Source organism: Comamonas sp. C24C (genome assembly GCF_053345995.1).
Genome location: NZ_JBKFBC010000015.1, coordinates 37,356 through 93,896, shown reverse-complemented (window position 1 = coordinate 93,896; position 56,541 = coordinate 37,356). Strand labels below are relative to the sequence as shown.

The 56,541-nt window shown below is 64.5% G+C and carries 51 protein-coding genes, 2 tRNA genes and 1 pseudogene (1 of these 54 cut by a window edge); 30 read left to right on the top strand and 24 right to left on the bottom strand.

The genetic code is table 11. The features are described 5' to 3' along the window. Window positions 1-382, top strand: the final stretch of a protein-coding gene (locus ACLBXN_RS22690) for a bifunctional enoyl-CoA hydratase/phosphate acetyltransferase (protein ID WP_447613647.1). The gene continues 584 nt to the left of window position 1, outside the view; only the last 382 of its 966 coding nucleotides appear in the window; its start codon lies beyond the left edge, outside the window; its stop codon occupies window positions 380-382. A 124-nt stretch (window positions 383-506) separates the two neighbouring features. On the opposite strand, the gene ACLBXN_RS22685 is transcribed toward ACLBXN_RS22690, so the two are convergent. The 5 genes from ACLBXN_RS22685 to ACLBXN_RS22665 all read right to left on the bottom strand — a co-directional run bounded on the left by ACLBXN_RS22685 (window position 507) and on the right by ACLBXN_RS22665 (window position 3,667). Next, window positions 507-583: transfer RNA gene (locus ACLBXN_RS22685), tRNA-Arg, on the bottom strand. Between the two features lie 2 nt (window positions 584-585). Continuing rightward, window positions 586-675 (bottom strand) — tRNA-Ser (locus ACLBXN_RS22680). A gap of 31 nt (window positions 676-706) precedes the next feature. After that, window positions 707-2,023: a serine--tRNA ligase gene (serS, locus tag ACLBXN_RS22675; RefSeq protein WP_211456827.1), complete on the bottom strand. Its 1,317-nt coding sequence runs from the start codon at window positions 2,021-2,023 to the stop codon at window positions 707-709. A gap of 182 nt (window positions 2,024-2,205) precedes the next feature. Continuing rightward, window positions 2,206-3,195, bottom strand: a complete 990-nt coding sequence (ispH, locus tag ACLBXN_RS22670) for a 4-hydroxy-3-methylbut-2-enyl diphosphate reductase (protein WP_043006119.1) — start codon at window positions 3,193-3,195, stop codon at window positions 2,206-2,208. 1 nt (window position 3,196) lies between these two features. Beyond that, window positions 3,197-3,667, bottom strand: coding sequence for an FKBP-type peptidyl-prolyl cis-trans isomerase (locus ACLBXN_RS22665; RefSeq protein WP_003052041.1), 471 nt, complete (start codon window positions 3,665-3,667; stop codon window positions 3,197-3,199). A gap of 119 nt (window positions 3,668-3,786) precedes the next feature. Between ACLBXN_RS22665 and radC the strand changes: the two genes are divergently transcribed. Both radC and ACLBXN_RS22655 read left to right on the top strand, forming a co-directional pair. Next, window positions 3,787-4,479, top strand: coding sequence for a RadC family protein (gene radC / locus ACLBXN_RS22660; protein ID WP_447613646.1), 693 nt, complete (start codon window positions 3,787-3,789; stop codon window positions 4,477-4,479). Beyond that, a complete protein-coding gene (locus tag ACLBXN_RS22655; RefSeq protein ID WP_447613645.1) occupies window positions 4,476-5,132 on the top strand; it encodes a Smr/MutS family protein in 657 nt (218 codons plus the stop codon). Before radC ends, ACLBXN_RS22655 begins: the two co-directional genes overlap by 4 nt. Before the next feature lie 64 nt (window positions 5,133-5,196). Here ACLBXN_RS22655 and ACLBXN_RS22650 read toward each other — a convergent pair whose 3' ends face one another. The 5 genes from ACLBXN_RS22650 to ACLBXN_RS22630 form a co-directional block, all read right to left on the bottom strand. Next, on the bottom strand, window positions 5,197-6,225 hold the full coding sequence (locus tag ACLBXN_RS22650; protein ID WP_447613644.1) for a M48 family metalloprotease: 1,029 nt from the start codon (window positions 6,223-6,225) through the stop codon (window positions 5,197-5,199). Between the two features lie 4 nt (window positions 6,226-6,229). Further along, window positions 6,230-6,817, bottom strand: coding sequence for a LemA family protein (locus ACLBXN_RS22645; RefSeq protein WP_003052034.1), 588 nt, complete (start codon window positions 6,815-6,817; stop codon window positions 6,230-6,232). Window positions 6,818-6,921: 104 nt separating this feature from the next. Then, a complete protein-coding gene (locus ACLBXN_RS22640; RefSeq protein WP_447613643.1) occupies window positions 6,922-9,012 on the bottom strand; it encodes a bifunctional 2',3'-cyclic-nucleotide 2'-phosphodiesterase/3'-nucleotidase in 2,091 nt (696 codons plus the stop codon). A 94-nt stretch (window positions 9,013-9,106) separates the two neighbouring features. Then, window positions 9,107-9,511, bottom strand: a complete 405-nt coding sequence (locus ACLBXN_RS22635) for a group II truncated hemoglobin (RefSeq protein ID WP_003052030.1) — start codon at window positions 9,509-9,511, stop codon at window positions 9,107-9,109. After that, window positions 9,501-10,985: an MFS transporter gene (locus ACLBXN_RS22630; protein ID WP_447613679.1), complete on the bottom strand. Its 1,485-nt coding sequence runs from the start codon at window positions 10,983-10,985 to the stop codon at window positions 9,501-9,503. The genes ACLBXN_RS22635 and ACLBXN_RS22630 overlap by 11 nt, the downstream gene beginning before the upstream one ends. A 216-nt stretch (window positions 10,986-11,201) precedes the next feature. On the opposite strand from ACLBXN_RS22630, the gene ACLBXN_RS22625 reads away from it, so the two are divergent. Next, a complete protein-coding gene (locus ACLBXN_RS22625) occupies window positions 11,202-12,077 on the top strand; it encodes a LysR family transcriptional regulator (protein WP_447613642.1) in 876 nt (291 codons plus the stop codon). A gap of 13 nt (window positions 12,078-12,090) precedes the next feature. Here the strand turns inward: ACLBXN_RS22625 and ACLBXN_RS22620 are convergent, their stop codons facing one another. Further along, window positions 12,091-14,661 (bottom strand): ABC transporter permease, encoded by a 2,571-nt coding sequence (locus ACLBXN_RS22620; protein WP_211456832.1) that lies wholly within the window; start codon window positions 14,659-14,661, stop codon window positions 12,091-12,093. Window positions 14,662-14,706: 45 nt separating this feature from the next. Here ACLBXN_RS22620 and ACLBXN_RS22615 point away from each other — a divergent pair, with 45 nt between their 5' ends. From ACLBXN_RS22615 to ACLBXN_RS22590, 6 genes are all read left to right on the top strand, one after another. Then, on the top strand, window positions 14,707-15,492 hold the full coding sequence (locus tag ACLBXN_RS22615; protein ID WP_447613641.1) for a sulfite exporter TauE/SafE family protein: 786 nt from the start codon (window positions 14,707-14,709) through the stop codon (window positions 15,490-15,492). A gap of 50 nt (window positions 15,493-15,542) precedes the next feature. Further along, on the top strand, window positions 15,543-16,613 hold the full coding sequence (locus ACLBXN_RS22610; protein ID WP_447613640.1) for an adenosine deaminase family protein: 1,071 nt from the start codon (window positions 15,543-15,545) through the stop codon (window positions 16,611-16,613). 101 nt (window positions 16,614-16,714) lie between these two features. Next, on the top strand, window positions 16,715-17,083 hold the full coding sequence (locus ACLBXN_RS22605; protein WP_447613639.1) for a hypothetical protein: 369 nt from the start codon (window positions 16,715-16,717) through the stop codon (window positions 17,081-17,083). After that, on the top strand, window positions 17,080-17,571 hold the full coding sequence (locus tag ACLBXN_RS22600) for a low molecular weight protein-tyrosine-phosphatase (RefSeq protein ID WP_447613638.1): 492 nt from the start codon (window positions 17,080-17,082) through the stop codon (window positions 17,569-17,571). Before ACLBXN_RS22605 ends, ACLBXN_RS22600 begins: the two co-directional genes overlap by 4 nt. A gap of 12 nt (window positions 17,572-17,583) precedes the next feature. Beyond that, window positions 17,584-18,123, top strand: a complete 540-nt coding sequence (locus ACLBXN_RS22595; protein WP_447613637.1) for a CbrC family protein — start codon at window positions 17,584-17,586, stop codon at window positions 18,121-18,123. 3 nt (window positions 18,124-18,126) lie between these two features. After that, window positions 18,127-18,450: a hypothetical protein gene (locus ACLBXN_RS22590; protein ID WP_447613636.1), complete on the top strand. Its 324-nt coding sequence runs from the start codon at window positions 18,127-18,129 to the stop codon at window positions 18,448-18,450. A gap of 38 nt (window positions 18,451-18,488) precedes the next feature. Here ACLBXN_RS22590 and ACLBXN_RS22585 read toward each other — a convergent pair whose 3' ends face one another. The 4 genes from ACLBXN_RS22585 to ACLBXN_RS22570 all read right to left on the bottom strand — a co-directional run bounded on the left by ACLBXN_RS22585 (window position 18,489) and on the right by ACLBXN_RS22570 (window position 25,175). Then, the gene (locus ACLBXN_RS22585) at window positions 18,489-19,418 is read right to left on the bottom strand and encodes a DMT family transporter (protein WP_447613635.1); all 930 of its coding nucleotides are present in this window, start codon (window positions 19,416-19,418) and stop codon (window positions 18,489-18,491) included. Between the two features lie 438 nt (window positions 19,419-19,856). Next, complete coding sequence (locus ACLBXN_RS22580; RefSeq protein WP_447613634.1) at window positions 19,857-20,096, bottom strand: formate dehydrogenase subunit delta; 240 nt, start codon at window positions 20,094-20,096, stop codon at window positions 19,857-19,859. After that, window positions 20,096-23,011 carry a formate dehydrogenase subunit alpha gene (fdhF, locus tag ACLBXN_RS22575; RefSeq protein ID WP_447613633.1) on the bottom strand — a complete coding sequence of 972 codons (2,916 nt, stop codon included), beginning with the start codon at window positions 23,009-23,011 and terminating at the stop codon, window positions 20,096-20,098. Before fdhF ends, ACLBXN_RS22580 begins: the two co-directional genes overlap by 1 nt. A 10-nt stretch (window positions 23,012-23,021) precedes the next feature. Beyond that, window positions 23,022-25,175 carry a formate dehydrogenase subunit gamma gene (locus ACLBXN_RS22570; protein WP_447613632.1) on the bottom strand — a complete coding sequence of 718 codons (2,154 nt, stop codon included), beginning with the start codon at window positions 25,173-25,175 and terminating at the stop codon, window positions 23,022-23,024. A gap of 310 nt (window positions 25,176-25,485) precedes the next feature. Here ACLBXN_RS22570 and ACLBXN_RS22565 point away from each other — a divergent pair, with 310 nt between their 5' ends. Then, window positions 25,486-25,929 (top strand): MarR family winged helix-turn-helix transcriptional regulator, encoded by a 444-nt coding sequence (locus ACLBXN_RS22565; RefSeq protein ID WP_043006241.1) that lies wholly within the window; start codon window positions 25,486-25,488, stop codon window positions 25,927-25,929. A gap of 82 nt (window positions 25,930-26,011) precedes the next feature. On the opposite strand, the gene ACLBXN_RS22560 is transcribed toward ACLBXN_RS22565, so the two are convergent. The 4 genes from ACLBXN_RS22560 to ACLBXN_RS22545 form a co-directional block, all read right to left on the bottom strand. After that, the gene (locus tag ACLBXN_RS22560) at window positions 26,012-27,328 is read right to left on the bottom strand and encodes an MFS transporter (protein ID WP_447613631.1); all 1,317 of its coding nucleotides are present in this window, start codon (window positions 27,326-27,328) and stop codon (window positions 26,012-26,014) included. A gap of 340 nt (window positions 27,329-27,668) precedes the next feature. Next, a complete protein-coding gene (locus tag ACLBXN_RS22555; protein WP_447613630.1) occupies window positions 27,669-30,659 on the bottom strand; it encodes a c-type cytochrome in 2,991 nt (996 codons plus the stop codon). Next, a complete protein-coding gene (locus tag ACLBXN_RS22550) occupies window positions 30,656-31,213 on the bottom strand; it encodes a (2Fe-2S)-binding protein (RefSeq protein WP_249334103.1) in 558 nt (185 codons plus the stop codon). The genes ACLBXN_RS22555 and ACLBXN_RS22550 overlap by 4 nt, the downstream gene beginning before the upstream one ends. A 95-nt stretch (window positions 31,214-31,308) precedes the next feature. After that, window positions 31,309-32,466, bottom strand: a complete 1,158-nt coding sequence (locus tag ACLBXN_RS22545; protein ID WP_447613629.1) for an FAD-dependent monooxygenase — start codon at window positions 32,464-32,466, stop codon at window positions 31,309-31,311. 322 nt (window positions 32,467-32,788) lie between these two features. On the opposite strand from ACLBXN_RS22545, the gene ACLBXN_RS22540 reads away from it, so the two are divergent. The 5 genes from ACLBXN_RS22540 (at window position 32,789) to ACLBXN_RS22520 (ending at window position 38,688) form a co-directional block, all read left to right on the top strand. Next, entirely contained in the window at window positions 32,789-33,568 is a 780-nt protein-coding gene (locus ACLBXN_RS22540; RefSeq protein ID WP_167004976.1) for a maleate cis-trans isomerase family protein, read from the top strand. An 11-nt stretch (window positions 33,569-33,579) separates the two neighbouring features. After that, complete coding sequence (locus ACLBXN_RS22535) at window positions 33,580-34,407, top strand: alpha/beta fold hydrolase (protein ID WP_447613628.1); 828 nt, start codon at window positions 33,580-33,582, stop codon at window positions 34,405-34,407. A gap of 50 nt (window positions 34,408-34,457) precedes the next feature. Further along, window positions 34,458-35,531, top strand: a complete 1,074-nt coding sequence (locus tag ACLBXN_RS22530; RefSeq protein WP_447613627.1) for a 2,5-dihydroxypyridine 5,6-dioxygenase — start codon at window positions 34,458-34,460, stop codon at window positions 35,529-35,531. Next, window positions 35,528-36,196, top strand: a complete 669-nt coding sequence (locus ACLBXN_RS22525) for an N-carbamoylsarcosine amidohydrolase (protein ID WP_447613626.1) — start codon at window positions 35,528-35,530, stop codon at window positions 36,194-36,196. Before ACLBXN_RS22530 ends, ACLBXN_RS22525 begins: the two co-directional genes overlap by 4 nt. A 209-nt stretch (window positions 36,197-36,405) precedes the next feature. After that, window positions 36,406-38,688, top strand: a complete 2,283-nt coding sequence (locus tag ACLBXN_RS22520; protein WP_447613625.1) for a molybdopterin cofactor-binding domain-containing protein — start codon at window positions 36,406-36,408, stop codon at window positions 38,686-38,688. Between the two features lie 30 nt (window positions 38,689-38,718). Here ACLBXN_RS22520 and ACLBXN_RS22515 read toward each other — a convergent pair whose 3' ends face one another. Beyond that, entirely contained in the window at window positions 38,719-39,681 is a 963-nt protein-coding gene (locus tag ACLBXN_RS22515) for a LysR family transcriptional regulator (RefSeq protein ID WP_447613624.1), read from the bottom strand. Continuing rightward, a complete protein-coding gene (apbC, locus tag ACLBXN_RS22510; RefSeq protein WP_003051981.1) occupies window positions 39,681-40,772 on the bottom strand; it encodes an iron-sulfur cluster carrier protein ApbC in 1,092 nt (363 codons plus the stop codon). The genes ACLBXN_RS22515 and apbC overlap by 1 nt, the downstream gene beginning before the upstream one ends. 123 nt (window positions 40,773-40,895) lie before the next feature. Between apbC and ACLBXN_RS22505 the strand changes: the two genes are divergently transcribed. From ACLBXN_RS22505 to soxZ, 11 genes are all read left to right on the top strand, one after another. Then, complete coding sequence (locus tag ACLBXN_RS22505) at window positions 40,896-41,465, top strand: restriction endonuclease (protein ID WP_447613678.1); 570 nt, start codon at window positions 40,896-40,898, stop codon at window positions 41,463-41,465. A gap of 78 nt (window positions 41,466-41,543) precedes the next feature. After that, the gene (locus ACLBXN_RS22500; protein WP_447613623.1) at window positions 41,544-42,815 is read left to right on the top strand and encodes a patatin-like phospholipase family protein; all 1,272 of its coding nucleotides are present in this window, start codon (window positions 41,544-41,546) and stop codon (window positions 42,813-42,815) included. Between the two features lie 90 nt (window positions 42,816-42,905). Next, a complete protein-coding gene (locus ACLBXN_RS22495; RefSeq protein WP_447613622.1) occupies window positions 42,906-44,651 on the top strand; it encodes a diguanylate cyclase domain-containing protein in 1,746 nt (581 codons plus the stop codon). Between the two features lie 230 nt (window positions 44,652-44,881). Beyond that, complete coding sequence (metG, locus tag ACLBXN_RS22490; RefSeq protein WP_447613621.1) at window positions 44,882-47,029, top strand: methionine--tRNA ligase; 2,148 nt, start codon at window positions 44,882-44,884, stop codon at window positions 47,027-47,029. A 184-nt stretch (window positions 47,030-47,213) separates the two neighbouring features. Continuing rightward, the gene (locus ACLBXN_RS22485) at window positions 47,214-47,483 is read left to right on the top strand and encodes a hypothetical protein (protein ID WP_427771114.1); all 270 of its coding nucleotides are present in this window, start codon (window positions 47,214-47,216) and stop codon (window positions 47,481-47,483) included. 324 nt (window positions 47,484-47,807) lie between these two features. Beyond that, window positions 47,808-48,152, top strand: a complete 345-nt coding sequence (locus ACLBXN_RS22480) for a c-type cytochrome (RefSeq protein ID WP_249334105.1) — start codon at window positions 47,808-47,810, stop codon at window positions 48,150-48,152. Beyond that, on the top strand, window positions 48,153-49,430 hold the full coding sequence (locus ACLBXN_RS22475) for an NAD(P)/FAD-dependent oxidoreductase (RefSeq protein WP_211456852.1): 1,278 nt from the start codon (window positions 48,153-48,155) through the stop codon (window positions 49,428-49,430). 188 nt (window positions 49,431-49,618) lie between these two features. Next, entirely contained in the window at window positions 49,619-50,641 is a 1,023-nt protein-coding gene (locus ACLBXN_RS22470) for a YeeE/YedE family protein (protein WP_447613620.1), read from the top strand. A gap of 187 nt (window positions 50,642-50,828) precedes the next feature. Next, window positions 50,829-52,160, top strand: coding sequence for an FAD-dependent oxidoreductase (locus tag ACLBXN_RS22465; RefSeq protein WP_447613619.1), 1,332 nt, complete (start codon window positions 50,829-50,831; stop codon window positions 52,158-52,160). A 159-nt stretch (window positions 52,161-52,319) separates the two neighbouring features. Continuing rightward, the gene (locus tag ACLBXN_RS22460; RefSeq protein WP_034377809.1) at window positions 52,320-52,820 is read left to right on the top strand and encodes a thiosulfate oxidation carrier protein SoxY; all 501 of its coding nucleotides are present in this window, start codon (window positions 52,320-52,322) and stop codon (window positions 52,818-52,820) included. 190 nt (window positions 52,821-53,010) lie between these two features. Further along, the gene (gene soxZ / locus ACLBXN_RS22455) at window positions 53,011-53,340 is read left to right on the top strand and encodes a thiosulfate oxidation carrier complex protein SoxZ (protein WP_447613618.1); all 330 of its coding nucleotides are present in this window, start codon (window positions 53,011-53,013) and stop codon (window positions 53,338-53,340) included. 70 nt (window positions 53,341-53,410) lie between these two features. Here the strand turns inward: soxZ and ACLBXN_RS22450 are convergent, their stop codons facing one another. The 3 genes and pseudogenes from ACLBXN_RS22450 to ACLBXN_RS22440 all read right to left on the bottom strand — a co-directional run bounded on the left by ACLBXN_RS22450 (window position 53,411) and on the right by ACLBXN_RS22440 (window position 55,320). Next, window positions 53,411-54,088 (bottom strand): YitT family protein, encoded by a 678-nt coding sequence (locus tag ACLBXN_RS22450; RefSeq protein WP_447613617.1) that lies wholly within the window; start codon window positions 54,086-54,088, stop codon window positions 53,411-53,413. A gap of 356 nt (window positions 54,089-54,444) precedes the next feature. Further along, window positions 54,445-54,648: pseudogene (locus tag ACLBXN_RS22445) on the bottom strand (outer membrane protein assembly factor BamE); the annotation flags it as partial. Window positions 54,649-54,813: 165 nt separating this feature from the next. Further along, a complete protein-coding gene (locus tag ACLBXN_RS22440) occupies window positions 54,814-55,320 on the bottom strand; it encodes an outer membrane protein assembly factor BamE (RefSeq protein ID WP_447613616.1) in 507 nt (168 codons plus the stop codon). A 106-nt stretch (window positions 55,321-55,426) separates the two neighbouring features. Here ACLBXN_RS22440 and ACLBXN_RS22435 point away from each other — a divergent pair, with 106 nt between their 5' ends. The 3 genes from ACLBXN_RS22435 to ACLBXN_RS22425 form a co-directional block, all read left to right on the top strand. Then, entirely contained in the window at window positions 55,427-55,888 is a 462-nt protein-coding gene (locus ACLBXN_RS22435; protein ID WP_447613615.1) for a hypothetical protein, read from the top strand. A gap of 62 nt (window positions 55,889-55,950) precedes the next feature. Continuing rightward, window positions 55,951-56,157 (top strand): DUF3460 family protein, encoded by a 207-nt coding sequence (locus ACLBXN_RS22430; protein ID WP_003051953.1) that lies wholly within the window; start codon window positions 55,951-55,953, stop codon window positions 56,155-56,157. A 70-nt stretch (window positions 56,158-56,227) separates the two neighbouring features. Further along, a partial coding sequence (locus ACLBXN_RS22425) for a segregation and condensation protein A (RefSeq protein WP_447613614.1) occupies window positions 56,228-56,541 on the top strand: 314 nt, incomplete at its 3' end.

The window sequence follows — 56,541 nt, the reverse complement described above, 5'->3', positions numbered from 1 at the left end:
GTCGGCGGTGGAAACCGTCAACCCTGCCATTCCCGGCACCATCGATGCGGCAGCCCTGTGCAAGATGGCCGACCGCGGCCAGATCACGGGCGGCATCTTTGACGGCCCTCTGGCTTACGACAACGCCATCTCCCTGCATTCGGCGCACAACAAGGGCATCGTCTCCGATGTCGCAGGCCGTCCCGATGTGCTGCTGGCGCCCAACCTCGAAGCTGGAAACATGATCTACAAGCAGCTGGTCTACATGGCCAACGCCGAATGCGCCGGCCTGGTACTGGGCATGCGCGTGCCCATCGTGCTGACCAGCCGCTCCGATTCGGTGGCCAGCCGCATCGCCTCCTGCGCCCTGGCCGTTCTGGCCAGCGCAGGGATGCAGGCATAGAGCAAGACCAGGCCAAGGCCCTGCCGGACACCGCGGTGGCCGGGCCTTACTGTCAAACGCCTGTCTCCCGCAGACGCCAGAAACGAAAAAGCCTCAGAGTATTTCTACTCTGAGGCTTAACGTTTGGTGCGGCTGGCAGGAATCGAACCCACGACCCCTTGGTTCGTAGCCAAGTACTCTATCCAGCTGAGCTACAGCCGCATTGGCGGAGAGGGTGGGATTCGAACCCACGGTACGTTTGCACGTACGCCTGATTTCGAGTCAGGTACATTCGACCACTCTGCCACCTCTCCTGTGTCGAAGCATCTATTGTAGCCTAAAAATTCAGGCCTTCAGCAAAGTTTTGCCACCCATGTACGAAACCAGTGCTTCGGGCACGGTGATCGAGCCGTCGGCGTTCTGATAGTTCTCCAGCACGGCGACCAGCGTACGGCCCACGGCCAGGCCGGAACCGTTGAGCGTGTGCACCAGTTCGTTCTTGCCCTGGGCATTCTTGAAGCGGGCCTGCATGCGGCGCGCCTGGAAGGCTTCGCAGTTGGAGACCGAGCTGATTTCGCGGTAGGTGCCCTGTGCCGGCACCCAGACTTCCAGGTCGTAGGTCTTGGCAGCGCCAAAGCCCATGTCGCCCGTGCACAGGCTCATCACGCGGTACGGCAGACCCAGCTTCTGCAGCACGGCTTCGGCGTGACCGGTCATCTCTTCCAGCGCTTCATAGCTTTTTTCGGGATGCACGATCTGCACCATCTCGACCTTGTCGAACTGGTGCTGACGGATCAGACCGCGCGTGTCGCGACCGCCGGAGCCGGCTTCGGAACGGAAGCAGGGGCTGTGTGCAGTCAGCTTGATGGGCAGGCGGTCTTCGGCCAGCACTTCGTCGCGCACCAGATTCGTCAGCGGCACTTCGGCCGTGGGGATCAGGTACAGAGCCGCAGTGTCGGGCAGGGGCTCGGCATCCTGGCCGCCCTTCTGGGCCGCAAACAGATCGCCTTCGAACTTGGGCAGCTGGCCCGTGCCCTTGAGCGAATCGCTGTTGACGATGTAAGGCACATAGCATTCGGTGTAGCCATGCTCTTCGGTCTGCAGGTCCAGCATGAACTGGGCCAGCGCACGGTGCAGGCGCGCGATCTGGCCCTGCATCACGGTAAAGCGTGCACCGGAGAGCTTGACGCCGGCTTCGAAGTCCAGGCCGATGGGCGCGCCCAGATCGACATGATCCTTGATCTCGAAGTCGAAATTCCTCGGCGTGCCGAAGCGGCGCACTTCCACATTGCCTTCTTCGTCGGCGCCCACGGGCACGGACTCATGAGGCAGATTGGGCACGGCCACCAGCATGGCCTGCAGCTCGGTCTGGATCTGGTCCAGGCGCGTGGCCGATTGTTCCAGCTCGGTCTTCATGGCGGCCACTTCGGCCTTGGCGGCTTCGGCGGCGTCCTTTTCGCCCTTGCCCATCAACATGCCGATCTGCTTGGACAGCTGGTTGCGCTTGGACTGCAGCTCCTCCGTGCGCGTCTGGATGGACTTGCGTTCGGATTCCAGCGCCTTGAAGGCTTCCACGTTCAGGAAGGCTTGGGGGTTCTTGCGGGTTTGCAGTCGGGCGACGACTGAATCCAGGTCTTTGCGGAGAAGTTGAATGTCGAGCATAGAGGGGGATTTTAGAGCGACTGGCCGCACCCGGCCGATACGCGGGGGATGGCAGCAGTCAGCTATCAAAAGCAAAGCGCCTTGCGCAGGCTATTCATAGAATTTCAGCATAAATCTATCTGAAATTACCGAATACCATGCGCAAGGCGCTATGAAGTTTCAAGCAATCAGCTTGTCAGAACTCAATGTCCGGTCTCGGGCGCCTTGCGCACTGCGATCTCCAGGCCCGTGGCCGCATCGATCTTCAGACCCTTGGGCAGCGGGAACTTGATGGTTTCCTCGATGCCGTCCATCTTGCGCACGGCGACTGCGCCCAATTGCCGGATGCGTGCGATGACCTCGTCGACCAGCACTTCGGGCGCCGAGGCACCGGCCGTCAGCCCCACGCGGGCCGCATCGGCAAACCACTCCTGCTTGAGCTCGAGCGCGTTGTCCACCATATAGGCAGGCGTGCCCAGGCGATCGGCCAGCTCGCGCAGGCGATTGCTGTTGGAGCTGGTCGGGCTGCCGACGACGATGACCAGATCCACCTGGGGCGCCAGCACCTTCACGGCGTCCTGGCGGTTCTGCGTGGCATAGCAGATGTCCTGCTGCTTGGGCTCGCGCACCTGCGGAAAGCGCGCCTTGATGGCGGCCTTGATGCCTGCGGCGTCATCGACCGACAAAGTGGTCTGCGTCACCACGGCCAGCTTTTCGGTCTGGCGCGGCGCCACCTTGGCCACATCGCCCTCGTCCTCGACCAGGTGAATGCCTTCGGAGAGCTGGCCCATGGTGCCTTCGACCTCGGGATGGCCCTTGTGGCCGATCATGAGGAACTCATAGCCTTCCTTGGCCAGCTTGGCGACTTCCACATGCACCTTGGTGACCAGCGGGCAGGTCGCATCGAAGATGGCAAAGCCGCGGCGCTCGGCCTCCTGCTGCACGGCCTTGGAGACGCCATGGGCCGAGAAGATCAGAGTGGCGCCGGGCGGCACCTCGTCGAGCTCCTCGATGAAGATGGCGCCCTTGGCCTTGAGATCGTTGACCACAAAGGTGTTGTGCACGATCTCGTGGCGCACGTAGATGGGTGCGCCGAACTTGGCCAGTGCCCGCTCCACGATCTCGATGGCGCGATCCACCCCGGCGCAAAAGCCGCGCGGCTCGGCCAGCAGGACTTCCTTGGCTCCCACCACCTCAAAGTACCCCGATCAGCTTCACTTCAAACGTCACGGGCTGGCCGGCCAGCGGGTGGTTGAAGTCGAACAGCACGGCGCCGTCCTCGCGCACCTGCACCACGGCGCCTGCATAGCTGCCGCTGCCGTCGGGCGTGGGGAACTGCACCACATCGCCTGCGGTGTATTGCTCATGCGGGTCGCCGAGCTCGTTCATGAGCTTGCGGGCCACCCACTGCATCATGTCGGGGTTGCGCTCGCCAAAAGCCTCGCCGGCGGGCAGCTCGAAAGTCGTGTGTGTGCCCTCGGCCAGGCCGATCAGCTTGTCTTCCATGGCCGGCGACAGCTCGCCGGCCCCTAGCGAAAGCGTCGCCGGCTTTTCGTTGAAGGTATTGATCACATCGCCCGCAGGGCCCGCCAGGCGGTAATGCAGCGTGAGAAAAGAGCCTGCCTGCACGACGGGCAGATCCGAAGGGGTTGCGCTTGTGGTCATGAAAGTCCCGATAAACTGGGCTGCATTGTAAGAGCGAGCCTATAACCTCTTCGTGCCTGCGTTGAGATGGCCGGCCCGCCCTGGACTTTCCCGCCTTGCGTGAGCAAGCACTGACACCCATGCCCATCAAAGACCTGCCCCTGGATGCCCAGCCGCGCGAAAAGCTCGCGCAGCGGGGTGCGGCTGCGCTCTCGGATGCCGAGCTGCTGGCCGTCATTCTGCGCACCGGCATGGCCGGCAAGACGGTGCTGCAGATGGCACAGGAGTTGCTGGAGCTGCCCGCTGATCGCCAGGGAGCAGGCGGTCTGGCCGGACTGCTGGCTGCCGACTACCAGGCTTTGGCAACCGTCAAGGGCCTGGGCCCGGCCAAGCGCGCCGAGCTGATGGCCGTGCTGGAGCTGGCCCGCCGTGCCACGGCGCAGCAGCTGCGCGAGCGGGAAGTCTTTTCCTCCCCTGAAGCCGTCAAGCACTATCTGCAGCTGCATCTGGCAGCCAGGCCGCACGAGGTGTTTGCCGTGCTGTTTCTGGACAGTCAGAACCGCTTGCTGGCTCTTGAAGAAATGTTTCGCGGTACCTTGACGCAAACCTCCGTCTACCCTCGTGAAGTCGTACTGCGCGCCCTGCACCATCAGGCCGGCGCGGTGATCCTCGCGCACAACCACCCCAGCGGCAGCGTGCAGCCCAGCAGCGCCGACTGCGCGCTGACTGCCACGCTCAAGGCCGCCCTGGCCTTGATCGATGTGCGCGTGCTCGACCACATCATCGTCGGACCGGGCGCTGCCTGTTCCATGGCCGAGGAGGGTCTGCTATGAGCCACGGACACCGCTCGCTGCAGGATCTGGCCGGCATCTCCCGCCATCTCAAGCAGCTGCGCGAACAGGCCGAAGCCCTGGCCCTCGTCCAGGCCGAAGCGCGTGCAGCGCGCGAACGCGAACGCAATCTGTTTGCGCTCAGCGTCGGCAAGGTCACGCCGCTGCGCTCGCGCAACGAAGTCAGCTTTCTGGAGCCGGCGCCCTCGCCGCTGCCGCTGCAGATGGTGCTGGACGAACAGAATGTGCTGCGCGAAGCCATGAGCGACGAGTTCGATGTCAGCACCCTGCTGGACGTGGACGATCAGCTGAGCTTTCGCCGCCCCGGTATCGGTCTCGACGTGACGCGCAAGCTGCGTGGCGGCCACTGGAGCATTCAGCGCCAGCTGGACCTGCACGGCCTGCGCTCGGACGAAGCCCGCGAGGCGCTGGGCCAGTTCATCCGCCTCTCACACCGCACGGGCGTGCGCTGCGTGCGCATCGTGCACGGCAAGGGCCTGGGCTCGCCGGGCCGCACCCCCGTGCTCAAGGGCAAGGTGCAGCGCTGGCTGGTCCAGAAAAAAGAGGTTCTGGCCTTTGTCCAGGCCCGCCCGGCCGAAGGAGGCGCGGGCGCGCTGGTGGTGCTGCTGCAGCCGGGCAAGCGCAAGCTGTTCTGAGCCCATTTGCCTCCAATTTGATAGCTACTCGCGCTTATCTACATCGGGACTGAGCCCAAAAGGCTTATCTTGCCTGCGGCACGGTGTTGAGCGGCAAGGGCAGCGGCCGCATATCGCGGCCGTAAATGCGGCGTATGCGCTCGGGCACCGTGGGGTGGGATTCCAGCCAGTCTTCGAGGCGGCTGGCATGGGGTGTCTCGGCCAGCAGCATGTGCTGCACGATGCGCTTGTCCAACCCCTGGTGGCTGCGCGTGTCCTGCTCCCAGCTGCCGTACTGCTCCTCGGCCAGCTCACGCTGCGTGAGCACCTTGCGCAGCACGCCGCCCAGGCCGTCCTGGCTGCGCGTCCACTGCACGGCACGCGCATCGGCCAGATACTCGCGCTGGCGCGATACGGCGGCCTTGAGCAACTGGCCGCCGAGCCAGCCGACAAAGCCCGCTGCCTGGATGAAGAGGCCGAACCATTGCGTAAGGATGCTGTCGCGCTCGCGCAGACTCTGGCCGAAGTTGTGAATCAGCTCCAGCCCGTAGACCATGCCGGCCAGCTGCATGTTCAGCCGCGTGTCGCCCTCGCGCAGATGGGACAGCTCATGCGCCACCAGGCCCTGCATTTCCTCACGGCTGAGCTGGTCCAGCGCCCCCTGGGTCACGGCGATGACGGCGTCCTGCGCATCCCAGCCCGCCGCAAAGGCATTGATGGCCTCGGTCCGCGCCAGCACCGCGACCTGGGGCGCAGGCCAGTGCGCCGCGATGCACATTTCATGGACGATATTGCACAACTGCTGCTCGGCCAGCGAGCTGCCGGGTCTGGCCTCGCGCGCTCCCACGCGCTGTGCCAGTTTGCGCCCGCCGTGGCGCAGCTGGTCCAGCTCTATCCAGCAGCCGCCCAGCACCAGCAGCAAGGTCACGCCGATATTCACCGCCGCAAAGCCCGTGGGATAGTCCCAGCCGCCGAATGCCAGAGTGCCCAGCCACCAGGCCAGCATCAGGCCCACATGCACCGATGCCACCACGGCCAGCACGCACAGGCCGAACACCAGCAGCAACCAGCGCGTGCTGCGCCTGGCTTCGCGCTGTCGCTCCCAGAAACGCATGCGCTCAGAACCTGACCTGAGGGACGGCGCGCTCCTGCTCGCTCTGGGTCGAAGCCAGCATGTCCAGATGCACAAAACCCACCAGCCGCGCCACGATCAGGTCCGGGAACTGCCCTGCCTGGTTGTTGAAGTCCAGCACCTCGTCGTTGTAGGACTGACGTGCAAAGCCGATGCGGTTCTCGGTGCTGGTGATCTCTTCGCTGAGCTGCTGCATGCGGGCATCGGCCTTGAGCGTGGGATAGGCCTCGGCCAGCGCCATCAGACGGCCCATCTGGCCGCCCAGCACCTGCTCCGCCGCCATGAGCGCCCCCATGACTTGCGCCTTGCCCGGCGACTGGCGCGCCTTGTCGGCAGCGCTGACGGCCTCGCCGCGCGCGCGGATCACTGCCTCCAGCGTCTGGGCCTCGTGCTGCATATAGCCGCGGGCGACTTCCACCAGATTGGGAATCAGGTCATGGCGGCGCTTGAGCTGCACATCGATCTGCGCAAACGCGTTCTCCACCTGGTTCTTGTGCGTGCGCAAGCGGTTGTAGAGGGCAATTGCCCAGATCACGATCACCACCACCACTGCCAGCGCGATATATGCCGTCATACCCTCTCCCCTATCCCTGAAAAATTTCTCGCATCATAGCCAGTCCCAGAAAAAAGCCGCCGTGGCTTTTGCAGCCACGGCGGCAGTTGTTGCGGTAACGCAGCCTACTTGGACAGATCGAGCTGATATTTGCTCATGCCCTTGCCCAGGCCGTCATCCGCGGCCAGCACGGACACTCCCGTCAGGCCCGCAGCCTGGGCCACGCTCAAGGCATTGCTGCCGGAGCTGAACACCACCGGGCCGGCCGTCGTCACCTTGGTAAAGCGCCAGCTCTTGGCAGCGCCATTGGCGGCTCGGGTGATCTGCGGATTCTGGCGCACATACCCAATCACCACGTCGCGGTTCGCGTCGGGCGATGCCCAGATGGCTGACGAGCCGTCGAGCTTGGGGATGAAGCTGGCACCGCTGGTGGCACGGTAGTTGTTGGTGGCGATCACGAACTCCTGCGCCGTATCCATGGGCTTGCCCAGATAGCTCAGGTTCTTGATGCGGCTGCCCAAAGGCTGGGTGACATCGATCTCGTACTGCACATCGGCCGTGGTGAACATGTCGAAGTTGTAGCCCGGGAAGCTGCTGATCAAGGGCTGCTCGGTCGTCTTGTTCACATCGATCTGGTTGAAGCGCTTGGCGGCAGCCTCCAGCCAGCTCTTGATGTCGGCGCCGTTGACCTTCACTGCGTACACGGTGTTGGGGTAGAGATACAGGTCAGCCGCGTTGTAGATGGCGAGCGAGCCGGCAGCCACATCGGTGAAGTCCTTGCCGCCCTGGAAGCCGGACTTGAACGGCGCACTCACCGACAGCACGGGCAGGCTGGCGTACTGGGGCAGATTGGCCTTGATGTAGCTGGCCACATAGGCCTGCTGGGCCTGGTTGACGATCTGGATCGCACCGGGATCGCCCACATCGGCAAACAGCGTGCTCATGCGGAAGTCCGTGCTGCCGATGGGCGTCTTCACATAGCTGATGGCCGCCTGATGCTGTGCCTCGATCAGCGGCGCGACGGCCGGATCGGCATCCACAAACACAGTGGCACCTGCGACATCCTTGTTCTGGATGTTGCGCAGCTCGCTCTTGCTGCCGGTCTTGGCCACGCTCCACTTCCTGCCGTCCCATTGCAGCGGCAGTTGGATCACACCCAGCGCCTTACCCCAGGAGCTGGCCATGACCGCAGGCACGCCGTTGATGGTGCCGGCCTGGTTGTCCACGCCGCTCTGGCTGTAGGCGGGCTTGGCCGACAGATCGGGGAACACGCTGTGCTGATGGCCCATGACCATGGCGTCGATGCCCGCCACCTTGGACAGATACAGGCCGGGGTTCTCCATGGTGGCCGAGTAGGCCGAGCCGTCCAGACCGCCATGCAGCAGCGCCACCACCACATCGGCGCCCTTGGCACGCAACTCCGGCACGTACTTGCTCGCCGCCTCCACCGCGCCCTCGGTGTAGACCTTGCCTTCGAGATAGCGCTTGTCCCAGTTCATGATGCCCGGCGTGGTGAAGCCGATCACGCCAATCTTGATGGGCAGCTTGACTTCCTTGCCGTCGCTGCCCTTGGCCACCATGGTGCGCTCCAGCACGGCATAGGGCTGAACCAGCGGCTTCCTGGTCTTGCTGCTGTAGACATTGGCCAGCACGGCCGGATAGCCGTTGCCCGCGCATTTCTGGCTGGCGTCCACGCCGTCCACATCCAGACCGCCACCCAGCACCTGGTTGAGAAAGGGCAGACCGTAATTGAATTCGTGATTGCCCAGCGTGCCGGCGTCAAAGTTCAGCGCGCCCATGGCCTTGTACATGGACAGCTGCTGCGTGCAGGCGATGGGCTTGATCTCGGCCTCGTAGTCGGCCAGGGCCGTACCCTGGATGGTGTCGCCGTTGTCCACCAGCAGCGTGTTGGCAAATTCCTTGCGGGCCGCACGGATCAGCGTGGCCGTGCGCTCGAAGCCATAGGTCTTGTCTTCGGCCAGCTTGAAATAGTCATAGCTGCGCACATTGAAGTGCAGGTCCGTGGTCTCCAGAACGGCCAGCGTCGCCGTGGCAGGCTGTGCGGTAACAGGCGTTGTGCTGCTGTCGTCGCTGCCGCCGCAGGCGGCCAGCAAGGCGGCACAGCCCGCGGCCGTCAGCACATGGCGGCGTTGCTGCAATGCCGAGAAGAAACCGCCCGAGCGCAGCTTTGCGCCAGGCAAATCGAAATCCTGCATGGTTGACCCTGCTTGTTGAAAAACAGGCAGTGTCGGCAGGGGTTTTTACAGCGTCATGAAGGAAATTTGACGCTTTGCCACCGGGCCCAGGGACTCAGGCGCCGCGATTGCGCATCCAGTCCGCCGTGTTCATGAAACTGGCCTTGAGACGCGTGCGCAAGGCCTCGGGCACCTCGGTCTCGCCCATGGCCTGATCCATGCAGGCCACCCACTGGTCGCGCTCCTGGATGCCGATGGAAAACGGCATATGGCGCATGCGCAGACGCGGATGACCGAAACGATCCTGGTAATAGTCGGGGCCGCCCAGCCAGCCGCAGAGAAACCAGAACAGCTTCTGGCGCGCATCGTCGAGCGTGCTGCCATGGGCGGCGCGCAGCTCCTTGTAGCCAGGCTCCAGATCCATGAGGTCATAGAAACGGGCAACCAGCTGCTGGACTTTGTCTTCGCCACCTATCCATTCGTAGGGGGTATCAAACGGGGGCTTTTCTTCAATCTGCATGTGTAGCGGCTTTGCGAGTCAGTCCCGATTGTCGGACATGCGGCATGTCCGTACCCGAGCGCAGGAATGCGAAAACCCCAACGGCCGTCAGCACCGTCACGCCGGCCAGCACATCGAGCAAGGTGGAAAAAGCCAGGCCATAGGCCTTGAGCAGCTCGGCGGCCGACGCATCCTGCATCAGCGCCTGCGCTCCCTGCATATTGCCGGTGACCAGCATCTGGGCCACGGCCGGGCCCTGCGTCATGGAGGGCGAGAGAGCCGCCAGCTCCCGCGCCAGCAGCGCGGCCAGCGCTGCCCCGACCACGGCCAGGGCAATGCCCTCGCCCGCCACACGCACGGTGCTGAAGATGCCCGTAGCCATGCCGGCACGCTCGCGCGGCACCACGGTCACGGCGAGCCCGTCCATCAGCCCCCAGGGCAGGCCTATGCCCAGACCGATCAGCAGCAGCGGCGCGGCCATCTGCGCCAGGTCCGAGCCGGGGACGCAGCGGCCCAGCCACAGCAAGCCCACGGCACAGACCAGCAGTCCCGCCCCGCACAGCAGGGCGGCCGACAGCCAGCGCGCAAGCCAGCCCGCCAGCAGCGGCACGCACAGCATGGGCAGCGACAGCACGAACATGCGCTGCCCGGCCGCGAGCGGGGCCAGGCCTTCCACGCCGATGAAGCGCAGTGGCAACAGCACCAGCAGCACCACAAAGGCATAGGCCGGTGCTGCGGCCAGCAACTGCACACCGACAAAGCGCGGATAGCGGAACAGCGACAGGTCCAGCATGGGGTGGGCGCTGCGGCGCTCGATCTGTACAAAGGCCGCTGCCACCAGCAGGGCAACCGCCAGGGGCAGCCATGTGCGGCCATGCGACCAGCCCGTTTCCGGGACTTGCAGCATGCCCCAGGTCAACAGCGCCAGCGCCAGCGTAAACGACAGCGCGCCCGGCAGGTCCAGCCGCTGCGCCTGCGGATTGCGCGATTCCGGCATATGGCGCAGGCCCAGCAGCAGCGCCGCGAATGCTGCTGCGGCGGCGCTGAGCATCACGCTGCGCCAGCCCCAGCTCTGCAGCAACCAACCCGACAGCAAGGGCCCGAAGGCCAGTCCCACGCCAAAGGAGGTGCCCACAAAACTGAAGGCACGGGTACGCCGGGCACCATCGTAGGCCTGGGCCAGCCCGGCGGTGCCTGCCGCCAGTGCAGCGGCCGCGCCCAGTCCCTGCAGCGCCCGCAACAGATCGAAGCCGATGATGGCCCCCTTGCCTTGCAGGCAGACCTGCAGCAGCACGCTGCCCACCACGACGGCCAGCCCCGCAAGAAACACGCGCCGCCGCCCGTAGACATCGGCCAGTGCTCCTGCCGCCATCAGCGTGGCGCCGAAGCTCAGCATGAAGGCATTGGTGACCCAGTTCAGCGCCAGAGGGCCGCCGCCCAGTGCCTCGCGCAGCGCTGGCAGTGCCACGGCCGGCCCGGTAAAGCTCAGCGGCATGGCCAGAGCAGCCAGGCAGACTGATAGCAGCACCCAGGCAGGCGATGCGCGGCGGGCGCAAACCGGAAGATCCGCCGGTGGGCAGGATGGAGAAGTGGAGCAGGACATGGAGGACTGGCTTCGTGAATCAATCAGACATGAACGATAAAAGCGCTCCAATCAAACGAAAATAGCGTTAAAACTCCCAACAATCCCAACCAAAGGTTGCCAATCACCATGGACAGCTTCAGCGGACTTGAGTCCTTTGTGCGTGCCGCCGATCTTCTGAGCTTTGCGGAGGCCGGCCGCGCGCTTGGCATCTCGGCCTCGGCCGTGGGTAAGAACGTGGCGCGGCTGGAGCAGCAACTGGGCCTGCGCCTGTTCCATCGCACCACACGCCAGGTGCGTCTGACGCAGGAAGGCACTCTGTTTCACGAACGCTGCCGGCGCATCCTCGACGAGCTGCACGATGCACGCGCGGCCATGCAGGCCGCCGCCGAAGCGCCGCGCGGACGGCTGCGCGTGAGCCTGCCCACCATCGGCTACCGTTTTCTGCTGCCCGTGCTGCCCGAATTCCAGGCCCTCTATCCCGAGGTGGAGCTGGATCTGGACTTCAACGACCATCTGGTCGATGTCGTCGAAGCCGGGCTCGATGTGGTCATCCGTAGCGGCGAGCTGGCCGATTCGCGGCTGGTGGCGCGCCGACTCGGGCCGTTTCGCTTCATTCTCGCGGCCTCGCCGGCCTATCTGGCCGAGCGCGGCCTGCCGCTGACGCCGGCCGACCTTGCCGGACACAGCAGCCTGCGCTATCGCTTTCTGAACAGCGGCAAGCTTGAGGAGTGGACGCTGCCCGGGCTGCCGGCCATGCCCATCTCCCTGGTCTGCAACAACATGGAAGCCATGCTGGGCGCAGCCGTCTCAGGCCTGGGCCTGGCCTATATGCCCGACTTCCTGGCCCACGACGCACTGGCGCGTGGCGAGCTCCAGCAGGTCCTGGCGCAGCAGCTCACGCATAGCGGGCAGTTCTCGGCACTCTGGCCTTCCAGCCGTCAGCTCTCGCCCAAGGTCCGGGCTTTTGTGGACTTTGCGAGCGAGCGGCTGTTCAAGGGCTAGCCTTAGAACGTTCTTATTCCGCCGCCTGGCGCAGCGTGATCATCACGGGACGGCTGACTACCTCGCGCAACGCCCACCAGCCGGCCAGCCAGGCCAGCAATGCGCCCGCCAGCGCGCCCACCAGCGGCACCCACCAGAGCACATTCCACTCGAAATCAAACACCCAGCGCGCCAGCGCCCAGCCCACGGCCAGGGCCACGCAACTGGCCAGAAAGCCGGCCATCAGGCCCACTCCGGCCAGCTCGGCGCTCTGCACCTGCTGCAGCAGGCCCGACCGGGCTCCCACGGCGCGCATGATGGCGTATTCGCGCGCTCTTTCCTCACGCGTGCCGGTGACGGAGGCAAACAGCACGACCAGACCCGCCACCAGCGTGAAGCCGAACAGGAACTCCACGGCGCGTATGACCTGGTCCATCACCTGCTGCACCTGGGCCAACGTGCTGCTCAGGTCGACATTGGTGATGTTCGGAAATTCATTGACCAGTGCATTGTCAAAGCCCTTGATGTCGGGCGCGCGATAGGCCGCCAGATAGGTCACGGCCACGTTCTCCAGATGCTGCACGGGGTAGATCACAAAGAAGTTGGCGCGCATGGAACTCCAGTCCACCTTGCGCAGGCTGGTGATGCGGGCCTCGCTCTCCTCACCGCCGATATCGAAGCGCAGCGTATCGCCCAGCTTCAGACCCAGGGTCTTGGCGATGCCTTCCTCCATGCTGATCGCGCCCTGCTCGCCCGCCTGCCAGCGGCCGCCCACGATCTGGTTGTGATCGGGCATGGCTTCGGCGGTGGAGATATTGAACTCCCGGTCCACCAGACGCTTGGCACGATCCTCCTCATAGTCCTCGGGGCTGACGGCCTTGCCGTTGACGGCAATCAGCCGGCCGCGAATCATGGGATACCAGTCATAGCTGTGCACGCCGGCCTTCTTCAGCGCGGCCTGAAAGTCCTGCGCCTGATCGGGCTGGACATTGATGACAAAGCGATCGGGCGCATTGGCCGGCGTGGCCTTGCGCCAGCTGGCAATCAGATCGGTGCGCAGCAGCACCAGCAGCACCAGGGCCAGCAGCCCTACCGCCAGCGAGCTGACCTGCACCACGGCGTACACGGGCTTGGCCGAGACCTGGCGCGTGGCCATGACCAGCCAGCGCGGCGCCGTGCTCTCGTTGACCACCTGGCGCAGCAGCTTGACGGCCAGCCAGGCCAGGCCCGCAAACAGCAGCACGGCGACGGCAAAGCCGCCCACGGCAATCAGGCCCAGCTTGATGTCGCGGCTGGCCACCATCAGCAAGGCCGCAAAACCCGTAACGCCCACACCCAGCACCAGCCACGATGCGGGCTTGAGCGCCCCCAGGTCGCGCCGCATCACGCGCAGCGGCGGCACCTGCGCCAGCTGCAGCACGGGCGGCAAGCCAAAGGCCAGCAACAGGGTCAGCCCCATGCCCATGCCGAACAATGCGGGCCACAGGCTCGCCGCAGGCAGGGCAGACTCGACCAGTCCGGCCAGCAGCCAGACAAACACATGGTGAACGGCCCAGCCCAGCAGCACGCCGGCCGCGCTGGCAGCCAGGGCAATGCTCACGAACTCCACCACATAGGCCAGGGCAATGCGGCGCTGGCTCTGGCCGAGCACGCGCAGCATGGCCGACGCATCGAGATGGCTGTTGGCAAAGGCACGCGCGGCCAGTGCCACGGCCACGGCCGACAGCAGCGCCGAAAGCAGCGCCACCAGGCTCAGGAATTTCTCGGCCCTGTCCAGGGTCTGGCGCATTTCGGGGCGGCCGCTTTCCAGCGATTCCACACGCACGCCATGCAGGCTCTTGGCCAACTCCTGCGCCCAGCCCAGATAGTCCTGCGCGGCCCGCTGCGCGCCGCGCCCGGCATCTGCCTGCGCCGCCACGGCCAGCCGATAGGTGATGCGGCTGGCGGGCTGCACCAGGCGCGTTGCGGGCAGGTCGGCGCTGTTGATCATCACGCGCGGGGCAAAGCTCATGAAGCCCGCGCCTCGATCGGGCTCGATGGCAATGATGTGCGAGATACGAAAGCTCGCATCGCCCAGCAGCAGTTGGTCGCCGAGCTTCAGGCCCAGCGCCTCCAGCAGCGGTGCATCCACCCAGGCATGGTCGCGTTCAGGAATCGCCCTGACTTCCAGGTCTGGCTGACCGGGTCCCTGATTCAGGTGTAGCACGCCGCGCAACGGGTAGCCGGGGTCCACGCTTTTGAGCGCCACCAGGCGGCTGGCTCCGCCCTGCTCCTGGGCGGCCCGCGCCATGGTCGGAAAGCTGGCCGTGGCCACGGTCTGCAGTCCCTGCTGCTGTGCCTGCTGCACGAAAACCGCGGGGGCGGGGTTGTCGCTGACCACCACCACATCTCCGCCCAGCAGCTGACGGGCGTCGCGCTGCAGGCCGGCCTGCAGGCGGTCGGCAAAAAAGCCCACCGAGCTCAGTGCCGCCACTGCCAGCAGCACGGCCACGATGATCAGGCGCAGCTCGCCAGCGCGCAGATCGCGCCAGAGATTGCGCAGTCCCAGAATCCAGACAGATGATGCTTGCATGGTCTGCACGATAGCGCAGCGGCCTGCAGCCATGCCAAAACTGCATGGCAATTCCCTGCCGACCGAAGACGATAATCGATGCCATCGGACGGAGACCAGAACGTGGAAGCAATGTTGATCGTGGCCCTGGGGGCCGCTGTGGCGGGGTTTGTGCAGGGGCTTTCGGGCTTTGCCTTCGGCATGGTGGCCATGTCCTTCTGGGCCTGGGTGCTTGAGCCGCAACTGGCGGCCGTGCTTTCGGTGTTCGGCTCCCTCACGGGCCAGATCATCGCGGCGTTCACCGTGCGGCGCGATTTCCACTGGAAGTCGCTGCTGCCGTTCATCGCGGGCGGCCTGGTCGGCATTCCCATGGGCGTGGCCGTGATGCCGCATCTCAATATGGACTGGTTCAAGCTTGGCCTGGGCTGCCTGCTGGTGCTGTGGTGCCCCACCATGCTGCTGAGCGCCCACCTGCCCCGGCTGACGCTGGGCGGCGGCCTGCTGGCCCGCCTGAGCGATGCGGTTGCGGGCCTGATCGGTGGCGCCATGGGCGGACTGGGCGGCTTCAGCGGCACCGTGCCCACGCTGTGGTGCACGCTGCGCGGCTTTGAGCGCCATGTGCAACGCACGGTGATCCAGAACTTCAACCTCTCGGTGCTGGCCGTGACCATGACCAGCTATCTGGCCACCGGCCTGGTCAAGCCCGCCATGTGGCCCTCGTTCGCCATCGTGCTGCCGGCCGTGCTGGTGCCCGTGATCTTCGGCACCCGCGTCTACAAGGGCGTGAGCGATGCGCGCTTTCGCCAGATCGTGCTGAGCCTGCTGACCTGCTCGGGCATCGCCATGCTGGCGGCATCCGTGCCGCGGCTGTTCCTGGCGCCCTAATGTAAAACTGCCTACGGCAAGGCTGATCGCAAGCCACTACCATCTGCGGCATGAATGCCGCGCCTACTGCCCCCACACCTGAACTGACCGCCTTTGCCCATGCCATCCCCAAGATGGAGTTGCACTGCCACCTGCTGGGCACGGTCAGAAAAAACACCTTCATTGAACTGGTGCAGCGCGCCAAGGCGCCGCTGACTCCCGAAGAGATCGAGGCTTTCTACACACGCGGCGAAAAGCCCGTGGGCGTGCTGCGCGTACTGCGCGCCCTCGACGAGTGGCTGCTGCAGACGCCGGCCGATCTGGAGCGCATCACCTATGAATACCTGCAGGATGCCGCCGCCCACCATGTGCGCTATGCCGAATTCTTCTGGAACCCCACGGGCACGGTGCAATGCTCGGGCATGAGCTATGCCGTCGCCCAGCAAGCCATTCTGGCCGGCGCCGCAGCCGCACAAAAGGATTGCGGCATACGTGGCCGCCTGGTGCCGTCCATCGACCGCGAAGCCCCGGCCGAGGCCGCCGTGCAGATGGTGCAATGGATGCTGGACAACCGCCATGACGATGTGCCCGGCATCGGCATCGACTACCGCGAAAACGAGCGCCCGCCCGAGTTGTTTGTCGAAGCCTATGCACTGGCGCGTCGCAACGGCCTCAAGACCACGGCCCATGCCAGCGAGTTCGGCCTGCCCTGGAACAATCTGCAGACCGCCATCGAGACTCTTAAGGTGGATCGTGTCGATCATGGCTACACCGTCATCGACAACCCGGAACTGGCCCGGCGCTGCGCCGATCTGGGCATTGTGTTCACCGTGGTGCCGACCAACTCCTACTATCTGCGCACACTGGCCCCCGAACGCTGGGCGCTGGATCATCCGATACGCCAGATGCCCGGCCTGGGCCTTCGCGTACACCCCAACACCGACGACCCCACGCTGCACCATGTGAACCCCACGGGAGCCTGGACCAAGATGGTCAGCGACTTCGGCTTTTCAGTGGCCGACCTCAGGGACTTCATGCTCAACGGCATCGATGCGGCCTGGATAGACGAGAGCGAAAAGCGCAGCCTGCGCCAGCAGTGGGGCGCCGAGTTCGATGCATTGAGCCGCACACACCACTTCTAAACAAATATTGCCAAAGCGCTTGCCCTTCAAGCGCTTTCAGCTATCAAAATCGATTCCAGCCGGTATAACGCCTGCCTCCTCTCTTAACGATCATCTGCCCTATGCCGTCAGACAAGCCCGCCAGCCTTGAAGAGATTCAGGCGTCCATTGCCAAGCTCAGAGTCACCGAACAGCAGCTCGAAGCCACCGCGCAGAAGTACGAGAGCAAGATGCAAAGCTCGAGGAAATGGAACTATCTTGCCGTGGCCATGGCTGTGGTGGTCTGCGCCGTGGCCTGGATCAACCAGGCCTCGCCCTGGCTGCGCTGGGGCGTGCTGCCCGTGGTCCTGTTCATGGTGCTGTTCTTCGAAGGCATGCGCCGCTTGCTGGGAGTGACCATGCAAAGCAGCATGCGCCAGCTCAAGACCCAGATTCGCACACTGGAAACCAAGACGGCCGAGGTACAAGCCACAGTGAAAGATCAGCCATGACTGCCGCCAAACCCGTTCGCGTTCTGATGGTCTGCACTGGCAACATCTGCCGCAGCCCCACAGCCCATGGCGTGCTGGAAAAAATGGTTGCAAATGCGGGTCTGCAGCATCGGGTGCAAGTGGACTCCGCCGGCACGCACGGCTATCACGTGGGCGAGGCCCCCGATGCCCGCAGCCAGCAGCATGCACTCCGCCGGGGCTATGACCTCAGCGGGCAGCGTGCGCGGCAGCTGACGAAGCAGGATTTCGACGCTTTCGATCTGGTGCTGGTGATGGACAGCGCCAATGAAACCGCCGCCCGCCGCCTCGCCAGTCCTGCACAGCAAGAGCGCCTGCATCGACTGACCGATTACTGCCAGCGCTTCGGCGACCAGGAAGTGCCCGACCCCTATTACGGTGGCGAACGCGGCTTCGAGCATGTGCTCGATCTGATCGAGGACGCTTGCCAGAACCTGCTGCAAACCATCGCCCAGAATCGCCAGACCTGAATGGAGATCTCCATGGATTTGCCGAAATTTCGTCTCAGCCCCAATGCCTATGCGCTGGATCTGTTTGTGGCAGAAAGCGGTATCTGCTCCTGCTGCGGCCAAGCGCGTGAGCTCAAGTACAACAGCTCGTTTTACAGCCGCGAAGAGCCTGACTATCTCTGCCCCTGGTGCATTGCCGACGGCAGCGCAGCCCAGCGCTACGAGGGTGAATTCAACGACTACCTGGGCATTGAAGGCGTGAGCGCCGATCCCGACGAACCTGACAGCATCGTCATGGATCGCGTGCTGCTGCTGGAAGTCTGCGAACGCACGCCCAGCTATCACAGCTGGCAGCAGGAGCAATGGCTGGTGCATTGCGATCAGCCCTGCGCCTTTGTGGGCTACACCGACCATACCGAAATCAAGCAGCTGGAGCAGGAGTTGCAAGCCGATATTGCCAACATGCCAGAGCGCTATCTGCAGGCCATCAGCAAGACCGGTGATCCGGTGGGCGGTTACCTGTTTCGCTGCGTGAGGTGCGGCACGCACCGGCTGCACACCGATTGCAGCTAAAGCATGAGCACAGATGGCCTGCAGGTGGAATGCAGCCACCATATCGACGCCAGTGAGCCCGATGCCGAGGGCTTTTACGAGTACTACTACGAATACGACATCTACCGCTTCACGCTGGGCAATCTGAGCCTGGTGGTGCGCAGCTACAGCGACACCAGCGCGCAGGCCAGTGTGCTTCGCCTGGAGGCAGCGGGTAAATCACGCGCCTTGCAGTTCAAGGACTTGCAGCGGCCGCTGCTGCTGCAGGCCAAGGCTCATCTGCACACCTTGGATAAACAGGATCTGCGCTGGTTCAACCCAAAATATGCGCGATACGATCCGCTTTGAGCAGGTAAGCAGGTAAGCAGGTAAGCAGGTAAGCAGCTTCAGGCACCCGTACGGCGCCCCCAGTTCATCACTGCCGTTCCCAGCACGGCCATGGCGCCACCCAGCAGCATGGAGCCGTCAACGCTTTCTCCCAGCAGCAGGGCCGAAAGCAGCACACCGATCACCGGCACCAGCGTGATATAGCCCGAGGCGGCGCCCGCGCCCAGCGATTTGACGCCCGCGAAGTACCAGGCGTAGGCCAGGGCCGTGGAGCCATAGGCCATGAAGACCATGGCGGTCCAGGCCGTGCCACTGGCCTGAAATGCCGAAGCCAGCCCCTGCGGGCCTTCCAGAACCAGGCTGGCGGCCAGCAGCAGCATGGCGCCGAAAATGGAAGTCACGGTGGTGGCAGCCAGTGCATCCACGCCTGCCAGCATGGCGCGGCCGATCAGCGTGTAGCAAACCCAGCAGGCCACGCAGCCCAGAATCAGCATCTCGCCCGCCCCAACCGTTCCGTTGAGCAATTGCATGGGGTCGCCATGCGAGATGACTACCACGGCACCGCAGGCCGCCAGCAACATGCCCAGGGCAATGGTGATGTTGATGCGTTCCTTGAACAGCCACACGGCAAAGGCCAGCGTGACCACCGGATTGAGCGTGATGAGCAACGCCGCCTTGCCCGCAGGCAGATGCTGCAGACCGGTGAGGAAAAAGCTGGCGTAGCCGAACACCCCGGTCGCGCCTGCGGCAAACATGCCCAGCCAGGTCTTGGCAGACCAGTGCCTGAGAGCACCCAGCCCGCCTGAGAAATACAGCCAGGGCAGCAACAGGGTCGCGGCCAGCAAAAAGCGCAGCGCCGATGCCGCCAGCGGCGGCATGTTGAGCGCCAGAATGCGGCCTGCCGGCCAGGAAGCACCCCACATCAGGGCCATGCCCAGAAGACGCAGATGTGCACTCATCAGAGAGCTTTTGACGGATTCGGAAGTCATGAAGATGGCCAACAAAAAAAGCCGCGGCCATTCGATCGCGGGCAGCGGCTCAGATCAGGGATCCAAGAGCGTGTTTACGATCTCTACGCAGCCGCGTTGGAGCGCAATCGGGACGAGTTCGAAGCGATGGATAGCCGCTTGCACCGCGGTGCAAGCAAGAGACAGCGCACAGAAATCGCCCGATTTCGCTCCAACCCTCCGGGACAGTGTCTTTGCGGGCGCCCCGTCAGGGGCGATCTGCGGCGTTGCCTCACCGGCCGCGCGAATCCTCGCAATAGCACGGCTATTGCTGCGGTATCGCGCGCGGGGGGCCGCCCCCTTGCATTCCATCCCGCAAAGCCCTCTGTCGCGGCGCGAGGAGATCGTAAACACGCTCTAAAGAATATACCCGCAACACATTCCGGATGGATGCATGGCGCTGCTGTCTAGCGCACTGCGCTATGGCTGCACAGGCTCCAGCAGCGCGGCATGCTTGTGCAACGCATCGCGCACCAGAGGCCGCAGCTGAGCGGCCTCGGAAGGCTCGTTCAAGGTCGCCAGAATGCGAAGCCGCATGCGCGGCTCCCAGAACTTCTGGATATGCTGGGCCACACCATCCAGCGCCTCGTCATGCTCGGGCATGGCCTCGAAGAACTCGGCTATGCGATTGGCCATGCGGATCAGGTTGTTCACGTCCATCACTGACCTCCCATCTCCATCTGCGCCGCGGCCAGATGACCGAGCTGCTGGTCGTTGAAATGCCTGTAGCCTTGCTGCCAGCTTGAGGGCTGAGCCACTGGCAATACCTGCACGGCCGTCACCTTGTACTCGGGGCAGTTGGTGGCCCAGTCCGAACTGTCGGTGGTGATCACATTCGCACCCGACTCGGGGAAATGGAAGGTGGTGTAGACCACACCGGGCTGTATGCGCTCGGTCACCGTGGCGCGCAACACCGTCTGGCCGGAGCGGCTTTCAATGCCCACCCAGTCGCCATCGCGGATGCCACGGTCCTGTGCGTCATGTGGATGAATCTCCAGCCTGTCCTCGCCATGCCACTGGCTGTTGGCCGTACGCCGAGTCTGCGCGCCCACGTTGTACTGCGAGAGAATGCGCCCCGTGGTCAGCAGCAGCGGAAAGCGCTGCGTGACCTTTTCATCGCTGGCCACATACTGCGTGATGATGAAGCGGCCCTTGCCACGTACGAACTTGTCCTTGTGCATGATGGCCGTGCCCGCCTCTTCGGTGCCCTCGTTGCAGGGCCACTGCACGCTGCCCAGACGCTCGATCCTCTCGTAGCTCACGCCCGCAAAAGTGGGTGTCAGGGCCGCGATCTCGGCCATGATTTCGCGCGGATGACCGTAGTTCATGGGATAGCCCAGCGCATTGGACAAAAGCTGCGTCACCTCCCAGTCGGCATAACCGGCCAGCGGCTGCATGAGCTGGGTCACGCGCGAGATGCGGCGCTCCGCATTGGTGAAGGTACCGTCTTTCTCCATGAAGGAAGATCCGGGCAGGAATACATGGGCGTACTTGGCCGTTTCGTTGAGGAAGATGTCCTGCACCACCACGCATTCCATGGCCGAAAGCGCTGCCGTCACATGCTGGGTGTTCGGGTCGGACTGCACGATGTCCTCGCCCTCGCAGTACAGCCCCATGAAGCTGCCTTCCAGCGCGGCCTCGAACATATTGGGAATGCGCAAGCCCGGCTCGGGACTGAGCTTCACGCCCCAGGCGCCTTCAAATGCGGCTCGCGTGATGCTGTCCGAGATATGGCGATAGCCCGGCAGCTCATGCGGAAAGCTGCCCATGTCGCAGGAGCCCTGGACATTGTTCTGGCCGCGCAAGGGGTTCACGCCCACGCCTTCGCGGCCTACATTGCCCGTGGCCATGGCCAGATTGGCAATGCCCATGACCATGGTCGAGCCCTGCGCATGCTCGGTCACGCCCAGACCGTAATAGACGGCGGAGTTGACCTGCCTTCCCTGCGGATGATCCGCACGGCCCAATGCATACAGCCGCGCCGCACCGCGCACCAGCTCGGGAGCCACGCCGGTGATGTCGGCCGTGGCCTCGGGCGAGTTCTCCGGCCTGGCAACGAACTCCTTCCATTGCGCAAAGGACTTGGCGTCGCAGCGCTCGTCGATATAGGCATCGGCCAGCCAGCCCTCGGTGACGATCACATGGGCCAGCGCCGTGATCATTGCCACATTGGTGCCGGGCCTCAGCTGCAGGTGGTAGTCGGCCTTGACATGGGGCGAGTTGACGAGCTCTATCTCGCGCGGATCGATCACGATCAAACCAGCGCCGGCACGCCGGGCGTCGCCACGCAGCCGCTTTTTCATGCGCGAGCCGAACACCGGATGCGCCGCAGTGGGATTGGCGCCAATCACCATGATCACATCGGAGTGCTCGACCGACTTGAAGGTCTGCGTGCCTGCCGACGTGCCATAGGTCTGGCCCAGGCCATAGCCCGTGGGCGAGTGACAGACACGCGCACAGGTATCGACATTGTTGTTGCCGAAGGCGGCGCGGATCAGCTTCTGCACCAGATAGGTTTCCTCGTTGGTGCAGCGCGACGAGGTGATGCCGCCAATCGAGTCCCGGCCATGCTTGGCCTGGATGCGGCGGAATTCGCTGGCCGCATGGCCTATCGCCTCCTCCCAGCTCACTTCGCGCCAGGGGTCGGTGATCTTCGCGCGGATCATGGGCTGGGTGATGCGGTCCTTGTGCGTGGCATAGCCCCAGGCAAAACGCCCCTTGACGCAGGCATGACCTTCGTTGGCCTTGCCGTCCTTCCAGGGCACCATGCGCACCACCTGCTCGCCCTTCATCTCGGCCTTGAAGCCGCAGCCCACGCCGCAGTAGGCGCAGGTGGTGATCTCGCTGTGCTCGCTCTGCCCCAGCTCGACCACGGTCTTCTCCTGCAAGGTGGCCGTGGGGCAGGCCTGCACGCAGGCGCCGCAGCTCACGCAGTCGCTGGCCATGAAGCCGTCGCCCTGGCCTGCCGTGATGCGAGACTCGAAACCGCGTCCGCTGATCGTCAGTGCAAACGTGCCCTGCGTTTCCTCGCAGGCGCGCACGCAGCGATTGCAGACAATGCACTTGCTGGGGTCGTAGTTGAAATAGGGATTGGAGGTATCGACCTCGGCCCTGGCTTCGCCCTTGAAGTGGTTGGCTCCATCCATGCCATAGCGCACCTCGCGCAGACCGACCACTCCGGCCATGTCCTGCAGCTCGCAGTCGCCGTTGGACGAGCAGGTCAGGCAGTCGAGCGGATGGTCGGAGATATAGAGCTCCATCACGCCCTTGCGCAGCTCCTGCAGCTGCGGGCTCTGGGTGCGCACGTTCATACCTGCTTCGGCAGGCGTGATGCAGGACGCAGGAAAGCCCTTGCGCCCCTCGATCTGCACCAGACACAGCCGGCAGGAACCAAAGGGCTCCAGCGAATCCGTGGCGCAGAGCTTGGGCACCTTGATGCCACCATCGACGGCAGCGCGCATCAGCGATGTGCCCTTGGGCACGGTGACCTCGCGACCGTCGATATGCAGCGTGACCCGTTCCTCGGACAGGCTGGCAGGCGTTCCGCAATCGGTGTTCTTCAGATGTTCCAGCATGGCTCTCTCCTCAGGCGGGGTTCACGGTCTGCACGGGCTCGATACCGAAGTCCTGCGGATAGTGCTGCAGCGCAGAGCGCACCGGATAGGGGGTCATGCCGCCCATGGCGCACAGGCTGCCGTGCTGCATGGTGTCGCACAGGCTCTCGAGCAGCGCCACATTGGCCGCATGCTCGGCGCCGCCTAGACGCGTGATGCGGTCTATCACCTCCACCCCTCGCGTGGAGCCGATGCGGCAAGGCGTGCATTTGCCGCAGGACTCGATGGCGCAGAACTCCATGGCATAGCGCGCCAGCTTTGCCATATCGGCGCCGTCGTCATGCACGACCAGACCGCCATGACCGACCACATTGCCCTTGGCGGCATAGGCTTCGTAGTCCAGCGGATCATCCCAGTCCTCGGGCGCCACATAGCTGCCCAGCGGGCCGCCCACCTGAATGGCCTTGATGGGCCGGCCGCTGGCCGTGCCTCCACCAAAGTCCTGCACCAGCTCGCGCAACGTCAGGCCGAAGGCTTTTTCCACCAGCCCACCTTGCGCAATATTGCCGGCCAGCTGGAACGGCAGCGTGCCGCGCGAGCGACCCATGCCATAGCCCTGATAGAAGGCCGCGCCCCTGGCAAGGATGATGGGCACGGTCGCCAGCGTGATCACGTTGTTGATGACCGTGGGCTTGCCAAACAGGCCTTCGATCGCGGGCAACGGAGGCTTGGCACGCACAATGCCGCGCCTGCCTTCGATGCTCTCCAGCATGGCGGTCTCCTCGCCGCAGACATAGCTGCCCGCACCCTTGCGCACCTGCAGCTGGAACGCCTTGCCGCTGCCGGCCACATTGTTCCCCAGCCAGCCCGCGGCACTGGCACGTGCAATCGCCTCGTTCAGCACCGCAATCGCATGCGGATATTCGCTGCGCACATAGATATAGCCCTGCGTCGCACCGACGGCCAGTGCAGCGATCGCCATGCCCTCGATCAGGCAGAACGGGTCGCCTTCCATCAGCAGACGGTCGGCGAACGTGCCCGAATCGCCTTCGTCGGCATTGCAGGCAATGTATTTCTGCGGCCCTGCTGCAGCCGCCACGGTCTTCCATTTGATCCCCGCCGGAAATGCTGCACCGCCGCGACCGCGCAGGCCGGACTCCAGCACCTGCTGGACGATGGCTTCGGGCGCCATGACCGCAGCGGCCCTGAGGCCTTGCCAGCCGCCATGGGCCTCGTAGTCCCGCAGGCTCAGCGGATCAACGATGCCCACGCGAGCAAAAGTCAGGCGCTCCTGCCTGGCCAGATAAGGAATCTGCACGGTCAGCCCATGGCATAGCGCATGGGGGCCGCCCTGCAGCATGCCGGCATCCAGCAGGCCCGGCACGTCAGCTGCCTGAACCGGGCCGTAGGCCACACGGCCCTGCGCAGTCTCGACCTCGACCAGGGTCTCCAGCCACAGCAGGCCGCGCGAGCCGTTGCGTACCAGCTCCACCGCCAGGCCTCGCGCCGCGCACTCGCGCTGCAGCGCCTCGGCCACCGCATCCGCTCCCACAGCCAGGGCCGCAGCATCGCGCGGCACATAGATACGCGCGGCAGCGATAGCTTCATTTTCGATAGCTACCCGCGTTTTATCCACCTTGGTTTCAAGCTGTTCTTGCTGTATTTCTGCCAGCAAGGCGTCGAGCCGGCCCTCGGTCATCCGTGCATGGACCTCGCTCTCGTCGACCATCACGGCCGGCGACTGGGCGCACAGCCCCAGGCAGTAGACAGGCTCCAGCGTCACGCTGCCATCGGCGCTCGTGTCATGGGCCTGGCAGCCCAGTGTCGTTTGCGCATGGGCGAACAGTGCATCGGCACCGCGCGACTTGCAGGCTTCGGCCCGACAGATCTGGATCAGCGTCCTGCCATGCGGCTGCTCGCGCAAATGCGGGTAATAGCTGACAACACCATGGACCTCGGCACGCGAAAGATTCAGGGCCTCGGCAATGGCCGGCACGGCAGCGCGCGGCATAAAGCCCAGCGCATTTTGCAGGGAGTGCAGCAACTCGATCAGAGAGCCAGGGCGCGATGCATGGTCGGCAATGGCGTGCTCGAGGGCTTGGCGTTCATGACCACCGAGTGCGGAACCGGCACTGGCGGCTCCGTCGAAGGTGATGGGAATGATCTTCCCTTGAATGGCTGGCATGGGTGACCCTACTGGCTTTCATTGGGGAAGCGGCGCGGTATGTTCCGCAGGCGCTTTGTCTCTCCTGACATTTCAAGCCCTGAGCGGCAAGCCGTCAAATTCATATTCCTGATTGCACCATTCAATGCGCAAATGAGCTGACAGCCTGCGCCGATGTACCTGCAGTCCATGATGTGCCCCTTGCTGCACGTGCCGCCTTGACGCAGTTTTGCAGCGTCTCGTCCATGCAGCTGGCTTGTCGCAAATCACGGTAATTGGCGTGATTTTTGGTAAGCTCATACGAACCATGATTCAGCAGCCGCCATCAGCCATGACGCCACAAGATGGCTATCACTTTTCGGACCAGATCGGGCACCTGCTGCGACGCGTCTATCAAAGACATGCCGCGCTTTTCCAGCAGTACATTCCCGACTCTCAGCTTACGGCGGCGCAATTCGTGGTGCTGTGTTCTGTGCGTGACAACAAAGGCAGCTCGCTCGCCGATATCGTCAAGGCCACGGTGATCGATCAGGCCACCATACGCGGCGTGGTGGACCGGCTCAAGCAGCGCGAGCTGGTGCATGTGGAGCATGACCGCACGGACCGGCGCAAGGTCGTCATCAACCTGACCGAAGCCGGTCAGGATCTGGTGCACGACATGGAGCCCTTTGCCAAGCAGATCACCGAAAGCACCTACGGCAAGCTCAATCCCGCGGAGCGTCTGGCGCTGGATTTTCTGCTCAGAAAAATGCTGGAAGGCAGCGACTCCGAATGAGTTGCTGCAGCCCCCAAAAAAGCAAAGGCCAGAAGGAGCAATCCTTCTGGCCTTTTTGCTGAACCGACCGCTCAGACCGTCATCAATCCAGCGCCCGGTTGCGCGACTCCACGTCCACCGCCCAGATCGACAGCGCACCACCGACCAGCATCGCCGACAGCACGGCCAGGGCCATGGTGAAATGGGTGGCCATGAGGGGTGCGATGATGGCCGGGGCGAACAGGCCGCCGAAACGCGCCACAGCGCCTGCCATGCCCATGCCGCTGGCGCGCAGGTCGGTCGGGTAGACCTCGGGTGTGAAGGCATACAACGCACCCCAGGTACCCAGTAGCGAGAAGCTCATCAGCAGCGTCGATCCGATCACCACGAAGGGCGAGGAGCCCAGGCTGTAAAGCATGCAGCCCACGGCACTGAGCAGCAGAAAGCCGATAAGCGTAGGTTTGCGGCCCCAGCGCTCGACGCCATAGGCCGACAGCGCAAATCCGGGCAGTTGCACCAGCGCCAGCACCACCAGGAAGACCTGACCACGCATGAAGGCGAAGCCTTCGCTGCTGAGCTTGACGGGCAGATAGACAAAGACGCCGTAGTAGGCGATGGAGATCAGCGCCCATGCCAGGAACAGCGAGAAGCTGCGGCGGCGCAGATCCTGCGAGAACAGGGCGAAGAGAGACTTGCGCTCCTGCTTTTCAGGCTGCAGAGCCGGGATGTCGACCACGTTTCCGTTGACCTTGGCCACCCGTTGCAGCACCTTGCGCGCCTCTTCGGACTTGCCGTTACGGTTCAGGTACATGGGCGATTCAGGGATGTAGAAGCGCAGCACCACGCCGATCAGCGCCGGCAGTCCGGTCACGAAAAAGATCACGCGCCAGGCATCCTCGCCCCAATAAACGGCTACCAGCGCCAGGATGGCCAGGAAGATGGTGCCCACAGCCCAGAACGACTCCAACAGCACCAGCCAGCGGCCACGGCGGTCGCTTGGCAGGAACTCGGCCATCATGGTGTAGTCCACGGGCAGCGTTCCGCCCACGCCTATGCCAGTGATGAAGCGCAGCACCAGCAGCCAGGCGAACTCGGGTGCAAAGGCCGAAGCCACTCCCGCAAAGGCGTCGATCACCACGGCCATCATCAGCACCGGACGGCGGCCTATGCGGTCTGCCAGTCTGCCGAAGACGAAGGCACCGATCAGCATGCCGATGAAGAAGAAAGTGCCGGTCTGCAGCGCCTCGGGCACGGTCTTGCCGAAAGTCTTGGCAATGGACGGCGCACTGAAACCAATGGACAGCACCTGCATGGCGTCCGCCAGCCAGACCAGGCCGAAGATCACGAACAGCCGGTACTGAAACTTGCCCACACCCGCAGTCTGGATGCCTTTTTCCACTGAAATATATGTAGATGACATGCAGGGACTCCTTTTTTAGTCATCGCAATTGTTGAATCTGTCTTCTCGCAAGCACTGCCATTCGGCCTCGGCCTATTCGTGCAGTGCTTTCCACCCATCACACATCCAGAGCGAACCACTCCCTCGGCGCCATTTCCATGGACCGATGAAAAAGATTCCAGATGTCGGTATCTGCATCCAGGCGATGGGCACATTCCGTACGGTCGGCATAGCGATAGCACGTCCGTGGCTGTCCATCCCCTGTCCCCAGCATCAGATGTCCGGACCCGGCCCCTGGAGCGATTCCAGGGCAAGAGATCCATATCCGCGGCACCGCCCATGCCGCCGCCCGCCGCAGCCCCTAGGGCGCATGCGCCTGCACCTGCGCTCGCAGCCGCTTAATCGTCTTCGTATCGTCTGGCCAAGCTTTTTCCTCCGGTGCAAATCGTTGACGCAAATATCCGATCAGGTCCGCAATCTGCCTGTCGTCCAGGCTGTCCCTGAAGCCGGGCATATAGCCCAGCGCATCGTCGGCGGGTGTCTGGATGCCGTTCAGGATGACCTGGAGCAGGTTGTCCGGGCTTGCGGCATGCAGGTTGGTGTTCAGGGCCAGCAGAGGCTTGACGCCGAACAGCGTGGGCCCGCTGCCCGCCTCATGGCAGACCGCGCAGGCGTTCTGGTAGATGCGCTCACCGTTGACCTGGCGCACCATCTCCGGGGCCGGCGTGGCCACGGGGGCGGCCACCGTTGTAATCAGAGGAGCGACGGGCGCGGCCTGAGCCGGTGCGGCCTGAGCCGGTGCGGACTGCGCATCCTGTGCCGCCTGGCCCGGCAGTTCCATCAGATAGGTGGCCATGGCGCGCACATCGGCTTCCGGCAACTGGGCCAAGCCGTGAATGACGGGCGCCATGGGCCCCGCCGCCACGCCATGGCGGGCCGAGAAGCCCGTGCGCAGGTACTGGTACAGCTCTTCGCGGCTCCAGGGCAGCTTGCCGCCGGCCAGCTGGTTGAGCGCAGGGGCGCTCCAGCCTTCGGCCTCGCCGCCGCCCAGATAGCGGATGCCGCTCTTTTCGGCCCCCAGCGCATTGCGCGGCGAGTGACAGGCCGCACAGTGGCCCGCGCCTTCGACCAGATAGGCACCCCGGTTCCATTCGGCGCTGCGCGCGGGGTCGGCCTTGAAGGGCGTGGCGTCGTGGAACAGCAGATTCCAGCCGGCCATGGCCGGGCGCAGGTTGTAGGGAAAGGCCAGTTGCGTCTCGGGTGCCTTGGCCTTCACGGCGGGCTGGGACATCAGGTAGCCATACAGGGCCTGCAGGTCTCCATCGCTGAGCTTGGCAAAGGCCGTGTACGGGAATGCCGGATACAGCTGACGTCCATCCTGGTGGATGCCGTGGCGCATGGCGCGCTCGAAGGCCGCATAGGACCAGCGGCCGATACCTGTTTCGTTGTCGGGCGTGATGTTGGTGGAGTAGATGATGCCGAACGGCGTCTCCAGCCCCAAGCCTCCCGCATTGGAGGCACCGCCCGGCGCCGTATGACAGACCACACAGTCGCCCGCGGCAACCACCAGGCGGCCGCGCTCCAGGGCCTGGGGCGAATAAAGGGAGATATCTGGCCCGTCGGTCAGCGGCAGGGCCGGCTTCAGCGGCCAGGCCATGGCAGCCATGCCGGCAAGGCCCGCGGCGCCTGCAGCCAGCCAGCCCCAGCCACGGCCGGACTTGGCAACGGATGATTTGCCCGCGCCCTCGCCGGCCAGCGCCAGGCGCAGTTGTTCGGGCCGAAAGGGCACTTCGCGCAGGCGCACGCCCGTTGCTTGGTGAATGGCGTTGGCAATGGCGGCGGCGGCGGGCAGCGTGGCCACCCCGTCCAGCGCCAGACCACCCTGGCGGATGGGTCCGACATCGCCGCGCGCATGCTGCGCCAGATCGTTACCAGGCTTGGCCATCACATCGAAACCAGTAGCGGGAGCGACGGAACCAGTCCAGTCGTCGAAGGCAGGAGCCGTGCCCAGCAACCTGCGTGCATCGGCCAGCAACTGCGGGTCCTGCTGCACGATTTCGGGCCGCGTACTGGCCGCCTGGGCCGCATGTAGACTGCGACTGTCATGGCCGGCCACCACACGGGTCACCTCAATCTCGCCGGTGAGCGGATGCACGGCCACCTCGGCCACCCAGGCGCTCCAGGCATGCAGGTCGGCGCCCTGAGCATCCAGAGTCTGCAGCTGGGCAGTGGCAAAGCCTCGACCCAGCAGGCGGCCATCGGTGTCTTGCGGAATGTCGTCCTGCGGTGATACCTGCGCACGCTCGGCCACCTGCTGCGCGAGATCGCGCACCGGGCCTTCGGGCAAGTGCTGCAGGCGCCACTGCAGTGGGTCATGCCCCAGACCCAGGGCCTGCTCATGCCAATGGCTTTCACGGGCAAAGACTTGGGCGGCATTCAGATCGTCGACACCGGCATGCCGCAGGCTGGCCACCACCTTGCGCTCGCGCACTTCGCCGGCATCGAGCACGGTGGCCAGAGCGGCGGCTCGCGTCAAACCGGGCTGGCTCAGCAGGCGCGCCATGCTGGGGCGCACGGCCCAGGGGGAGTCGGACAGCAGCAGCTGGGGCTGCGGCGATGCAATGCCTTCATGGGCCTGCACCATCGTGCCGGCTTCGAGCGCCTGCGAATCCTGCGCATCCACACGCAGCACAAGCTCGCGGCTACTGCCGGCACCCGCAGCCCCGACCTCGCAGGCCACGCTGACGGGCCGGCCCACGGCATGGGACAGCAGGGCCGCATCGGCAGCCGCATCCATGAGGTCCAGCGGATGCACGCCGCCAGAGCCCAGGGCCGGCACGCTGAACAGCCGCAGCGCTGATTCCTGGCACTGCAGCAGCGCGACCAGTTCACGGCCGATCATCTGGCGTACGTCGGCTTCGCACTGCGGCAGCCAGAGGCTGACATGACCGTCCAGGCACCACGCAGCCACGCGTGCCGTGCCGGAACCTGCGCTCGCACCGGCCATGCGCCAGACATAGCGGCCGGTATCGATCGACTCGTGCGATTCCTGCAGTCCGGGAGCGTGAGAGACAGGGCGAGCCGACAAGGCCGCCTGCCCGTCCTTCCATACAGGTACTAGGCTAGCAAGCGCCTGCCGCGCATGGACGGGCGCCACGGCCACCACGCCCAGAAAATGCTCGCGCTGCACGGCGGCCACCACGCCGGCCATGGTCTGCGCCTGGTCCAGCCGCGCATGGGTGGGCACGCTGCCTTGGTAGCGCAGCCCGTCCCAGGCCGCGACAGGTGGGCGCAGCGCCAGGCCATGCAGCAGGTCGGAAGGCAGGACGGGGGTGTTGTCGACCGTGTTCATGGCTGGTCCCCGCCCGCGCTGGAAGATGGAACGCCGCAGGGCGCCTGCAGCGCGGCCCGTTCCGCACGCAGCTGCACGGCGCGCAGGGCCGCCTGCATGATTTCCACATGCGTGCCGCAGCGGCACAGGTTGTGGTGCAGCTCGTTGCGCAGCTCCTGCTCGGTGGGGTTCGGGTTGCGACGCAGCAAGGCCTCCACCGTCATGATCATGCCGTTGAGACAGTAGCCGCACTGAGCGGCCTGGCAGTCAATGAAGGCCTGCTGCGTGGGGCCCGGACACTGGCGCGATCCCAGGCCTTCCAGCGTGGTCACTTCTCGGCCCACAGCCGCCTTCACGGGAATCACGCAGGAACGCGCGGCCACACCGTCGATCAGCACCGTGCAGGCGCCGCACTCCCCCAGGCCGCAGCCGTATTTGGGCCCGTTCAGCTCCAGGTCATTGCGCAGCACATGCAGCAGCGCCGTCCCTGGCGCGGCCGGCACTTCGCATGCGCGTGCATTGACCTGCAGGAGGACGAGGTGAGAGGGACTGCTTGAATGAACTGGGATTCCCATGGGACGAGGCTCTTGCAACTGCGGTTCAGGATGTCGGTGTTCTGCTGCCAGACGGGAGAGGGATATCCATCCCCTGTCCGGCAGGGCAGCGAGTATCAGGCAGCGGCCTTGACCCTGGGTTCAACCAGGGGCACGTTGAACACGTCGTAGCCGAAGCACCAGGACGGATCTTCGTTGGTGCGCAGCCAGGTGTTGTCGTGCGAGATGCGCTGCACCTTGCTGGCGCGCTCGGCACGGTTGGCCTCATACAGCGCGAAGGCCAGCTCATGGTTGTGCGCTCCGACTTCCTTGAGGCAGCGCGCCAGCATGGCGCCGTCCTCGATGGCCATGGCCGCGCCCTGGGCCATGTGGGGCTTCATGGGATGGCAGGCATCACCCAGCAGCACCAGGCGACCACGGCTCCACAGCGGCAGCGGATCGCGCTCCAGCAGCGACCATTTGGTCACCTCCACGGTGGCGTCGATCAGCGCCTGCACCGTAGGGTGCCAGCCCGAGAAGGCCTCGCGCATTTCTTCCTTGCTGCTGGGCAGCCAGCGATCGTCGAGGTCCCACTTCTCGACCGGAACGCCGGTCACGTAGTACAGCTCATCGGCCTTGCCGGTGACGAAGTAGGTCATCATGTGGCGGTCATCGCTCCACCACTTCACGCAGGCGTCGAAGGGCAGCATGCCGGCCTTGACTTCGGGCGTGGGGAATACGGCGCGGTGGGCCAGGTAGCCGGCGTACTTGGGCAGCTCTGGGCCCAGCAGCTCTTCGCGGATGCGGGAGTTCACGCCATCGGCACCGATGACGATGTCGGCCTCTTCGGTCGTGCCATCGGCGAAGTGCATGAGCACCACGTTGCCCCGATCCTCCACCTTGGTCAGGAACTTGCCATAGACCATCACGCTGTCGGGCAAGGCCTCGATCAGCAGCGCATGAAAGTCGCCGCGGTGCACGGTGAGGTAGCTGGCACCGTATTCCTTGACGGCGTAGTCGCCCAGCGGGATCTGGGCCAGCACGTCGCCCGTCTGCCAGTGGCGGCTGTACCAGTAGTCTGGGTGGGAGCCCTGCTCGTTGAGCGCGTCCTCAATGCCGATGCGACGCAGGATCTTCATCACATTGGGACCGACGTGGATGCCGGCTCCCAGACGAGAGAAGCTGGGCGCCTGCTCATAGACGCGGACATTGAAGCCTTCCTGGAGCAGCAGCTTGGCAGCTGCAGCCCCGCCGAGACCGGCGCCGACAACGGCGATTCGAGGGGATTGAGACACAGTTTTTCTCCTTGCAGGAATGTTGAAAGCCAGACGGGGCAACCGTTGCTTCGGCGCGTCCATAAATGCTTGAGAGCAGGAAGCGTGCCAGGCAACAAAACACTTAATTCAGGTGTATGCACTTAAATTTCCAAAACCACGCATGCACCATGGAGCGGCAGAATAAATTGGAATTCAACATTTTTGGTGCAAATTTCGCACCAAATCAGTACAAACACCGAGAAAACTCTCAATTGCAAGTCGGCATATCTTTTGCAAGAATAAAGCGTACACACTCAGTTGATTCTGATCAGAAACCCTCGAAACTCTGCAAAGGCAAGTCATGACCCAAACGTTCCGCATCGGCCAGATCGTCCCCAGCTCCAACACCACCATGGAGACCGAAGTGCCGGCCATGCTGCAGGCCCATTCCACGCTGCGCCCCCAGGACCGCTTTACCTTCCACTCCAGCCGCATGCGCATGAAGAAAGTGGTGAAAGAAGAGCTGGCCGCCATGGATGCCGAGAGCGACCGCTGCGCGCTGGAACTCAGCGATGCGCGCGTGGATGTGCTGGGTTATGCCTGCCTCGTGGCCATCATGGCCATGGGCCACGGCTACCACCGCGTCTCGCAGGCCCGACTGACCGAGCGCACGGCCAGCAACGGCGCCACGGCGCCCGTGATCACCAGCGCGGGTGCGCTGGTGGAGGCGCTGAAGGTCATGGGTGCCAAGAAGATCGCCCTGGTCGCCCCCTACATGGTCCCCCTGACCGAGCTGGTCAAGAACTACATCGCCGCCGAAGGCTTCGAGGTGGTGGACTGGCGTGCGCTGGAAATCCCCGACAACCTCGACGTGGGCCGCCACGACCCCTCCAAACTGCCCGGCATCGTGGCGGGCATGAACTACGCCGACGCCGACGTGATCGTGCTGTCGGCCTGCGTGCAAATGCCCTCGCTGCCGGCCGTGGCCCAGGTCGAAGCCGAAACCGGCAAGCCCGTGCTGACCGCCTCCATCGCCACCACCTACGCCATCCTCAAGGAGCTGGGCCTCGACCCCGTGGTGCCGGGCGCAGGTGCGCTGCTATCGGGCGCCTACCCCTACGACACAGCGGCCAAGGCCTGAGGAGAAACCGCATGACCAGCACATTTCTCTACGGCGGCAACGTCCACTCCAACGGCATACGCCAGCACTATCTGCGCTACGGCGGCGCCGATGGAGAGCGCGCGCAGCGCGACGCCGTCATCCTGATCCCCGGCATCACCAGCCCGGCCGTGACATGGGGCTTCGTGGCCGAGCACCTGGGTCGTCAGTTCGACACCTATGTGCTGGACGTGCGCGGCCGTGGTTTGTCCTCGTCCGGCCCGGGTCTGGACTATGGACTCGATGCCCAGGCCGCCGACGTGACCGCCTTCGCCCAGGCACTGGGACTGCAGCGCTGGGCGTTGGTCGGCCACTCCATGGGCGGACGCATTGCCGTGCGTGCCGCGCGCAGCCAGCCGACCGGACTCACGCGCCTTGTCATCGTCGATCCGCCGGTGTCCGGCCCGGGCCGCCGCGCCTACCCGGCCGCCCTGCCCTGGTATGTGGACTCCATTCGCCAGGCCACGCAGGGCATGGACGCAGAAGCCATGCGCGCCTTCTGCCCCACCTGGACAGAAGAGCAGCGCCAGTTGCGTGCCCAATGGCTGCACACCTGCCATGAGCCCGCCATCGTGCAGAGCTTCGAGGACTTCGGCCGCGACGATATCCATGCCGACCTGCCCCGCATCCAGCACCCGCTGCTGCTGATCACGGCCGAGCGCGGCGACGTGGTACGCGGCGAGGACGTGGCTGAGTGGCAGGGCCTGGCACCCCAGACCGAGCACGTGCGCGTGCCCGGTGCCGGCCACATGATTCCCTGGGACAACGAGGCCGGGTTCTATGAGGCCCTGGGCGATTTCCTGGGTGCACGGGTGAACTGAATGCCCGCTCGCCGCCTCTCCCCTTTCATCGCGACACCAAGGAGCCGACCATGTCCGTCAGCGATATCGATCTGATCCACGCCTGGAAGCAGGTGCTTACGCTGTCCCGTCTCGAAGCCGGCCAGACCGTCACCGTGCTCACAGGCGCCGACACACACCCGCAGACGCTGCGCTGCGCCATCGCCGCCTCCAGTGAGATGGGCGCGCGCGTCAATCGCCTGGACCTGCCGCCCGTCAACGCCGAAAAATCCCTGAGCCGCGACTCTCTGGCCTACCTGGGCACAACGCCGCTGACCGGCAACCCGGCCGCCATCGCCGCGCTCAAGGCCAGCGATCTGGTGCTGGACCTGATGACCCTGCTGTTCTCACCCGAGCAGCACGAGATCCTGCAGGCCGGCACCAAGATTCTGCTGGCCGTGGAGCCGCCCGAGGTGCTGTGCCGCCTGGTGCCCACCGAGGCCGACCGCGCGCGCGTGCAGGCCGCATCCAAGCGCATCGAGGCCGCCGGGCAGATGCACATCACCTCGGCCGCCGGCACCGATCTGCGCTGCCAGCTCGGTGACTTCCCGGCCATCTGCGAATACGGCTTCGTGGACCAGCCCGGCCGCTGGGACCACTGGCCCAGCGGCTTCGTGCTGACCTGGCCCGACGAGGGCCAAAGCAACGGCCGCGTGGTGCTGGACCGGGGCGACATCCTTCTGCCCATGAAGGACTACGTGACAGAGCCCATCGAACTCGTCATCGAAAAAGGCTATGTCACGCGCATCAGCGGCGGCCTGCAGGCAGACATCCTCAAGGAATACATGGCCTCCTACGAGGACCCCGAGGCCTATGCCGTCTCGCACATCGGCTGGGGCCTGCAGCCACGCGCCCACTGGTCCATGCTGGCCCACTACAACAAGGAAACCCACATCGGCATGGACGCACGTGCCTTCGAGGGCAACTTCCTGTGGTCCATGGGCCCCAACAACGAAGCGGGCGGCAGCCGCACCACGGCCTGCCATATCGACATTCCCATGCGCCACTGCACGGTGACCCTGGACGGCAAGCCCACGGTCATTCACGGTGTGGTGCAGGACGAGGAAGGACTGGCGCGCGCAGCACGCCGAAAGGACATCGCATGAAAGACACCAGCCAGCAAAGCATCCCCACCGAGGGCGTGCAGGGCGACATCTCCGCCTACGCGCGCCAGGGTTTCGGCACGCCGCTGCCGCTCAAGGCCCCCTTCGGCCTGCTCATCATCGACTTCGTCAACGGCTTTGCCGACCCGGCCGTATTCGGTGGCGGCAACATCCCCGAAGCCATCGCCCAGACGCGGCTGCTGCTGGCCCATGCCCGCGCGCGCGGCTGGCCCGTGGCGCACAGCCGCATCGTGTTCTCAGACGACGATGCCGACAGCAACATCTTCTGCCTGAAGGTGCCTGGCATGCTGACCCTGAAGGAAGACAGCCACCACAGCGCGATCGTGCCCGAACTGGCCCCGGCCGCCGGGGAGTATGTGGTGCGCAAGAGTACGCCTTCGGCCTTCTTCGGCACCATGCTCGCGCCCTGGCTGGCCCAGCGAGGCGTGCAGACCCTGGTGGTGGCCGGCTGCGTGACCAGCGGCTGCGTGCGTGCCAGCGTGGTCGATGCCATGCAGTCGGGCTTTCGCCCGCTGGTGGTGGCCGACTGCTGCGGCGACCGCGCCCTGGGCCCGCACGATGCCAACCTGTTCGACATGGCCCAGAAGTACGCGGCCGTGATGCCGCTGAGCCAAGCCATCGCTGATACGGATGGATTGACCCCCTGAGCGGCTTCGCCGCTTCCCGTTGCACGGCGCCCCAAGGAGGTCGACTCCCTCGGTGCGGGATGGCGCGGCCAGCGTACGCCCTTCCTTGGCGCCTCTCGCTTTGGCACTACTGCCAGATCGTGCGCGGTCATCCCCGCTGACACCATGGAATGGCAAGCCGATCTACAACGTGGCTGCCGGCTCGCCAAACCTGTCCTACATTCGCTCTCATGAACCTGCCCCAGCCCCAAGCCCTGCACGCACAGCTGCTCGCGCGCGCCGACACCCTGCTCGTGGTGCGCCAGCCGGTGGCGCCGCCACCGCCCGCGCCCGGCCAGCCTGGCACGGCCACCGACTACGTGCAGTCCACGCCAGAAATCTTCGTCGCCGTGCTGGCCGACGAAGCCGCGCCGCAGGGCTGGCGCACCCTGGCCTTCAACGGCCATGTGGACCTGGGCACGGGCATACGCACGGCGCTGGCGCAGATCGTGGCCGAAGAACTGGAAGTGCCACTGGACCGCCTGGAAATGGTGCTGGGCCACACGGCCGCCGCCCCCAACCAGGGGCCGACCATTGCCAGCGCCAGCATCCAGATCTCGGCCGTTCCGCTGCGACGCGCCGCCGCCCAGGCGCGCGAGCAGTTGCTGGCGCTGGCCGCGCAGCAATGGAACGCGAGGGCGGACCAACTCCGGGCAAGCGACGGCATTGTGCGCTTTGCCGACGGCAGCGATGCCCGCCAGATCGGCTATGGCGAGCTGCTGCGAGGCCAGCAACTGCAGCTGCAACTGGCGCCACCCGAGCAGGAGGTGAAGCTCAAGCCTGCCAGCGACTACCGACTGGTGGGACGGGGAGCGGCGCGTGTGGACATTCCCGCCAAGGCCACGGGCGAGCTCAGCTTTGTCCACGATGTGCGCGTGCCGGGCATGCGCCATGGCCGCGTGATCCGCCCGCCGCATCCGGGCCGCGACGGCGGCGACTTCATCGGCCGCTGCCTGATGGCTGTAGAACGCGACTCCGTGGCCCACCTGCCCGGCAATGTGCAGGTCGTCATCGAAGGGGATTTCGTCGGCGTGGTCGCAGACCGCGAGGAACAGGCCATTGCCGCCATGCGCGCGCTGCGTGTGCAGTGGAAGGCCGCGCCGGCCGCGCCTGATCTGTCCGACCTGTCTGCAGCCATCCGCGCCAATCCCGCCCAGCACCGTGCCCTGGTCGATCAAGGCCTCGTGGATGACGCCTTCGCCGGTGCAGCCAGCGTGCTGCGCCGCAGCTATGTCTGGCCCTACCAGATGCATGCCTCGATTGGCCCGTCCTGTGCAGTGGCGGATTTCAGCGAGGGCCGGCTCAAGCTCTGGGCCGGCACACAGAACCCCCACATGCTGCGCACCGACCTGGACCGCCTGCTGCAACTGGGCGAAGAGCGCATCGAGATCGTGCGCCTGGAAGCCGCAGGCTGCTATGGACGGAACTGCGCCGACGATGTCTGCGCCGACGCCGCACTGATGTCCATGGCCGTGGGCGCCCCCGTGCGCGTGCAACTCACGCGCGAGCAGGAGCACCAGTGGGAGCCCAAGGGCACCGCCCAGCTCATGGACGTGAGCGCGGCCATCGACACCCGGGGAGAGCTGCTGGCCTACGACTTTGCCGTGCGCTACCCCTCCAACGACGCGCCACTGCTGGCCCTGCTGCTCACGGGCCGCATACCGGGGCAGCCGCGCACGCTGGAGATGGGCGACCGCACGGCCGTCCCTCCTTACCGCTATGGCAGCCAGCGCATCGCCTGTCACGACATGGCACCCATCGTACGTTCGTCATGGCTGCGCGGCGTCTCGGCCCTGCCCAACTCCTTTGCCCACGACTGCATGATCGACGAGCTGGCCCATGCCGCCGATGCAGACCCTGTTGACTACCGCGTTCGCAACCTTGATGACCCGCGCGCCGTCGAGCTGATCGAAGCCACGGCACGCCACGCTGGCTGGCAGCGAAATCAAGCGGGAAGCCGGGGCCGCCCTGGCGCCGACGGTCTGCTGCACGGGCGCGGCGTAGCCTATGCGCGCTACATACACAGCCGCTTTCCCGGCTTTGGCGCAGCCTGGGCCGCCTGGGTCATCGACATCACTGTGGACCCCGCCAGCGGACGCATCGTCGTGCAACGCCTGGTCGTGGGCCAGGACACGGGAATGATGGTCAACCCCGATGGCGTGCGCCACCAGATCCACGGCAACGTCATACAAACGCTGAGCCGCAGCCTGATGGAAAAGGTGGCTTTCAACGACCATGGCGTAGCCAGCCGCGAATGGGGCGGCTACCCCATCATCGGCTTCCGCGATCTGCCGCCCATCGAAGTCGTGCTGATGCCCCGCCAGGAGGAGCCGCCCATGGGCGCGGGCGAATCGGCCTCGGTACCAGGGCCCGCCGCCCTGGCCAATGCCTTGTTCGATGCCACGGGCCGGCGGTTCTATGCAGCCCCGTTCACACCGGATGCGGTGCGTGCCGCGCTGCATGCCACCCCCTAACGCGGGCAGGACCGGCCCGCCTGACCACGCTCACTCCTTCAGCGCACCCGCATGCCGCAGGCACTGCACGCGCCACTCGTCATCGTCCTGCAGCTCCAGCGCGGCCAACAGAGCCCGCGTGGGCGCCATGCCCTGCTGAGTCATGAAGCCTATAGGCGTGACCAGCTCGGGCGATCGCAGCGGCCGTGCAATCAGGCCCGGCATGTGGCGCACCGTGGCCACCATGGCGCCTGGCAGCACCGTGACCATGGCACCCCCGTCACCGGGGATGCTTTCGGCCACGGCCGTGACCAGGCTCAGCACCGAATTCGTTTCCATGGCGGGCTGGACTTCGCGCTGCACGGCGGCGAAGGCCTCGTCGATCACCTTGCGGTTGTGCATGTCGGGCGTGAGCAGACACAGCGGCAGGGCTGCCACCTCGCTCCAGGCGATGTCGGCCCCAAAAGCAAAGGGGCGGCTGTCGCACTGCGCATCCCGGCACAGCAGATAGTAGTGCTCCTGGTACTGCAGCCAGGACTGCAGGCGCGGGCCACGCTGCGGCAGTCTGGCGCTGTAGCCCAGAGCCAGGTCCAGGGACAAATCCTCGAGCCCGGTTTCTATCTCGGCCGAACTCATGGACAGCACCACGGGCATGATGCCGGGATGCCGCTGGCGCAGCATGGCTGCGAAGCGCGTGAGCATGGGCATAGCCGTGGGCACGGCAGCCATGCGCAGCTGGCCGCGCAGCGCTCCTGCTGAAACACTCAGCTCCTGGCGCAAACCTTCTTCCGCGCGCAGCATGGCCAGAGCCGTCGCCAGCACCTGCCCGCCCTCAGGCGTGAAACCGGCAAACGACCGCCCCCTGCGCACGATGACGGCACCGAACTCGTCCTCCAGCGCCTTGAGCGCATTGGACAGTGCAGGCTGCGTGATATGGCAGGCCTGCGCCGCCCTTGCGAAATGGCGATGCTCGTTGAGCGCCACCAGATAACGCATGGAGGTCAGAAGGTTCATCAGGTATTGCTGCTGACCGTGATCGTGGGGAACTTGCTGGAGAAGTCCTTGGCCTTGAGAGCCACCTTCACGGCCAGATCGCGCGCCACCTTCTTGTAGACCTGGGCGGCTTCGCTCTCGGGCTCGGCCACCACCGTGGGCTTGCCGCTGTCGGCCTGCAGGCGGATCTGCAGCGACAGGGGCAGCGCCCCCAGATAGTCGATGTTCTGCTCGCCGGCCATCTTCTTGCCGCCGTCGGCGCCAAAGATATGTTCGACATGACCGCAATTGGTGCAGACATGGGCCGCCATGTTTTCGACCAGGCCGAGAATCGGCACGCCGACCTTCTCGAACATCTGAATGCCCTTCTTGGCATCGATCAGGGCGATGTCCTGGGGCGTGGTCACCACCACGGCACCCGTCATGGGCACGCGCTGGGACAGCGTCAGCTGGATGTCACCGGTTCCAGGCGGCATGTCGACCAGCAGATAGTCCAGATCCTTCCAGTTGGTCTGGCGCAGCATCTGCTCCAGCGCCTGGGTGGCCATAGGGCCGCGCCAGATCATGGCCTGGTCGTTGTTGACCAGCAGACCGATGGACATGACCTGCACGCCATGGTTTTCCAGCGGCTCCATGGTCTTGCCGTCATGGCTTTCGGGCTTGCCAGAAACGCCCATCATCATGGGCTGGCTGGGGCCGTAGATGTCGGCGTCCAGAATGCCCACGCGGGCACCTTCGGCGGCCAGTGCCAGTGCCAGATTGGCCGTGGTCGTGCTCTTGCCCACGCCGCCCTTGCCGGACGAGATGGCGATGATGTTCTTCACGCCGGGCAGCAGCTGCACGCCACGCTGCACGGCATGCGAGGCCACCTTGGTGAAGATGTTGACCGAGACATTGCCCACGCCGGCCACCGTCCTGGCCGCAGCGATGAACTGGCTGCGCAGCGCAGGATGCAGGCTGCTGGCGGGATAGCCCATCTCCACGTCGAACGAGACGTCATCACCGGCAATCTGCAGATTGCGCAGGGCGCGCGTGCTCACAAAGTCCTTGCCAGTGTGCGGATCAAGCACCGTGGCCAGCGCGCTCAGAAGCGCTTGTTCTGTAACAGCCATTGGATTTAGTTTTCCAGAGGTTTCTTCAATGGCGGATAGTCTAGCGAAGCTGTCCAACCCCTGTGCACAGGAGACAATGCAGCCCTTTGCCCAAGATTTGAGAGACAAGCCGTGAAACTGAAGATGGCCGAAAATTCCCTGTTCGCAGTCCTGATGCGCTCGCGCTGGTGGATCAGCTTTGCGATCTGCGCTGCGGTGGTGCTGGTGTCGCTGGCGGTGTTCCCCAAGGACATCTCGCCCTTTGCAGCCCTGGGCGCCTTCCCGTTCTTCATCGTGGGCTGCATCGCCTGCTACAGGCAGCTGCGAGCCCCCAGCCCGGCCAGGCTGGAACAGATCCAGCAGGTGATTGCCGAGCAATCCTGGGCCGACTTCAGTGCCCAGCTGCAGACGGCCTGGCAAGCCGAAGGCTATGAGATTCAGCGCCTGAGCCAGGCCGGGGCCGACCTGCTGCTGACACGCAACGGCCAGACCAGCGTGGTCGGCGCGCGCCGCTGGAAAGCCGCAGCCCATGGCGTGGAGCCGCTGCGCGAGCTGCAGGCAGCGCAAGCCCGGCTGAAAGCCGACCTTGGCGTTTACGTGGCTCTGCAGCCACTGGGCGAGAATGCCGCCAGCTGGGCCGCGCAGCATCAGCTGGTGGTGCTGGATGCCAAGTCCATCGCCACGCTGATCGCCAAGAACCAGAAAAAGAGCTGAGACCCACCGCAGGCCCTCATCGGGGCCGCGCAGCCCCCGCACCTACCGCCTGCGGCCCAATCCGGGCACACTGCAGCCATGGCGGCAGAGCAGTTCTCACCCCCCCTCCCTCCCAGTCTTGCCGAGACAGACCGGCAAAACTCCACGGGCCCGAGCTCCAGCATCGGGCAGACCGGTCTGTTGCTCAGCGGCGGCGGCGCCCGGGCCGCCTACCAGGTGGGCGTGCTGGCCGCCATTGCCGAGCTGCGCCGTGCACGGGGTCTGCAGCACGGGCCCAATCCCTTTCCGGTACTTGCGGGCACCTCGGCGGGCGCCATCAATGTCGCCGCCCTGGCTTGCCATGCCGATGCCTTTGACAGCGCCGTGCGACGCATGCTCCATGTCTGGGGCCATATGCATACCGAGCAGATCTACAAGGCCGACTCGCTCAGCGTGCTGCGCAGCGGTGCGCGCTGGCTGACGCTGTTGTCGCTGGGCTGGGCAGTGGCCCGCTGGAGCCGCATGCGGCCGCGCTCTCTGCTGGACAACACGCCGCTCAAAAGCCTGATGAACAGCGACCTCATGCCGTTCGAGCGCATTCCGCAGCTGATTGCCAGCGGACATCTGCACGCACTGGCCATCACGGCATCGAGTTACAGCAGCGGCCAGCACATCACCTTCTTCCAGACCCGTGAAGCCCTGAGCCCCTGGATACGCGACCAGCGCAAGGCCGTGCAGACCCTGCTCACCGCCGATCACCTGCTGGCCTCGTCGGCCCTGCCCTTCATCTTTCCAGCCATGCCGCTGCCCATCGACGGGCATCTGGAGCATTTCGGCGACGGCTCCATGCGCCAGACTGCGCCCCTGGCCCCGGCCATCCATCTGGGCGCCAGCAAGCTGCTGGTGGTCGGCGCCGGCAGACGCCATGAGCCCCTGAGCAGCCTGCCCCAGGCCGATGCCAGCTACCCCACGCTGGCCCAGGTCGCCGGGCATGCGCTGTCCAGCATCTTCCTGGACACGCTGGCCGTGGACATAGAGCGCGCCGAGCGCATCAATCACACGCTGAGTCTGGTCTCGCCGGCCGAGCGCATCCACAGCCGGCTGCGCCCTATCGAGGTACTGGCCATCACCCCCAGCGAGCGCATCGACGATATCGCCACGCGCCATATCGACAAGCTGCCGCTGCCGGTACGCACCCTGCTGGCCACGCTGGGCGTGCGCGCCGGCACGGGCAACCCCGTGCGTGATGGCGCGCTGGCCAGCTACCTGCTATTTGAGCAGGGCTACACCCGCGAACTGATAGCACTGGGCCGCAAAGACACGCTGGCTCGAAGAGAGGAACTTTGCCACTTCATGGGCTGGCCGCTTTGATGTAACAAATGTTAATGATGCGAAAGGAGCCGGACAAATGATGCGTGAGACACTTTGCTTGACCTTCATCATCTTTAACACCACAGCCTAGTGACTCCACTCCCACAGCCCGTCCGCGCCTCCAAATCGCTCAAGCTCTCGCTGATCCTGCCTTTTGTCGCCCTGATTGCGCTGTTGACCTCGGCCCTGGGCATGCTCTGGTACTGGACTGGCAGCAACGCGGTGTCCGCCTTGTCCGAGCAGGTGATGGAAGAAAAGGCCGAGCGTATTGCGCTGATCGTGGACCGGCATCTGTACCCGTCCAGCGCCGTGCTGGAGGCCGCGTTTCCCAACGGCGAGCCCGTGCCCGCCGATATCCGCGACCATATCCCGGCACTGATCTCGCGGCTGTGGGTGGCCAGCTCGCTGCACACCCAGCCCAACGACTATGTCTACTACGCCAATGTCGCGGGACAGGGGATTGCCCTCAAGCGCCTGGCACCGGAGCTGGGCCAGCTGCGCCTGAAGACCCAGGCCAGCGAGCATCGCAGCTACTTCAAGGTCGCCGGCATGCATGCCGAGCCGGCTTACGAGTCCACCGAAATCAATCTGTTCGAGCCACGCCAGCGCCCCTGGTTCAAGCTCGCGGCGGAGTCGGCCGACGTGATCTGGACGCCTGCCTATATCGACTTCAGCGCCAAGGATCTGGTGCTGACGCGTGCGCGCCGCATTCTGTCCAGCCAGGGCCGTCTCGAAGGCGTGGTGGCCACCGATATCTCCTTGCGCGCGCTCAATGAATTCGTCAACCAGCTGCACCTGAGCGAGCATGGCCGGGCCTTCATCATCGAGGCCGACGGCTCCCTGATCGCCGCCACCGGCATGCCCAATATCCACCGCCGCGAGGACGGCAAGCTGGAGCGCATGAGCGCCGCCAACAGCCAGGACCCGCTGATTCAGGCGGTGTACGACAAGATCCAGGGCGCCTTCAATGCCCCGAAGTCCGGCACAGCGCCCGGTACCGCCCTGCTGGAAGATGCCAGACACAGCAATATCCGCATCGCCTACCGGCGCCTGAACCTGGGCTCGGGCCAGGACTGGATGGCCGTGGTGGCCGTGCCGCACAAGGACATGCTGACCGGCGTCTACCGCCATATGGCGCTGGTGGGCAGCCTGGGCCTGCTGGCCCTGGTGATGGCGGTGCTGATCGGCACGCGCATCTTCGGTGCCGTGGCCAACGATATGCGCTCGCTGACCCGCGCCGTGCGCCGCGTGGGCCAGGGCGAGATCGACACGCCCATCGAAGTGCAGCGCCGCGATGAAATTGGCGAGCTGGCGCACAACTTCCACCGCATGCGCCACAGCCTGTTTACCGATCCGCTGACCGGCGCCAACAACCGCAGTGCGCTGCAGCATATTCTGGCCACGCTCACCCGGCCCCTGCCCGGCCAGAGCATGGCCGCCCCGTTTGCCCTGCTGTTTGTGGACCTGGACCGCTTCAAGCCGCTCAATGACCGCTGGGGCCATGACAACGGAGATCTGGCCCTGGCCGAGATCAGCCTGCGCCTGCGCAACCTGCTGCGCCCCGACGATGTCGTGGCCCGCCTGGGCGGCGACGAGTTCATCCTCATCCTGCGCGGAGTCAGCGACGAGGAGCAGGTACAGGCCGTGCGCCTGAAGATCGAGCATGCGCTGCAACAGCCGCTGACCACGCTGCTGGGCATTCCCGAGGGCGAGGCCGTGACCGTGGGCGCATCGGTGGGTCAGGCCCTGTATCCCCGAGACGCCCAGGACGCGCAAAGCCTGCTCAAGGTGGCCGACCAGGACATGTACCGCAACAAAGGGCCTTCGGTGCGTTGAGCCTTTCTTCCGGATTCCGCTATTAATGTTGAAGCTGTAAGCGCTTTATCTGTATCAAATTTATATACATTTCATATTGAAATACATATAAACAATACGGTAGAAGCTATAAAAAGCAAAGCAAGTACCGATCGACAGCGCCCCTGGCGGGCGCCGCAGCAAAACCCGCGCCCACAGCCTGGAGCCAAGCCCTTCTAGAATGACAGGTTCTCTGTGAAAGCTGTTTCCTCATGACCGCACGCAAACTATTCGTCACCACCGCCCTGCCGTACGCCAACGGCAACTTCCACATCGGCCACATCATGGAATACATCCAGGCCGACACCTGGGTGCGTGCGCAGCGAATGCAGGGCAATGCGGTCAACTTCGTGGGCGCCGACGACGCCCACGGCGCGCCCATCATGATTGCCGCCGAAAAGGCCGGCAAGACACCCCAGCAGTTCGTGGCCGACATCGCTGCCGGCCGCAAGCAGTACCTCGACGGCTTCCACATCGCCTTCGACAACTGGAGCAATACCGACAGCGCCGAAAACCACGAGCTGTCCAAGCAGATCTATCTGGACCTGAAGGCCGCCGGCTTCATCGAAACCCGCACCATCGAGCAGTTCTTCGACCCCGAGAAGAACATGTTCCTGCCCGACCGCTTCATCAAGGGCGAATGCCCGCGCTGCCACGCCAAGGACCAGTACGGCGACAACTGCGAAGTCTGCAGCTCGGTCTACGCGCCCACCGACCTCATCAACCCGTTCTCGGCCCTGTCGGGAGCCACGCCGGTGATGAAGTCCTCCGAGCATTTCTTCTTCAAGCTCTCCGACCCGCGCGCCGTGGAGTTCCTGACCGAGTGGACGCAGAACGGCAAGCATGTGCAGCCCGAAGTCGCGGCCAAGATCAAGGAATGGTTCGGCGTGCGCACCAACCCCGACGGCTCGACCAGCGAAGGCCTGGACGACTGGGACATCAGCCGCGACGCGCCCTACTTCGGCATCGAGATTCCCGATGCGCCGGGCAAGTACTTCTATGTCTGGCTGGATGCGCCCGTGGGCTATCTGGCATCGCTCAAGGAACTGCTCAACAAGCGCGGCGAAGACTACGACGCCTACATGGCCGACCCCGACCTGGAGCAGTACCACTTCATCGGCAAGGACATCATCACCTTCCATACGCTGTTCTGGCCTGCGATGCTCAAGTTCAGCGGCCGCAAGACGCCGACCAGGATCTGCGTGCATGGCTTCATGACCGTGAACAACGGTGAGAAGATGAGCAAGAGCCGCGGCACCGGGCTCGATCCGCTCAAGTACCTGTCGCTCAAGATGAACCCCGAGTGGCTGCGCTACTACCTGGGCGCCAAGCTCAACGGCAAGAACGAAGACATCGACTTCAATCCCGAAGACTTCATGCTGCGCGTCAACTCCGACCTGATCGGCAAGTACGTCAACATCGCTTCGCGCGCCGCAGGCTTCATCAGCAAGCGCTTTGACGGCAGACTGGGTCAGGTAAGCGAAGACGGCCAGGCCCTGCTGGCCGCGCTGCGCGAGCAGCAAGCAGCCATCGTCGCCGCCTACGAAGGCCGCGACTCGGCCCGTGCTTCGCGCGAGATCATGCTGCTGTGCGACAAGGTCAACAGCTATGTGGACGCCAACAAGCCTTGGGAACTGGCCAAGAAGGAAGGCATGGATGCCCGCCTGCACGATGTGTGCACGACCTGCATCGAAGCCTTCCGCATCCTGACCATCTACCTGAGCCCCATCCTGCCCGGCGTGGCCGCCGAAGTGGCCCGTTTCCTCATCGTGCCGCCCGAGAGCTTTGCCGACGTGGTCAAGCCCCTGGGCGCAGGCCACCAGATCGGCATCTACCAGCATCTGATGCAACGCGTCGATCCCAAGCAGCTCGAAGCCCTGTTTGAAGCGCCCGCCGGCCAGGCAGCCCCCGCCGCCGAGCCCGCCAAGGCCGAGAAAAAGGCCGCCAAGAAGGCCGAGCCCGTGATCGACCCCAATGCCCCCGGCGGCGAGCCGCTGGCCGAGACCATCAGCATCGACGACTTTGCCAAGGTCGATCTGCGCATCGCCAGGATTCTGGAATGCAGGGCGGTGGAAGGCTCGACCAAGCTGCTGCAGCTGACGCTGGACGTGGGCGAGAAGGACGAGAACGGCCAGCCCAGGACCCGCAATGTGTTCAGCGGCATCAGCAGCATGTACCAGCCCGAGCAGCTGCAGGGCAAGCTGACGGTGATGGTCGCCAATCTGGCACCGCGCAAGATGAAGTTCGGCCTGTCCGAAGGCATGGTGCTGGCCGCCAGCCACGCTGACGAAAAGACCCATCCCGGCATCTATGTGCTGGAGCCCTTCCCCGGCGCCATGCCCGGCATGCGGATTCATTGATCTCATGATCCCCCCTGAGTCGCCTTCGGCGCCTTCCTCCCGGGGGGACGACACCTTCGCCGCGAGGCGGCAGGGCCGCCTTAGGCGCTTGCCCGGTGTCTCCTCCCGGGGGCGTGCCTCATCAGGCTCCTGCGGCTTCTGGCTGGCTGGAGCTTTTTTATGCCTGGCGCTTTCGGGCTGCACCGTGATCGCCGTCACCGGCACCGCCATCAGCGTGACGGCCGGGGCCGTGGGTCTGGCCGCCGATGCCGCCATCGGCACAGCCAAGATCGTGGGCAAGGGTGTGGGCAAGGCCGCTGACGCCTTGATGGATGACGACCCGCCCGATGCCAGCGGCGTGAATATTCGCTACCGCGATCCGTCGGCCACCGCGCCCGCAGCGGCAGAAATGCCGGCAACGGCTGCCAACACCACGCCCGTCGCGCCCTCTGACGGACTGCCGCCGCAATACTGAGAAATCTCCTGCATCCGTTCACAGCAAACCGCATCGCGCTACACATAAGATAGCACAATGCGGTTTTTTCATGTCCTGACGCACACCCGCAAGCACAAGCGCAGCGCATAACTAAATAACCAATAACTTCCTGTTACACCACCGGGATATTGAGCTTGTCAGGACGGGGCTGCTTCCTAGAATCCGACTGCATCAGCCCTGCCTGCTCCGCCCCTGCCCAGAAGAATGCTCGACATTCGCCACACATAACAAAGGCCGCGCACATTCAGGCATCGAGGTCATAAATCCCCCACGTGGCCTTGCGTGGGGACAACGGGAGGCCCCATGCGATCGAAACCCTTGCTCACTTCAGCGCGCTCTGCGCTATGGCTGGCTTTTGCCTTGGCAGCGCCGCTGCCAGGCTTGGCCAACTCTGCCGCCACCTCCTTGCGTGTGCAGGATGTGGCCGTGCTGGCTGCCAGCTGCGCCAACTGCCACGGCCCGGACGGCCGCTCCACGGGCGTCATTCCCCAGCTGCGCGGCCTGCCTGAGGCCCATCTGCTGCAGCGCCTGCAGGCCTTCAAGGCCGGCACTGCCAAGGACGCCACCGTCATGACCCGTCTGGCCAAGGGCTACGACGATGAGCAACTCAAAGCGCTGGCCCAGTGGTTCAGCAAGAAGGGCCAGTAAATGCAGATCAATCGTCGTCAAATTCTCGGCGGTGCCGCCGCCGGCGCAGCCAGCTTCGCCATGCCCGCCATCGTGCAGGCCAAGGCAGCCTCGGCCCATGTGGTCGTGATCGGCGGCGGCTTTGGCGGAGCCACGGCCGCGCGCTATCTGCGCCAGTTCGCGCCGCATATCCAGGTCACGCTGGTGGAGCCGGCCGAGCGCTTCTATACCTGCCCCTTCTCCAATCTGTACCTGGCCGGCCTGCGCAGCTGGGACAGCATAGGCCACGGCTACGGCGGTCTGCGCAAGGCCGGCGTGAACGTGGTGCACGCGCGGGCTGACCAGGTTCTGACCGACTCCAGGCGCGTGCTGCTGTCCAACGGCCAGGCGCTGAGCTATGACAAGCTGGTGCTCTCGCCCGGCATCGACATGCGCTGGAATGCACTGGAAGGCTATGACGAGGCAGCCGCCCAGCTTGCCCCCCATGCCTGGAAGGCCGGAGCGCAGACCCAGTTGCTCAAGAAGCAGCTCGAAGCCATGCCCGATGGCGGCAAATTCGTGATGGTCATCCCTGCCAACCCTTTCCGCTGCCCGCCCGGCCCCTACGAGCGCGCGGCCATGGTGGCCCACTACCTCAAGCAGCACAAACCAAGGTCCAAGATTCTGCTGCTGGACGACAAGGATGCGTTTTCCAAGCAAGGCCTATTCATTCAGGGCTGGAAGGCGCTCTACGGCGACATGATCGAATGGGTCAAGCAGGCCGATGACGGCAAGGTCGCACGCGTGGATGCCAAGAACCTGGAAGTGGAAACCGCGTTCGGCACCAGGCACAAGGCCGATGTGCTCAACGTCATCCCGCCCCAGAAGGCCGGCTTTATCGCCGACCGCGCCGGCGTGACCAATGCCAGCGGCTGGGTGCCGGTCAAGCCCGAGTCCTTTGAATCCACCCAGGTCCAGCATGTCTATGTGCTGGGCGACGCCACGATTGCCGCGCCCATGCCCAAGTCCGGCTTTGCCGCCAATACGCAAGGCAAGGTAGCCGCTGCCGCGATTGCCGCCGAACTGAGCGGCCAGCCCCTGCCTGCAGCGGCCTTTGCCAACACCTGCTACAGCCTGATCGGCACCGACTACGGCATCTCCGTGGCCGGCGTCTACCGCTCGGCCGCAGGCAAGCTGATCGAAGTGCCCGACTCCGGCGGCGTGAGCCCCTTGAACGGCGATGCCGCCTTCCGCAAGGCCGAGGCCGACTACGGCGCAGCCTGGTACAAGGCGATCAGCGCGGATATCTGGGGTGGTTGAATAGAGGCATCCCCCTGAGGCGCTGACGCGCCTTCCCCCTTCTCTCGCGACGCTTCGCTTGCGGGAAGGGGGACGCTGGCTTTGCTGCGGGACGGCCCTTGCTCGCCAGACCTAGCGAAGCTTCACGCTTCATGCGCCTGGTGTGAGTCTTTGCCTCCCGCCCTCCTTTGCTTTATTGAACGACTGATATGTTGTTGTGGTCTGTTTTTTTGCTGGGCATGGCTTTTGGCGTTGCCGCGCGGCTGGGGCGTTTCTGTCTGCTGCGCGGGCTGCGCCAGCAAATGGGGCGAGATACCGAAGTCGCTGCGGGCCAGGCACCTGCATTGCAGGCCTTTGCCCTGGCATTGGCCGTGGCCTTGCTGGCCTCGCAGGGGCTGCAGGCTCTGGGAATGCTCGATCTGAGCCAGGCTGCCATTGCGCGGCCCAGCTTTTCCATCGCAGGCGTGCTGATTGGCGGTTTGCTGTTCGGCATCGGCATGGTGCTGGCACGCGCTTGCGGTGCACGCTCTCTGGTGTTGTTGGCAGGAGGCAATCTGCGCTCTCTGGTCACCCTGGTGTTTCTGGCGCTGGGCGCGCAACTGGCCATGACCGGCGTGCTGACGCCTCTGCGCCTGTGGCTGCAGGCCCTCACCCCCCTCACTCTGGCTCACGCCACCTTGCCCGCCTATCTGCCCTCCTTGAATACATGGCTGCTGACGCTTGGTCTGGCCCTGCTGCTGCTGGCCTATGCCTTGCTGCGTCCCGGCCTGCGCCAAAGCCGCCTGCAGTGGTGCAGCGCGTTGCTCATAGGCCTGCTGGTGGCTGCCGGCTGGTGGATCACCGCGCATATCGGTGTCGATGAGTTCGAGCGGGCCCGCCTCACCTCGCTGAGCTTTATCGGCCCGATTGCCGAGGCCCTGCTCTATCTGCAACTGTCCGTGGGACGCGATCCCGGCATAGGCCTGGCGCTGACGGCAGGCGTGCTCGCCGGTGCCTTTCTCGCAGCCCTTGGCAGCCGCACGGCGCGCTGGGAAGGATTTGACAGCACCAGCCGCCTGGCTGCCAGCGCCGGTGGCGGCCTGCTGATGGGCGTTGGCGGCGTGCTGGCCGCAGGATGCTCCATCGGCCAGGGGCTGAGCGGGCTGTCCACGCTGTCGCTGGCCAGCTTTGTGGCCGTTGCCGGCATCCTGCTCGGAACGCTTGTCAGCCTGCGCCTGCTGCGCCAGCAATAGCGCTGGCTTCGCTTGGGTATTCACCGATTCCGGATCAGGGCCTGCTCCTAGAATCTCCAGCCACCAGCTCTGCTTGTGCCGCGTGTCGGCTGAGAGGCAATCCCATCGCGCTGCGCCCAAGCTTGCTTCCCTCCATCGAATCCGAGGCCTTGATCAGGCCCTCATTCCCATTACAGGAGCAATGCTCATGCAACGTCGCCATTTCCTCTGGACTCCGCCCGCACTCGCCCTGGGCGCCGCTGCCGGCCCGGCAATGGCTGCACCCGCCATCATCAGCAGCCAGTCACCCATCCTGCCGCGCAAGGGCAAGGGGCCGCGTATCGTGATCTGCGGCGGTGGCTGGGGCGGCATGACAGCTGCGCGCTATCTGCGCGAGTTGATCCCGAACTCAGACGTCGTGCTGCTGGAGCGCAATCCGACCTTCTGGTCCGGCCCCATGAGCAACAAGTGGCTGGTGGACATCGTGGGCACGGACTTCGTGAACCGCGACATGCTGCACCCGGCCAACAAATACGGCTACACGCTGCTGCAGACCGAAGTCACGGGCTTCGAGCGCGACAAAAAGCTGGTGCGCACGACCCATGGCCTGATCGAGTACGACTTCCTGATTCTCTCGGGCGGCATTCGCAACGATTACGAGGCCTGGTTCGGCAACGACCAGCGCGCCATCGAGTACACGCGTACCCACTTTCCCAACGCCTACATCCCCAACCAGGAAATGCTCTCGCTCAAGAGCAAGGTCAAGAACTTCAAGGGCGGCACGCTGGTGATGACGCTGCCGCCTCCGCCGCATCGCTGCCCGCCCTCGCCTTATGAGCGCGCCTGCCTGATCGCCTGGCATATCAAGAAGAACAAGATTCCCGGCAAGATCCTGATTCTCGACCCCAAGCCCAAGATCGCCCCCATCGGCGTGGGCTACAAGCAGGCTTTCGAGGAGCTGTACGCAGACATCATCACCCATGTGCCCAATGCCGGCGTCAAGGAAGTGGACCCCTTCAACAAGCAGATCAAGACCGCTGCAGGCGACTTCAAGTTTGACGATGCCATCCTCATGCCGCCCCACCAGGCCGCAGACATGGTCTGGAAGGCCGATCTGATCGGCAAGGATGCGGCCACCGGCAAGCCCACGGGCTGGGCCGATATGCACAACCGCCTGTTCCACGCCAGGAGCGACGACCGCGTGTATTTTGTCGGCGATCTGATGGGCGCGATCTCGCCCCAGTTCGGCCACTACCCCAAGAGCGGCCATGTGGCCAACTACGTCGGCAAGATCGTTGCCCGGAACATTGCAGAGCGTGTGGCCGGCAAGGAGGTCGTGGCCCGGCTGCCCGACAACCTCTGCTACATGATGGTCAACGGCGACCCTCAGGAGGAAATTTCGGTGAAGTTCGAATACGAGGTGGACGCCAGCGGTCAGGTCAACCAGACCCAGATCGACATGGATGTGCGCACCTCCGATCTGGTCAAGGAGGACTTTGCCTGGATCAACGGCAAGTTCGGAGATTTCCTGGGCACTTAAATCTCCCCCTGAGCGGCTTTGCCGCCTCCCCCTCTCTCTTCGGGAGGGGGACGACGCCCTCTGCTAGGCGCCCCAGCCGCGAGGCGGCTCTTGCTTGGCGTCTCTCGCTTGGAGCCGGTGCGATTTTTGAAGTTTTGTTAATTGGATTGAAGAGAAGCAATGTTCAAGAACACCACCCGTAGAAGCATGGTGCTGAGCGCGGCGGCAGCCGGGGCCAGTCTGGCTCTGCCCGCATCGGCTCTGGCGCAAGCCAGCAGCGCGGCCAAGACTCCCCTGGTCGGGCCACTGGCGCCGAACCCGGCCGAGTTCAAAAAGCTCATGGAGCAATTCACCGGCGGCAAGGCCACTCAGGCCGATGGTCTGCAGCTCGATGTGCCCGTGCTGGCCGACAACCCCAGTGCCGTGCCCGTCAAGGTCAAGGTGACGCTGCCCATCACCGAGCAGGACTGGTGCGAGGAAATCATCGTGCTGGCCGAACTCAACCCCTCGCCGCTGACTTGTCGCCTGCAATTCTCTGCGGCCGCAGGCACGGCAGAGGCGGCGGTGCGCATTCGCCTGTCCCAGTCGCAGACCGTGCACGCCCTGGCGCGCATGAAAAGCGGCAAGGTGCTGGTAGCAAAGCAGGCAACGACGGTAGCCGCCAGCGGCTGCGGCATGTGAATCTGGAAACACCCCCTGAGTCGCTGCGCTCCCTCCCCCTCTGTTGTGCCACGCTTTGCGTGGCCGAGGGGGACACCGCCCGCGCGGCAGGGCGGCCTTTGCGCGGCGGTTGCTGGCCCAGGCCCACTTCTGATATGGGGCATAGCTGCATCCACATTCACGATAGATGCCTGAACTGAAAGGAATTTTGATGAATAAACCACCCCGCGTATGGGTCAGCAATGCCAACCCCAAGAAGGGCGAAATCCTGCGCGTGCGCGCACAGATGGAGCATGTGATGGAAAGCGGTCTGCGCACCGACCCTGCCACGGGCAAGGTGCGCCCGCGCAATATCGTGAGCCGTTTTGAAGCCCGGCTTGGCAATGCCTTGCTGTTCAGCTGGGAGCCCGGCATCTCGATTGCCCAGAACCCCTATATCGAGTTCACCTTTGTGGCCCGGGAAAGCGGCGATTTGCAGATGCAGTGGAAGGATGAGCAGGGCCAGACACTGAGTGCACAGAAGACGATCAGCGTCGCCTGATGGCGAGATCCATGAAAAAAGCCCCGCCCGGTCTGCACCGGGGCGGGGCTTTTTTCATGGATGACAGACCTCAGTTACCCTGATAGCGGCCAGGGCGATGGCTGATCCACAGAAACATGCTCATGATCACCGCCGCCAGCACCGAGTACGCCACACGCTCCAGCGGCACGATGACCAGCGCCATCAGCACCACGCTGCAATCGATCATCATCTGCACCTTGCCGGCGCGAATGCCGTAGCGGTCCTGCAGATAGAGCGAGACGATGGTGGCTCCGCCCAGACTAGAGCGATGCCGTGCCAGGAACAGGCAACCCGATCCCATGAGCAAGCCGCCCGCCACGGCCGCATAGAGCGGATTCAGGTAGTCGATATGGATGAAGCGCGGGCCCACATCGGCCATCAGCGCCAGCATGGCAACCGAGACAAAGGTCTTGATCGTGAACTCCGCGCCCATGCGCTTCCAGGCGAACCAGTAGAACGGCAGATTGATGACAAAGAAGATGGTGCCGAAAGGCAGGCCCGTCACATAGTGCAGCAAAAAGGCAATGCCTGCCGTGCTGCCCGTGAGCAAGCCCGCCTGCGCAAACAGCATCATGGTGATGGAGACAAACAGCGAGCCCGTGAACAGGGCCTGTGCGTCCTCGAAGCGGCCATGGCGCAGGCCCGAAGCGGCCGGTGCCGCAGCAGCGGAGGCCTCCATGCGGCCGGCCAGAGCAGGGCCGGCGGAAGAAGATAGCGGTGTGGACATGTCGGGTAGGACAGCAAGATGAGTGCCCGAAGTCTCGATAAAGACCAGGGGCGAGCCGGCGTGGGTAACACCGGGAAACCCCTTAATTTTACGGATGGACTCATGCTCTATGTGCATTATTTGCTGCAACGCAACAAACCGTAGAGGGGCATTTCGGTGCCGATCTCTGCTGAAGTTTCAGTCTTTTCGGCCTTGAACGTATGCTGGCAAAGTACTTGAAGCTATTGATTTAGAAGCACCGCATACCCCCTCGCACAGCAGTCCGGCACTTGGGCGGCTTCTGGATCGGGTGCAAAAAAGCCCTGTCTGCACCATCGCAGGCAGGGCTTTGGCAGATCCGGCCGCCTTGCAGGCGATCAGCCGCGCGGCTCGTCGGGCAGGCGCTCGCGGTTGAGCGTGCGAAGCACCCGGCCATCGGAGCCGAAGGTCACCGTGAACTGCATCTCGCGCGCGGGCGGATCGATGTAGTTCCAGTCCCAGTCGGTTTCCTGCTTGAGCCGGTAGGTCATCATCTTCGCGGGCTTGCCCAGCATGCGGCGCACCTGGTTCTCATCCATGCCGGAATCGCATACTGGTAAAGAGCTTGAAGCTATTGATTTAGAAGCACCGCATACCCCCCTCGCACAGCAGTCCGGCACTTGGGCGGCTTCTGGATCGGGTGCAAAAAAGCCCTGTCTGCACCATCGCAGACGGGGCTCTGGCAGATCCTGCCGCCTTGCAGGCGATCAGCCGCGCGGCTCGTCGAGCAGGCGCTCGCGGTTGAGCGTACGCAGCACCCGGCCATCGGAGCCGAAGGTCACCGTGAACTGCATCTCGCGCGCGGGCGGATCGATGTAGTTCCAGTCCCAGTCGGTTTCCTGCTTGAGCTGGTAGGTCATCATCTTCGCGGGCTTGCCCAGCATGCGGCGCACCTGGTTTTCGTCCATGCCGAGCACGACCTTGGCAAACACATGCGGGGCCAGCACCTGGCGCAACGCGCTCATCTTGCCGTCAGCGCCTATGGTGATCATGTAGTTCTTGGCACCGGCCGGCTGGCGGTTGTACTCAAAGGTGCGCGAGCCGTCTTCCTCGTTCCAGATGCGCTCGGGCTCGCCAAACTTAGCGCGCACATCGGACTCGGTGGACAGACCTTCCTCCAGCTCCTTGATCTTCTGCTCGTCGCAGCCCAGCAGCGCCAGGGTGCTGATCGCAGCCGCCGCCAGGGCCGCCGTCATACGCGAAAAAATATTCATGGGCTTGAATCACAATGCTTGCCAGACAGAATACGAATTCTGACAGCAAGCCACCCGCGCACGCGCGCCACTTTTGCAAACGCTTGTCAAAACGGAGCCATCCCTCGTGAACACAACCCTTGAGCAACTGTTTTCCCAATTCACCAACGCCGCGCAGGCGGCCCGGGACCAGCAGGACAAATGGCTGATCATCGATCCCGTCTACGAACACCTGGAGACACTGCAGGATGCCGCACTGGAGCAGGTTCTGCCGCATATCCTGACGCTCATCGAAACCTATCCCGAACTCGACTACGGCGGCCCCGGCCCGTTCGGCAGCCTGATCGAGGAACACCCCATGGCCACCTACACCCCGGCCTTGCTGGCGTCGCTGGAGCGTCAACCCAGTGTGCAGGTGATAGGCTGGCTGGACCGCACCATGCGCGTGGACGAGGACTTCCAGCGCAATGACCCGAACCCGGTCGGAGCCTCCGAATTTGCCGCCGTGCTGCAGCAGATCGTCGATTCGCCCCTGACCTCGGACGACTGCAAGGAGTTCGCGCAGATCTGTCTCAAGGATCTGAAATAGCCCGCAGCGGGCTTGCGGTCCGCGACGGGCTAAAATCCGCTGTTCTGAGAGGTTTTACACATATGTCTTTCTTCCGTCGCCCCGACTACCGTTCCGACACCACCAACTTCATCAACGACCTGAAGCAGCAAAAGCCCGAGCTGGACAAGCAGCAGCAAGCCGGTCGCGCCCTGCTGTGGGACAAGGACGTGAACTATGAAGTCTGGGAAGATCTGCGCGCCGGCCGCGTGGAACAACAGCCCTACGTGTACCAGACCAACCACTCCTGATCTTTTCGATGAAATCAGCCTCAAGCGCTTACTCATCAAGCGCGTTCAGCTCTGCAATCCATAGCAGACCATGAGCGAGGCTGAAGAACAGACCCTGTTGCCGGGCCAGAACCCGGAGGCCCCTGACCCATCGCCTTCGGTCGTCGATCAGGTGGCTCTGGCACGCCTGTATGGCGAGCCGCTGTTTGCGCTGCCCCAGGATCTCTATATCCCGCCCGACGCGCTGGAAGTCTTTCTCGAAGCCTTTGAAGGCCCGCTGGACTTGCTGCTCTATCTGATCCGCAAGCAGAACTTCAACATCCTCGACATCCCCATGCTGGACGTGACGCGCCAGTACATGACCTATGTGGACGAGGTGCGCAGCCGCAATCTGGAGCTGGCAGC

Excerpts from the sequence above, each read along its gene's own strand:
- serS (WP_211456827.1), bottom strand. The coding sequence starts at position 2,023 with ATGCTCGACATTCAACTTCTCCGCAAAGACCTGGATTCAGTCGTCGCC.
- ACLBXN_RS22665 (WP_003052041.1), bottom strand. The coding sequence starts at position 3,667 with ATGACCACAAGCGCAACCCCTTCGGATCTGCCCGTCGTGCAGGCAGGC.
- radC (WP_447613646.1), top strand. The coding sequence starts at position 3,787 with ATGCCCATCAAAGACCTGCCCCTGGATGCCCAGCCGCGCGAAAAGCTC.
- ACLBXN_RS22655 (WP_447613645.1), top strand. The coding sequence starts at position 4,476 with ATGAGCCACGGACACCGCTCGCTGCAGGATCTGGCCGGCATCTCCCGC.
- ACLBXN_RS22650 (WP_447613644.1), bottom strand. The coding sequence starts at position 6,225 with ATGCGTTTCTGGGAGCGACAGCGCGAAGCCAGGCGCAGCACGCGCTGG.
- ACLBXN_RS22645 (WP_003052034.1), bottom strand. The coding sequence starts at position 6,817 with ATGACGGCATATATCGCGCTGGCAGTGGTGGTGGTGATCGTGATCTGG.
- ACLBXN_RS22640 (WP_447613643.1), bottom strand. The coding sequence starts at position 9,012 with ATGCAGGATTTCGATTTGCCTGGCGCAAAGCTGCGCTCGGGCGGTTTC.
- ACLBXN_RS22635 (WP_003052030.1), bottom strand. The coding sequence starts at position 9,511 with ATGCAGATTGAAGAAAAGCCCCCGTTTGATACCCCCTACGAATGGATA.
- ACLBXN_RS22630 (WP_447613679.1), bottom strand. The coding sequence starts at position 10,985 with ATGCCGCTGAGCTTTACCGGGCCGGCCGTGGCACTGCCAGCGCTGCGC.
- ACLBXN_RS22625 (WP_447613642.1), top strand. The coding sequence starts at position 11,202 with ATGGACAGCTTCAGCGGACTTGAGTCCTTTGTGCGTGCCGCCGATCTT.
- ACLBXN_RS22620 (WP_211456832.1), bottom strand. The coding sequence starts at position 14,661 with ATGGCTGCAGGCCGCTGCGCTATCGTGCAGACCATGCAAGCATCATCT.
- ACLBXN_RS22615 (WP_447613641.1), top strand. The coding sequence starts at position 14,707 with ATGCCATCGGACGGAGACCAGAACGTGGAAGCAATGTTGATCGTGGCC.
- ACLBXN_RS22610 (WP_447613640.1), top strand. The coding sequence starts at position 15,543 with ATGAATGCCGCGCCTACTGCCCCCACACCTGAACTGACCGCCTTTGCC.
- ACLBXN_RS22605 (WP_447613639.1), top strand. The coding sequence starts at position 16,715 with ATGCCGTCAGACAAGCCCGCCAGCCTTGAAGAGATTCAGGCGTCCATT.
- ACLBXN_RS22600 (WP_447613638.1), top strand. The coding sequence starts at position 17,080 with ATGACTGCCGCCAAACCCGTTCGCGTTCTGATGGTCTGCACTGGCAAC.
- ACLBXN_RS22595 (WP_447613637.1), top strand. The coding sequence starts at position 17,584 with ATGGATTTGCCGAAATTTCGTCTCAGCCCCAATGCCTATGCGCTGGAT.
- ACLBXN_RS22590 (WP_447613636.1), top strand. The coding sequence starts at position 18,127 with ATGAGCACAGATGGCCTGCAGGTGGAATGCAGCCACCATATCGACGCC.
- ACLBXN_RS22585 (WP_447613635.1), bottom strand. The coding sequence starts at position 19,418 with ATGACTTCCGAATCCGTCAAAAGCTCTCTGATGAGTGCACATCTGCGT.
- ACLBXN_RS22580 (WP_447613634.1), bottom strand. The coding sequence starts at position 20,096 with ATGGACGTGAACAACCTGATCCGCATGGCCAATCGCATAGCCGAGTTC.
- fdhF (WP_447613633.1), bottom strand. The coding sequence starts at position 23,011 with ATGCTGGAACATCTGAAGAACACCGATTGCGGAACGCCTGCCAGCCTG.
- ACLBXN_RS22570 (WP_447613632.1), bottom strand. The coding sequence starts at position 25,175 with ATGCCAGCCATTCAAGGGAAGATCATTCCCATCACCTTCGACGGAGCC.
- ACLBXN_RS22565 (WP_043006241.1), top strand. The coding sequence starts at position 25,486 with ATGACGCCACAAGATGGCTATCACTTTTCGGACCAGATCGGGCACCTG.
- ACLBXN_RS22560 (WP_447613631.1), bottom strand. The coding sequence starts at position 27,328 with ATGTCATCTACATATATTTCAGTGGAAAAAGGCATCCAGACTGCGGGT.
- ACLBXN_RS22555 (WP_447613630.1), bottom strand. The coding sequence starts at position 30,659 with ATGAACACGGTCGACAACACCCCCGTCCTGCCTTCCGACCTGCTGCAT.
- ACLBXN_RS22550 (WP_249334103.1), bottom strand. The coding sequence starts at position 31,213 with ATGGGAATCCCAGTTCATTCAAGCAGTCCCTCTCACCTCGTCCTCCTG.
- ACLBXN_RS22540 (WP_167004976.1), top strand. The coding sequence starts at position 32,789 with ATGACCCAAACGTTCCGCATCGGCCAGATCGTCCCCAGCTCCAACACC.
- ACLBXN_RS22535 (WP_447613628.1), top strand. The coding sequence starts at position 33,580 with ATGACCAGCACATTTCTCTACGGCGGCAACGTCCACTCCAACGGCATA.
- ACLBXN_RS22530 (WP_447613627.1), top strand. The coding sequence starts at position 34,458 with ATGTCCGTCAGCGATATCGATCTGATCCACGCCTGGAAGCAGGTGCTT.
- ACLBXN_RS22525 (WP_447613626.1), top strand. The coding sequence starts at position 35,528 with ATGAAAGACACCAGCCAGCAAAGCATCCCCACCGAGGGCGTGCAGGGC.
- ACLBXN_RS22520 (WP_447613625.1), top strand. The coding sequence starts at position 36,406 with ATGAACCTGCCCCAGCCCCAAGCCCTGCACGCACAGCTGCTCGCGCGC.
- ACLBXN_RS22515 (WP_447613624.1), bottom strand. The coding sequence starts at position 39,681 with ATGAACCTTCTGACCTCCATGCGTTATCTGGTGGCGCTCAACGAGCAT.
- apbC (WP_003051981.1), bottom strand. The coding sequence starts at position 40,772 with ATGGCTGTTACAGAACAAGCGCTTCTGAGCGCGCTGGCCACGGTGCTT.
- ACLBXN_RS22505 (WP_447613678.1), top strand. The coding sequence starts at position 40,896 with ATGGCCGAAAATTCCCTGTTCGCAGTCCTGATGCGCTCGCGCTGGTGG.
- ACLBXN_RS22500 (WP_447613623.1), top strand. The coding sequence starts at position 41,544 with ATGGCGGCAGAGCAGTTCTCACCCCCCCTCCCTCCCAGTCTTGCCGAG.
- metG (WP_447613621.1), top strand. The coding sequence starts at position 44,882 with ATGACCGCACGCAAACTATTCGTCACCACCGCCCTGCCGTACGCCAAC.
- ACLBXN_RS22480 (WP_249334105.1), top strand. The coding sequence starts at position 47,808 with ATGCGATCGAAACCCTTGCTCACTTCAGCGCGCTCTGCGCTATGGCTG.
- ACLBXN_RS22475 (WP_211456852.1), top strand. The coding sequence starts at position 48,153 with ATGCAGATCAATCGTCGTCAAATTCTCGGCGGTGCCGCCGCCGGCGCA.
- ACLBXN_RS22470 (WP_447613620.1), top strand. The coding sequence starts at position 49,619 with ATGTTGTTGTGGTCTGTTTTTTTGCTGGGCATGGCTTTTGGCGTTGCC.
- ACLBXN_RS22465 (WP_447613619.1), top strand. The coding sequence starts at position 50,829 with ATGCAACGTCGCCATTTCCTCTGGACTCCGCCCGCACTCGCCCTGGGC.
- ACLBXN_RS22460 (WP_034377809.1), top strand. The coding sequence starts at position 52,320 with ATGTTCAAGAACACCACCCGTAGAAGCATGGTGCTGAGCGCGGCGGCA.
- soxZ (WP_447613618.1), top strand. The coding sequence starts at position 53,011 with ATGAATAAACCACCCCGCGTATGGGTCAGCAATGCCAACCCCAAGAAG.
- ACLBXN_RS22450 (WP_447613617.1), bottom strand. The coding sequence starts at position 54,088 with ATGTCCACACCGCTATCTTCTTCCGCCGGCCCTGCTCTGGCCGGCCGC.
- ACLBXN_RS22440 (WP_447613616.1), bottom strand. The coding sequence starts at position 55,320 with ATGAATATTTTTTCGCGTATGACGGCGGCCCTGGCGGCGGCTGCGATC.
- ACLBXN_RS22430 (WP_003051953.1), top strand. The coding sequence starts at position 55,951 with ATGTCTTTCTTCCGTCGCCCCGACTACCGTTCCGACACCACCAACTTC.